General features: G+C 68.7%; 56 protein-coding genes and 1 other RNA gene (2 of these 57 cut by a window edge). 36 read left to right on the top strand and 21 right to left on the bottom strand.

Going from position 1 to position 53,781, the window contains the following annotated elements:
• Window positions 1-268 carry the 5' portion of an SRPBCC family protein gene (locus AC3A6B_RS14620; protein WP_487837411.1) on the bottom strand. Its footprint begins 197 nt before the window's first position, so 268 of the gene's 465 nt are visible here — the first part of the coding sequence; the start codon lies at window positions 266-268; its stop codon lies beyond the left edge, outside the window.
• 274 nt (window positions 269-542) lie between these two features.
• Between AC3A6B_RS14620 and AC3A6B_RS14615 the strand changes: the two genes are divergently transcribed.
• Window positions 543-1,370: an isocitrate lyase/PEP mutase family protein gene (locus tag AC3A6B_RS14615; protein WP_487837410.1), complete on the top strand. Its 828-nt coding sequence runs from the start codon at window positions 543-545 to the stop codon at window positions 1,368-1,370.
• Here the strand turns inward: AC3A6B_RS14615 and AC3A6B_RS14610 are convergent.
• The 9 genes from AC3A6B_RS14610 to AC3A6B_RS14570 all read right to left on the bottom strand — a co-directional run bounded on the left by AC3A6B_RS14610 (window position 1,367) and on the right by AC3A6B_RS14570 (window position 10,498).
• Window positions 1,367-1,576, bottom strand: a complete 210-nt coding sequence (locus tag AC3A6B_RS14610) for a hypothetical protein (protein WP_487837409.1) — start codon at window positions 1,574-1,576, stop codon at window positions 1,367-1,369. The genes AC3A6B_RS14615 and AC3A6B_RS14610 overlap by 4 nt on opposite strands.
• Window positions 1,577-1,682: 106 nt before the next feature.
• Window positions 1,683-2,879, bottom strand: a complete 1,197-nt coding sequence (locus tag AC3A6B_RS14605; protein ID WP_487837408.1) for an amidase — start codon at window positions 2,877-2,879, stop codon at window positions 1,683-1,685.
• Window positions 2,880-2,899: 20 nt separating this feature from the next.
• Window positions 2,900-3,889 (bottom strand): ABC transporter ATP-binding protein, encoded by a 990-nt coding sequence (locus tag AC3A6B_RS14600; protein WP_487837517.1) that lies wholly within the window; start codon window positions 3,887-3,889, stop codon window positions 2,900-2,902.
• A 47-nt stretch (window positions 3,890-3,936) separates the two neighbouring features.
• Window positions 3,937-4,974: an ABC transporter ATP-binding protein gene (locus AC3A6B_RS14595; RefSeq protein ID WP_487837407.1), complete on the bottom strand. Its 1,038-nt coding sequence runs from the start codon at window positions 4,972-4,974 to the stop codon at window positions 3,937-3,939.
• 5 nt (window positions 4,975-4,979) lie between these two features.
• Window positions 4,980-5,879, bottom strand: coding sequence for an ABC transporter permease (locus tag AC3A6B_RS14590; protein ID WP_487837406.1), 900 nt, complete (start codon window positions 5,877-5,879; stop codon window positions 4,980-4,982).
• 143 nt (window positions 5,880-6,022) lie between these two features.
• Window positions 6,023-6,976, bottom strand: a complete 954-nt coding sequence (locus AC3A6B_RS14585) for an ABC transporter permease (RefSeq protein ID WP_487837405.1) — start codon at window positions 6,974-6,976, stop codon at window positions 6,023-6,025.
• A gap of 13 nt (window positions 6,977-6,989) precedes the next feature.
• Complete coding sequence (locus AC3A6B_RS14580) at window positions 6,990-8,657, bottom strand: ABC transporter substrate-binding protein (RefSeq protein ID WP_487837404.1); 1,668 nt, start codon at window positions 8,655-8,657, stop codon at window positions 6,990-6,992.
• Between the two features lie 70 nt (window positions 8,658-8,727).
• Window positions 8,728-9,498, bottom strand: coding sequence for a 2-amino-5-chloromuconate deaminase CnbZ (cnbZ, locus tag AC3A6B_RS14575; protein ID WP_487837403.1), 771 nt, complete (start codon window positions 9,496-9,498; stop codon window positions 8,728-8,730).
• Entirely contained in the window at window positions 9,485-10,498 is a 1,014-nt protein-coding gene (locus tag AC3A6B_RS14570) for a LysR family transcriptional regulator (protein WP_487837402.1), read from the bottom strand. Before AC3A6B_RS14570 ends, cnbZ begins: the two co-directional genes overlap by 14 nt.
• Window positions 10,499-10,578: 80 nt before the next feature.
• Between AC3A6B_RS14570 and pyrC the strand changes: the two genes are divergently transcribed.
• The 4 genes from pyrC to htpX all read left to right on the top strand — a co-directional run bounded on the left by pyrC (window position 10,579) and on the right by htpX (window position 14,188).
• Window positions 10,579-11,619 carry a dihydroorotase gene (gene pyrC / locus AC3A6B_RS14565; RefSeq protein WP_487837401.1) on the top strand — a complete coding sequence of 347 codons (1,041 nt, stop codon included), beginning with the start codon at window positions 10,579-10,581 and terminating at the stop codon, window positions 11,617-11,619.
• Window positions 11,616-12,359 carry an NYN domain-containing protein gene (locus AC3A6B_RS14560; protein WP_487837400.1) on the top strand — a complete coding sequence of 248 codons (744 nt, stop codon included), beginning with the start codon at window positions 11,616-11,618 and terminating at the stop codon, window positions 12,357-12,359. The genes pyrC and AC3A6B_RS14560 overlap by 4 nt, the downstream gene beginning before the upstream one ends.
• 77 nt (window positions 12,360-12,436) lie before the next feature.
• On the top strand, window positions 12,437-13,132 hold the full coding sequence (locus AC3A6B_RS14555) for a DUF3025 domain-containing protein (RefSeq protein WP_487837516.1): 696 nt from the start codon (window positions 12,437-12,439) through the stop codon (window positions 13,130-13,132).
• Window positions 13,133-13,315: 183 nt separating this feature from the next.
• Complete coding sequence (htpX, locus tag AC3A6B_RS14550; protein WP_487837399.1) at window positions 13,316-14,188, top strand: protease HtpX; 873 nt, start codon at window positions 13,316-13,318, stop codon at window positions 14,186-14,188.
• 61 nt (window positions 14,189-14,249) lie between these two features.
• Here the strand turns inward: htpX and AC3A6B_RS14545 are convergent, their stop codons facing one another.
• The 3 genes from AC3A6B_RS14545 to AC3A6B_RS14535 all read right to left on the bottom strand — a co-directional run bounded on the left by AC3A6B_RS14545 (window position 14,250) and on the right by AC3A6B_RS14535 (window position 16,960).
• Window positions 14,250-14,792 carry a hypothetical protein gene (locus AC3A6B_RS14545; protein ID WP_487837398.1) on the bottom strand — a complete coding sequence of 181 codons (543 nt, stop codon included), beginning with the start codon at window positions 14,790-14,792 and terminating at the stop codon, window positions 14,250-14,252.
• Window positions 14,789-15,232 (bottom strand): hypothetical protein, encoded by a 444-nt coding sequence (locus AC3A6B_RS14540; RefSeq protein WP_487837397.1) that lies wholly within the window; start codon window positions 15,230-15,232, stop codon window positions 14,789-14,791. The genes AC3A6B_RS14545 and AC3A6B_RS14540 overlap by 4 nt, the downstream gene beginning before the upstream one ends.
• A gap of 96 nt (window positions 15,233-15,328) precedes the next feature.
• Window positions 15,329-16,960, bottom strand: a complete 1,632-nt coding sequence (locus tag AC3A6B_RS14535; RefSeq protein WP_487837396.1) for an NAD(P)/FAD-dependent oxidoreductase — start codon at window positions 16,958-16,960, stop codon at window positions 15,329-15,331.
• A gap of 79 nt (window positions 16,961-17,039) precedes the next feature.
• Here AC3A6B_RS14535 and AC3A6B_RS14530 point away from each other — a divergent pair, with 79 nt between their 5' ends.
• Window positions 17,040-17,303, top strand: coding sequence for a ribbon-helix-helix protein, CopG family (locus AC3A6B_RS14530; RefSeq protein WP_487837395.1), 264 nt, complete (start codon window positions 17,040-17,042; stop codon window positions 17,301-17,303).
• A 47-nt stretch (window positions 17,304-17,350) separates the two neighbouring features.
• On the opposite strand, the gene cysK is transcribed toward AC3A6B_RS14530, so the two are convergent.
• Window positions 17,351-18,271: a cysteine synthase A gene (gene cysK / locus AC3A6B_RS14525; protein ID WP_487837394.1), complete on the bottom strand. Its 921-nt coding sequence runs from the start codon at window positions 18,269-18,271 to the stop codon at window positions 17,351-17,353.
• 57 nt (window positions 18,272-18,328) lie between these two features.
• Between cysK and rnpB the strand changes: the two genes are divergently transcribed.
• An RNA gene (gene rnpB / locus AC3A6B_RS14520) (RNase P RNA component class A) lies at window positions 18,329-18,657 on the top strand.
• A gap of 10 nt (window positions 18,658-18,667) precedes the next feature.
• On the opposite strand, the gene AC3A6B_RS14515 is transcribed toward rnpB, so the two are convergent.
• On the bottom strand, window positions 18,668-19,378 hold the full coding sequence (locus tag AC3A6B_RS14515; protein WP_487837393.1) for an RNA pseudouridine synthase: 711 nt from the start codon (window positions 19,376-19,378) through the stop codon (window positions 18,668-18,670).
• Window positions 19,375-21,036 (bottom strand): MBL fold metallo-hydrolase, encoded by a 1,662-nt coding sequence (locus AC3A6B_RS14510; RefSeq protein ID WP_487837392.1) that lies wholly within the window; start codon window positions 21,034-21,036, stop codon window positions 19,375-19,377. The genes AC3A6B_RS14515 and AC3A6B_RS14510 overlap by 4 nt, the downstream gene beginning before the upstream one ends.
• Before the next feature lie 115 nt (window positions 21,037-21,151).
• Between AC3A6B_RS14510 and AC3A6B_RS14505 the strand changes: the two genes are divergently transcribed.
• On the top strand, window positions 21,152-22,156 hold the full coding sequence (locus tag AC3A6B_RS14505) for a Bug family tripartite tricarboxylate transporter substrate binding protein (RefSeq protein WP_487837391.1): 1,005 nt from the start codon (window positions 21,152-21,154) through the stop codon (window positions 22,154-22,156).
• Between the two features lie 40 nt (window positions 22,157-22,196).
• Here the strand turns inward: AC3A6B_RS14505 and AC3A6B_RS14500 are convergent, their stop codons facing one another.
• Window positions 22,197-22,682, bottom strand: a complete 486-nt coding sequence (locus AC3A6B_RS14500; RefSeq protein ID WP_487837390.1) for a tetratricopeptide repeat protein — start codon at window positions 22,680-22,682, stop codon at window positions 22,197-22,199.
• Between the two features lie 162 nt (window positions 22,683-22,844).
• Between AC3A6B_RS14500 and AC3A6B_RS14495 the strand changes: the two genes are divergently transcribed.
• From AC3A6B_RS14495 to AC3A6B_RS14465, 7 genes are all read left to right on the top strand, one after another.
• Complete coding sequence (locus AC3A6B_RS14495) at window positions 22,845-24,092, top strand: thiamine pyrophosphate-dependent enzyme (protein ID WP_487837389.1); 1,248 nt, start codon at window positions 22,845-22,847, stop codon at window positions 24,090-24,092.
• On the top strand, window positions 24,089-25,102 hold the full coding sequence (locus tag AC3A6B_RS14490) for an alpha-ketoacid dehydrogenase subunit beta (RefSeq protein WP_487837388.1): 1,014 nt from the start codon (window positions 24,089-24,091) through the stop codon (window positions 25,100-25,102). The genes AC3A6B_RS14495 and AC3A6B_RS14490 overlap by 4 nt, the downstream gene beginning before the upstream one ends.
• On the top strand, window positions 25,103-26,335 hold the full coding sequence (locus AC3A6B_RS14485) for a dihydrolipoamide acetyltransferase family protein (protein ID WP_487837387.1): 1,233 nt from the start codon (window positions 25,103-25,105) through the stop codon (window positions 26,333-26,335).
• A gap of 70 nt (window positions 26,336-26,405) precedes the next feature.
• Window positions 26,406-27,773 carry an NfeD family protein gene (locus AC3A6B_RS14480; protein ID WP_487837386.1) on the top strand — a complete coding sequence of 456 codons (1,368 nt, stop codon included), beginning with the start codon at window positions 26,406-26,408 and terminating at the stop codon, window positions 27,771-27,773.
• A gap of 2 nt (window positions 27,774-27,775) precedes the next feature.
• On the top strand, window positions 27,776-28,546 hold the full coding sequence (locus AC3A6B_RS14475; protein ID WP_487837385.1) for a slipin family protein: 771 nt from the start codon (window positions 27,776-27,778) through the stop codon (window positions 28,544-28,546).
• Between the two features lie 109 nt (window positions 28,547-28,655).
• Window positions 28,656-29,630, top strand: a complete 975-nt coding sequence (gene corA / locus AC3A6B_RS14470; protein WP_487837384.1) for a magnesium/cobalt transporter CorA — start codon at window positions 28,656-28,658, stop codon at window positions 29,628-29,630.
• 102 nt (window positions 29,631-29,732) lie between these two features.
• Window positions 29,733-30,761 carry a Bug family tripartite tricarboxylate transporter substrate binding protein gene (locus AC3A6B_RS14465; protein ID WP_487837383.1) on the top strand — a complete coding sequence of 343 codons (1,029 nt, stop codon included), beginning with the start codon at window positions 29,733-29,735 and terminating at the stop codon, window positions 30,759-30,761.
• Here AC3A6B_RS14465 and AC3A6B_RS14460 read toward each other — a convergent pair.
• On the bottom strand, window positions 30,758-31,735 hold the full coding sequence (locus tag AC3A6B_RS14460) for a class I SAM-dependent methyltransferase (RefSeq protein ID WP_487837382.1): 978 nt from the start codon (window positions 31,733-31,735) through the stop codon (window positions 30,758-30,760). The two genes, AC3A6B_RS14465 and AC3A6B_RS14460, sit on opposite strands and share 4 nt — an antisense overlap.
• Before the next feature lie 70 nt (window positions 31,736-31,805).
• Here AC3A6B_RS14460 and AC3A6B_RS14455 point away from each other — a divergent pair, with 70 nt between their 5' ends.
• Window positions 31,806-32,246 carry a helix-turn-helix domain-containing protein gene (locus AC3A6B_RS14455; RefSeq protein ID WP_487837381.1) on the top strand — a complete coding sequence of 147 codons (441 nt, stop codon included), beginning with the start codon at window positions 31,806-31,808 and terminating at the stop codon, window positions 32,244-32,246.
• A gap of 42 nt (window positions 32,247-32,288) precedes the next feature.
• On the opposite strand, the gene AC3A6B_RS14450 is transcribed toward AC3A6B_RS14455, so the two are convergent.
• Window positions 32,289-33,179, bottom strand: a complete 891-nt coding sequence (locus AC3A6B_RS14450; protein WP_487837380.1) for a LysR substrate-binding domain-containing protein — start codon at window positions 33,177-33,179, stop codon at window positions 32,289-32,291.
• 96 nt (window positions 33,180-33,275) lie between these two features.
• Here AC3A6B_RS14450 and AC3A6B_RS14445 point away from each other — a divergent pair, with 96 nt between their 5' ends.
• The 5 genes from AC3A6B_RS14445 to AC3A6B_RS14425 all read left to right on the top strand — a co-directional run bounded on the left by AC3A6B_RS14445 (window position 33,276) and on the right by AC3A6B_RS14425 (window position 37,773).
• Window positions 33,276-33,977: a glutathione S-transferase family protein gene (locus AC3A6B_RS14445; RefSeq protein ID WP_487837379.1), complete on the top strand. Its 702-nt coding sequence runs from the start codon at window positions 33,276-33,278 to the stop codon at window positions 33,975-33,977.
• 114 nt (window positions 33,978-34,091) lie between these two features.
• Entirely contained in the window at window positions 34,092-35,057 is a 966-nt protein-coding gene (locus AC3A6B_RS14440) for a tripartite tricarboxylate transporter substrate binding protein (RefSeq protein WP_487837378.1), read from the top strand.
• A 2-nt stretch (window positions 35,058-35,059) separates the two neighbouring features.
• Window positions 35,060-35,932: an isocitrate lyase/PEP mutase family protein gene (locus AC3A6B_RS14435; protein ID WP_487837377.1), complete on the top strand. Its 873-nt coding sequence runs from the start codon at window positions 35,060-35,062 to the stop codon at window positions 35,930-35,932.
• Complete coding sequence (locus AC3A6B_RS14430; protein WP_487837376.1) at window positions 35,907-36,737, top strand: amidohydrolase family protein; 831 nt, start codon at window positions 35,907-35,909, stop codon at window positions 36,735-36,737. The genes AC3A6B_RS14435 and AC3A6B_RS14430 overlap by 26 nt, the downstream gene beginning before the upstream one ends.
• Before the next feature lie 49 nt (window positions 36,738-36,786).
• Window positions 36,787-37,773, top strand: coding sequence for a tripartite tricarboxylate transporter substrate binding protein (locus AC3A6B_RS14425; protein WP_487837375.1), 987 nt, complete (start codon window positions 36,787-36,789; stop codon window positions 37,771-37,773).
• Here AC3A6B_RS14425 and AC3A6B_RS14420 read toward each other — a convergent pair.
• On the bottom strand, window positions 37,761-38,645 hold the full coding sequence (locus tag AC3A6B_RS14420) for a LysR family transcriptional regulator (RefSeq protein WP_487837374.1): 885 nt from the start codon (window positions 38,643-38,645) through the stop codon (window positions 37,761-37,763). The two genes, AC3A6B_RS14425 and AC3A6B_RS14420, sit on opposite strands and share 13 nt — an antisense overlap.
• The gene (locus AC3A6B_RS14415; RefSeq protein WP_487837373.1) at window positions 38,645-40,180 is read right to left on the bottom strand and encodes a SidA/IucD/PvdA family monooxygenase; all 1,536 of its coding nucleotides are present in this window, start codon (window positions 40,178-40,180) and stop codon (window positions 38,645-38,647) included. The genes AC3A6B_RS14420 and AC3A6B_RS14415 overlap by 1 nt, the downstream gene beginning before the upstream one ends.
• 21 nt (window positions 40,181-40,201) lie before the next feature.
• On the opposite strand from AC3A6B_RS14415, the gene AC3A6B_RS14410 reads away from it, so the two are divergent.
• The 15 genes from AC3A6B_RS14410 to AC3A6B_RS14340 all read left to right on the top strand — a co-directional run.
• Window positions 40,202-40,837 carry a DsbA family protein gene (locus AC3A6B_RS14410; RefSeq protein ID WP_487837372.1) on the top strand — a complete coding sequence of 212 codons (636 nt, stop codon included), beginning with the start codon at window positions 40,202-40,204 and terminating at the stop codon, window positions 40,835-40,837.
• An 8-nt stretch (window positions 40,838-40,845) separates the two neighbouring features.
• Window positions 40,846-41,712: a diaminopimelate epimerase gene (gene dapF, locus AC3A6B_RS14405; RefSeq protein WP_487837371.1), complete on the top strand. Its 867-nt coding sequence runs from the start codon at window positions 40,846-40,848 to the stop codon at window positions 41,710-41,712.
• Window positions 41,709-42,404 (top strand): DUF484 family protein, encoded by a 696-nt coding sequence (locus tag AC3A6B_RS14400; RefSeq protein ID WP_487837370.1) that lies wholly within the window; start codon window positions 41,709-41,711, stop codon window positions 42,402-42,404. Before dapF ends, AC3A6B_RS14400 begins: the two co-directional genes overlap by 4 nt.
• Complete coding sequence (locus tag AC3A6B_RS14395) at window positions 42,404-43,018, top strand: YdcF family protein (RefSeq protein WP_487837369.1); 615 nt, start codon at window positions 42,404-42,406, stop codon at window positions 43,016-43,018. The genes AC3A6B_RS14400 and AC3A6B_RS14395 overlap by 1 nt, the downstream gene beginning before the upstream one ends.
• Window positions 43,002-44,012 (top strand): tyrosine recombinase XerC, encoded by a 1,011-nt coding sequence (locus tag AC3A6B_RS14390; RefSeq protein ID WP_487837368.1) that lies wholly within the window; start codon window positions 43,002-43,004, stop codon window positions 44,010-44,012. The genes AC3A6B_RS14395 and AC3A6B_RS14390 overlap by 17 nt, the downstream gene beginning before the upstream one ends.
• A complete protein-coding gene (locus AC3A6B_RS14385; protein ID WP_487837367.1) occupies window positions 44,009-45,211 on the top strand; it encodes a class I SAM-dependent rRNA methyltransferase in 1,203 nt (400 codons plus the stop codon). The genes AC3A6B_RS14390 and AC3A6B_RS14385 overlap by 4 nt, the downstream gene beginning before the upstream one ends.
• A 79-nt stretch (window positions 45,212-45,290) precedes the next feature.
• The gene (locus AC3A6B_RS14380; protein WP_487837366.1) at window positions 45,291-46,337 is read left to right on the top strand and encodes a CobW family GTP-binding protein; all 1,047 of its coding nucleotides are present in this window, start codon (window positions 45,291-45,293) and stop codon (window positions 46,335-46,337) included.
• Between the two features lie 185 nt (window positions 46,338-46,522).
• Window positions 46,523-47,449: an RNA polymerase-binding protein DksA gene (gene dksA / locus AC3A6B_RS14375; protein ID WP_487837365.1), complete on the top strand. Its 927-nt coding sequence runs from the start codon at window positions 46,523-46,525 to the stop codon at window positions 47,447-47,449.
• A gap of 153 nt (window positions 47,450-47,602) precedes the next feature.
• Window positions 47,603-49,156, top strand: coding sequence for an STAS domain-containing protein (locus AC3A6B_RS14370; protein WP_487837364.1), 1,554 nt, complete (start codon window positions 47,603-47,605; stop codon window positions 49,154-49,156).
• 167 nt (window positions 49,157-49,323) lie between these two features.
• Window positions 49,324-49,869: an ATP-dependent protease subunit HslV gene (gene hslV, locus AC3A6B_RS14365; RefSeq protein WP_214697758.1), complete on the top strand. Its 546-nt coding sequence runs from the start codon at window positions 49,324-49,326 to the stop codon at window positions 49,867-49,869.
• Between the two features lie 19 nt (window positions 49,870-49,888).
• Window positions 49,889-51,214: an ATP-dependent protease ATPase subunit HslU gene (hslU, locus tag AC3A6B_RS14360; RefSeq protein ID WP_487837363.1), complete on the top strand. Its 1,326-nt coding sequence runs from the start codon at window positions 49,889-49,891 to the stop codon at window positions 51,212-51,214.
• Between the two features lie 259 nt (window positions 51,215-51,473).
• Window positions 51,474-51,902 carry a division/cell wall cluster transcriptional repressor MraZ gene (mraZ, locus tag AC3A6B_RS14355; protein WP_093104177.1) on the top strand — a complete coding sequence of 143 codons (429 nt, stop codon included), beginning with the start codon at window positions 51,474-51,476 and terminating at the stop codon, window positions 51,900-51,902.
• Window positions 51,903-51,910: 8 nt separating this feature from the next.
• Entirely contained in the window at window positions 51,911-52,831 is a 921-nt protein-coding gene (gene rsmH, locus AC3A6B_RS14350) for a 16S rRNA (cytosine(1402)-N(4))-methyltransferase RsmH (protein ID WP_487837362.1), read from the top strand.
• Window positions 52,832-52,833: 2 nt separating this feature from the next.
• Window positions 52,834-53,181: a cell division protein FtsL gene (gene ftsL / locus AC3A6B_RS14345; RefSeq protein ID WP_487837361.1), complete on the top strand. Its 348-nt coding sequence runs from the start codon at window positions 52,834-52,836 to the stop codon at window positions 53,179-53,181.
• A protein-coding gene (locus tag AC3A6B_RS14340) for a peptidoglycan D,D-transpeptidase FtsI family protein (RefSeq protein ID WP_487837360.1) crosses the window boundary here: on the top strand, window positions 53,178-53,781 show its beginning. Its footprint extends 1,145 nt past the window's final position; the window shows 604 of its 1,749 coding nt (coding positions 1-604); the start codon lies at window positions 53,178-53,180; its stop codon lies beyond the right edge, outside the window. Before ftsL ends, AC3A6B_RS14340 begins: the two co-directional genes overlap by 4 nt.

Genomic DNA, 53,781 nt, shown 5'->3' with positions numbered 1-53,781 from the left:
GCTCCGGCTCGACGACTTCGACGAAGACGCTTTCGTTGGGGTAGTTCGCCCCGTCAGGCCCGTGCATGACGAAGCGCCAAGCGCCGCCTGGACGCAGGTCGAACTCGTGAAATGTGCTGGTGAATCCGTTCGGACCCCACCAGCGCGCCAGGTGGGCGGGATCGCTGAAGGCCTTGAAGACGCGCTCGCGCGGCGCGTCGATCCAGCGGGCGTGGGCGAACGCTCGGTCCGCGGTGGCTTCTTCTTCGGCAGTGGGCTTCTCGTTCATGTGCAAATCCTCGATTGGAGCCGTCTGCCTTGGTGGGCAATGCTACTACTGCTCATGAAAAAACGCGGCAACGCGTCGTCGATGCGAAACCACGGGACCTGTTGCTGCGTCCATACATGATCGTCGATGCGCACGCGCTGCGGTTCGTCCAGTCTGCCGACGGCGATCGACGCCGCAGAGGCAGCCGCCTTGGAAGATCGTTGCGTCGCTCCTGCTTGTCCCCCGTACGCCATTGCGTTCAGAATCCAGGGCCATTCCCCAAGCCGAGGTTCCCATGACCCGCACTGTCGCCGAAAAACGCGCCATTTTTCACGCCCTCCACGCCGAGGGCTGCTTCGTGCTGCCGAATCCCTGGGATGTGGGCAGCGCCCGCTTCCTGCAAGGCCTGGGCTTCAAGGCGCTGGCCACGACGAGCTCGGGCTTCGCCTGGTCGCGGGGCCAGGCCGATGGCGCCCTCTCGCGGGACACCATCCTCGCCCATCTGCGCGAGATCGTCGCGGCAACCGATCTGCCGGTGAACGCGGACTTCGAGAGCGGCTTCGCCCCCGATCCGCAAGGCGTTGCGGAAAGCGTGCGGATGGCCGTCGAGACCGGGGTGGCCGGGCTGTCGATCGAGGATTCGACCGGCGATCCGGCGAATCCGCTTCATGCCATCGACGTCGCGGTCGCGCGGCTTCGCGCTGCACGCCGGGCGATCGACGAGGCCGGCGGAGACACCCTGCTGGTGGGACGCGCGGAGAACTTCTTTCAAGGCCGGCCGGATATCGACGACACGATCGCCAGGCTCAGGGCCTACGCACAGGCCGGCGCCGACTGCCTCTACGCGCCGGGTATCCGCACGCGCGAGCAGATCGCGGCCGTGGTGGCTGCCGTCGCGCCGAAGCCGGTCAACCTGCTCGTCGGATCGACCAGCGAGCTCACGCTGCAGGACATCGCCGAACTCGGCGTGCGTCGCGTCAGCGTCGGCGGTGCGCTGGCGCGCGCGGCATGGGGCGGGTTCATGCGTGCGGCCCGCACGCTGTCGGAACAGGGTCGTTTCGACGGCTTCGCGGACGCCGCCTCGGGCGTGGAACTCAACGCCTTTTTCGAAAAGTCGTCCTAGCCCGCTTGCTGCGCCCGTGTCAGGACTGTTCGCACGGCGTAGCCGTCGCGGTACACGCCCTCGATCGTTCCCATGACGGGGTCGTTCGGGGCCGCCGTCACGAACTTCTCGTCGTCGGTCCTGTAGACGACGATGGTGCGCGCCGAACGCGCACTCAGTGTGCGGGCGACGCCGGTGGCTTGAATCAACGTGCGATAAGTATTCATGCAAGTCCCCTTTGGCGCGCGAATGCTAACGCGAAGGTACTCAATGCAGGGCGGTGACGAAGATCGGACTTGGTCCCAATACGGCAAAAGGCCACGCTTTTCGCGGCTAAGTGAGGCGGGCGCCATCCCGCCCCATGCGCTCCGCCAGCGCGATCAAGGACCGATCCGTCCCCGCCGGCCCCAGCAGCGAAATGCCCAGCGGCGCGCCCTCGCGTTGCGCCAGCGGCATCGAGAGTTGCGGAAATCCGCTGAGTCCCGCTACGCACAGCATGCGGATCGCGCGGTTGCGGTAGTCCTCGAGGCTGCCGTCAGCGGCGTCGCGCCGCGGCGCGATGTCGGGCATGGTGGGCATCAGCAGGACGCCGTCGGCGCCGAGCAGTTCCGCGAGCCGCGATCGGAAGGCGATGCGGAAGGCGCGCGCGGCGTTGACCTGATCGTCCGTCACGTCGCGCGACCAGGCGAAGCGCTCGGCGACGCCGGGGCCGAGCGGCGGCGCGTAGCGTTCGATCAGCGGGCCGTCGGTGAGCCAGGACTCGCGCCCCTGCACGTAGCGGAAGTTCCAGTACATCGCGTCCCAGGATTCGAGCGCGACCTCGACCGGCGAGGCCTTGCCGAGCAGTGACTGCACGCGCTCGGCCACGCCGTCGAGCGCGTCCTTGACCGGCGCCTCCAGCATTGCCCACAGGTCCGTCGGCCACAGCAGCCGAAGCTTGGCCGGCAGCGGGTTGGCGTCGGCTCCGAGCAGCACGTCGGCCACGCGCGCGAAGGTGCCGATGTCGCGTGCGAACCAGCCGCAGGTGTCGAGGCTGGGGGAGAGGTCGAGTGCGCCTTCGAGGCTGACGCGGCCATGCGTCGGGCGCAGGCCGTACAGGCCGCAGTGGTTGGCCGGCGCGCGCACCGAGCCGCCGGTGTCGGTGCCGAGTGCGAAGTCGCACAGGCCCGAGGACACGGCCGAGGCCGAGCCCGAGGACGATCCGCCCGTGATCCGGTCCCTGGCGGCACCGTTGATCGGCGCGCCGAAATGCGCGTTGTTGCCGTTCATCGAGAACGCGAGCTCGTCGGTCACGGTCTTGCCGGCGAAGCGGGCGCCGGCGTCGAGCAGCTTCTGCACGGTCGGCGCGGTGCGCGTCTTGATGCCCGACATCGCGAGCACGATGGGGCTGCCGCCCCCGGTCGGGTAGCCAGCCACGTCGAACAGGTCCTTGACGCCGAAGCGCAGGTCGGCCAACGGCCCGGTCGGCGCGCTGCGGACGGGCACGTCGGGGTAGGGGACGAAGGCGTGGGCAGGGTCGTGCAATGGCATGGTGAAGTGTCGAGTGGGGGTCAGGCGATGACCACCGGCGCGATGGCCGCGGCGGCGCCGGTATGGATGCAGCGCGCGCGATGGCCCGGTGCGAGCTCGACCACCGGCGGCTGCGCCGTGCGGCAGGCCTCGCTCGCGAGCGCGCAGCGTTCGGCAAAGGCGCAGCCCGGCGGCAGCGCCGACAGGTCGGGCGGCGCGCCGCCGATGGTTTCGAGGCGGCTGCCACGCGCCAGCGCGCCGTGGGCCCGGCTCTTCAAGAGCGCGATCGTGTACGGATGGCGCGGCGCGCGCATCAGCTCGCGCGCGGTGCCTTCCTCGACGATGCGCCCGGCATACATCACGGCGATGCGGTCGGCCACCTCGACGGCGGCGCCGATGTCGTGCGTGACGAACACCACCGACAGGCCCAGGTCGCGCTGCAGCTCGCGCAGCAACAGCAGGATCTGGATCTGCACCGTGGCGTCGAGCGCGGTAGTGGGCTCGTCGGCCAGGAGCAGCTGCGGCCGGCAGGCCAGGGCCAGCGCGATCATCGCGCGCTGCCGCATGCCGCCCGACATCTCGTGCGGATAGGCCGCAAGCCGCCGCTCGGGGCTCGGGATGCGCACGCGCTCGAACAGTTCCAGCGCGCGCCGGCGCGCCTCGGCGGCGGACACGGGTTCGTGCCGGCGTATCGCTTCGACGATCTGCGCGCCGACCGAATAGACCGGGTCCAGCGCCAGCAGCGGCTCCTGGAAGATCATCGACGCCACTTTGCCGCGGAAATCCATGAGCTCGGCCTGCGTCATCGTCAGCACGTCGCGGCCGGCCACTCGGACCTGGCCGCCCATGCGCGTGCGGCGCTCGGGATGCAGGCGCAGCAGGGTGCGCATGGTCACGCTCTTGCCCGAGCCCGATTCGCCGATCAACGCGACCACCTCGCCGCGCTGCACGTCGAGGTTCACGCCGGTCACGGCATGCACGGGCTTGCGGCCGCCTGTGAAGCTGACGCTGAGCTCGCGCATGCTCACCATGGGTTCGGGCGCGCAGGAGGGTGCTGATGAGGTGTCGGACATGGGAGTCATGCGGCCTGCGCCAGCGCTTGCGCCATCGGATGCCCGCTGCCCGGCTCGTGGATCAGGCAGCTCACGGCCTGCTGCGCGCCGGCGACCACGCGCGCCGGCATGCGCTGGCTGCACACCGGCGCCGCCAGCGCGCAGCGCGGATGGAAGCGGCAGCCCGAGGGCGGGTTGATCGGATTCGGCGGGTCGCCGGCCAGCGCCGCCTCCTCGGTGCGGTGGTCGGGGTCCATCGAGGGCATCGACGACAGCAGGGCGCGCGTGTAGGGATGCGCCGGCGCTTCGTAGAGCGCGTGCGAGGGGCCGATCTCGGCGACCTGGCCCAGGTACATCACCATCACGCGGTCGCTCATGTAGCGCACCACGTTCAGGTCGTGGCTGATGAAGAGGTAGGTGAGGCCGAACTCGGCCTTCAGGTCCAGCAGCAGGTTGATGACCTGCGCCTCGACCGACTTGTCGAGCGCCGACACGGCCTCGTCGAGGATCACCATGCGCGGCTGCAAGGCCAGCGCGCGCGCGATGTTCACGCGCTGGCGCTGCCCGCCGGAGAGCTCGTGCGGGTAGCGCTCGGCGAAGCGCTGCGGCTCCAGGCCCACGCGCGCGAGCAGGTCGCGCGCACGGTGCACCGCCTCGTTGTGCGCCACACCGTGCACCTGCGGCCCGAAGGCGACCGAGTCCTCGATCGTGAGGCGCGGGTTCAGCGAGGCATAGCTGTCCTGGAACACCATCTGCACCTGGCGGCGGAAATCCTTCAGCGGCAGGTCGCGGCTGCCCACGGCGCGGCCGTCGAAGACCACCTCGCCGGCGGTCGGCGCGATGAGCTGCATCAGGAGCCGCGCGGTGGTCGACTTGCCGCAGCCCGATTCGCCGACCACGCCGAGGGTCTCGCCTTTCAGCACCTCGAAGTCCACGCCGTCGACCGCGCGCACCACGCCGCCGCCGCGGCCCAGCGGGTCCTTCTTGAGCGGGAAGTGCTTCTGCAGCCCGCGGATCGTGATCAGGGGCTGCGCGGGGCCGCCCATGTCGCTGATTGCTTCCATCGCGTTCATCCTTTGTTGTCCATTGCCGAACGCAAGCCGTCGGAAAGCAGGTTGAACGAGATCGAGGTGATGAAGATCATCACGCCCGGCAGGGCAGCCACCCAGGGCTGCACGTAGATCGCGGTGCGCAGGGTGTTGAGCATCAGGCCCCACTCGGGTTCCGGCGGCTTCACGCCCAGGCCGAGGAAGGACAGGCCCGAGGCCAGGATCATCGAGACCGCGATCAGGCTGGTCGCGTAGACGAAGATCGGCCCCAGCACATTGCCCAGCACGTGCACGCGCACGATGGTGAAGGCGTCGGCGCCCGAGGCGCGCGCGGCCTCCACGTAGTCGCGGCCGCGCACCTGCGTGGTCACGCTCTCGGCCACGCGCGCGATCTGCGGGATGAACACGATGGTCAGCGAGATCAGCGAATTGACCACGCCCGCGCCCAGCACGCCCGACAGCGCGATCGCCAGCAGCACCGAGGGAAAGGCATAGAACACGTCGATGGTGCGCATGATCGCGGTGTTGACGATGCCGCCCGCATAGCCCGCGAGAATGCCGATCGCCGCGCCGAGAATGAAGGCGCAGATCACCGGCGTGATGCCGATGAAGAGCGACAGGCGCGCGCCGACGATCAGGCGCGACAGCATGTCGCGCCCCAGCTCGTCGCTGCCCAGCGGCAGGCCCTCGGTGCCGATCGGCTTGAGCCGCTTGAGCATCGACGACTGGTACGGATCGGCCGGCGCCAGCCACGGGCCGAAGACGGCCAGCGCGATCAAGAGCAGCACGACCAGCGCCGCGCCCATCGCGACCGGGTCGCGCGTGAAGCGCAGCAGGGCGGAGGTCCAGTAGCCGCGCGAGCGTTGCATGGGCAGCGCTTGCGCCGCGCCGGAGGGAATGGCGGGAATGATGGCGGACATCGGTTCAATCGGCTGGGGCGCGGCGAGCGAAGCAAAGCCCGTTCGGGGAACACCGCGGAACTGGCTTTGCTGGGCCGCCGGTGTTGCCCCCTTGAGGGGGGATTCGGCTACACGAAGTGAGCAAGAAACGGGGGTGGGTCATTTCAGCTGCGAGCTATACGGGGGTCGAGCAGCGTCTGCAGCACGTCGACCACCAGGTTCAGCAATACGAAGAACAGCGCCAGCACGAGGATCGTGCCCTGCAAGAGCGGCAGGTCGCGCTGGAAGATCGCGGAGTTCAAAAGGAATCCGGTGCCGGGCCAGGAGAACACGGTCTCGATCAGGATCGATCCGCCCAGCAGGTAGCCCAGCTGCAGGCCCATCACGGCCAGCGCGGTAGGTGCCGCGTTCTTCACCATGTGGCGGAACACGCCGAAGTGCGTCAAGCCCTTGGCGCGCAGGCCGACGATGAACTCCTGCTCGAGGATCTCGGCCACCAGCGCGCGCACCGTGCGCGCGATGATGCCCATCGGGATCACCGACATCGTGAGCGCGGGCAGCACGAGGAACTGCAGATGCTCCCAGTCCCAGGCCCAGTCGTTCGAGCCGCCCGGGCCGGCGCCGGTGGCGGGCAGCCACATGAGCTGCGAGGAGAAGACGATCACCATCACCATGCCCAGCCAGTAGTGCGGCACGCTCACGCCCAGCACCGACAGCATGGAGGCCGCGCGGTCGAGCCAGGAGTTGCGGAAGTAGCCAGCGACGAAGCCGAACAGGCAGCCGAGCACGAAGCCGATCGCGGTCGCGACCACTGCCAGGCGCAGCGTGTTGCCGACCGCGGTCAGCACCTCGCCCGCCACCGCACGGTTGCTCGCGATCGAGACGCCCAGGTCGCCGTGCATCGCGCGCCACACCCACAGCACGAACTGCTCGGGCAGCGAGCGGTTGAAGCCGTAGAGCTCGCGCAACTGCGCCTGCAGGTCGGCCGAGGCATCGGGCGGCAAGATCGACACCAGCGGATCGCCCGGCGCCAGGTGCACGAGCGCGAAGCACACGAAGGCCACGCCGATCATGATCGGGATGGCGTAGAAGACGCGGCGCAGCAGGTAGGCGAACATGCGGCTGGGGGCCTCAATCCATCGTCATCGTCGCAATGTCGATGAACCAGCTCTTGGGCTGCACCACGTTCTTGACCTTGGCCGACAGCGCGCGCGGGCCGACGTCATGCGCGATCCAGACGAAGGGCGCGTCGTCCACGATGTACGCATGCAGCTTGGCCAACGCGGCGTCGCGCGCCTTGTCGTCGAAGCTGGTGCGGGCATCGGCCACCAGCTTGTCGACCTCCGGGCTGCCGTAGTAGCCCCAGTTGTTCGACACCGGCGGGAAGGCCTTGGTGCTCACGAAGCGCACCATCGCGAAGAATGGGTCCATCGCCGCGAAGCTCACGTTGGTGGCATTGGCGCCGTTGGCCGATGCGTCCTTGGCGCCCTTGCGCCAGTTGGTGAACAGCGTGTTCCATTCGATCACATCGAACTGCACGTCGAAGAAGCATTGCTTGAGCGACTGCTGCACGAACTCGTTCATCGGCAGCGGCTGCATCTGGCCCGAGCCCGAGGCCGAGATCTGCACCTTGACCTTCACCGGCTTGGCGGCCGAGAAGCCGGCCTGCGTCATGAGCGCCTGCGCGGCCTTCACGTCGTACTTCATGTCGAACTTGGGGTTGCCCCACCACGGATGGCCCGGCGCCACCGTGCCCTTGGGCTCGGCCATCATGCCGCCCAGCAGCTGTTTCAGGCCGCCGCGGTCGACGCAGAGATTGGCCGCCTGGCGCACGCGCTTGTCGAGCCAGGGCGAGCCCTCGACGAAGGAGAGCTGCCAGGGCCACACGTGCGGCTGCGCGTTCGAGTAGATCTTGAAGCCGCGCTGCGTGATCTGCGGCATCGCGTCGGGCGCGGGCGCCTCGATCCAGTCGACCTGGCCGCCCAGCAGCGCGGCCGTGCGCGCATTGGCCTCGGGCATCGGCAGCATCACGACCTTGTCGATCTTCGGCACGCGCTTGGCATCCCAGTAACTCTTGTTGGAGGCCAGCTCCAGGCGCTCGCGCGCGACGAAGCGCGTGACCTTGAAGGGGCCGGAGCCCGCCGGGTCGGCCGCGAAGGCGGTCCATGCAGCCTTCGAGCGCTCGGCCGGCGCCGTCACGCTGGCCGGCACGGCCTTGAGCTTGGCGTCCCACTGGGCCGGCGAGGCCATGAACAGGTTGGTGAGGTTGATCGGCAGGAAGGCGTCGGGCTCGCTGGTGGTGAGCTCGATCGTCAGGTCGTCGATCTTGCGGGCGCTCTTGAGCGTGGGCATGCGCGAGGCCGTCACGCCGACCTGGCTGGGGTCGAACTGCGGCGCTTCCTTGTCGAGCACCTTGGCCACGTTCCAGACCACCGCGTCGGCATTGAAGGCCGAGCCGTCATGGAACTTGACGCCGGGGCGCAGCTTGAAGACCCACTTGGTCTTGTCCTTCGCGTCCACCGCCCAGGACGTCGCGAGCGCGGGAATCACCACGCTGGGCGCATCCGCCTTCGAGAGGTCCCACTGCGTGAGCGAGTCGTAGATCGGGATGCCGGTGAAACGGTTGCCCTCGAAGCCCTGGTCGGGCTGGCCCAGCGTGCGCGGAATGTCGGCGGCGGTCATTGCGATGCGCAGCGTTTTTTCCTGGGCGAAGGCGGCGGGGTGCGCCAGCGCCAGCGCCAGCAGGGCGGCGCAGGCGGCCAGGGGTTTCAGGGGCAGGGACGGAACGACACGCTTCACGGAGAACTCCTGTTCAGGACAACAAAATGATTCGATGAGAAGTCATGCACGAGCCGTGCCAGTGCGGGTTTCACGGGCGCGACCACAGCCGTTCGCAGCGCACGCGGCGCAGGTCCATCTCGACTTCCATGTCGACGATCGGCGGGCGCGTGAGATGCCAGGTCAGCCCGCAGCCCAGCTCGCCGCGCCGGACGATCTCGTCGAACACCAGCGCGCCGATGTCGTGCACGGTGTAAGCCTGCACGGCGCCGGCGTCAACCCAACCGAAGCCGAGCGCTGCGCTGCGCCGTTCCATTTCACCCATCACGTAGCGCAGCTTCTCGCGCAGGCCCTCGCGGCTGGTGTCGCCGAGCCGCACCATGCCCTCGCGGTAGCTGCCCCGGCCGTCGCGCGCCTCGCCGCCGCCCGAAATCACGAAGCTGGCCGGGCCGGGACCGTCGCCGATTGCGACGGTGTAGGAGAAGGCATGGAAGGCCGGCGCGGCGGGCACCCTCACGAGCGGGCAGACGTTGGTGCGCGCCACCGGATTGCGCTCCCCGCGCGCCAGCCCCCAGCCTTCGAGCGTGCCCGCGTAGTGGCGGTTGAAAGCCTCGAAGCCCGCTTCGGAGAACGGCGCGGGCGAACGCAGCTCGCAGGCACACAGCGCCGCGAGCGGGCGCCCCAGCGCGGCCAGGTGGGCCGCGACCGCCTCAAAGCCCTCGGCCAGCGGCAGCGTCTCGGGAAACACCATGCGCTCGATCGCGAAGCCCGGAAGCGCGGCCACGCCGCCCGAGTACTGGAACACGCCCTTCAGATAGCGATAGCCCCCATCGGGGAAGTCCACCAGCTCAGCTGCTGCCATTCGATTCCTCCTGATCAGCAACCACTCTAGGGACGGGATGCGCTGGAGAGAAGGCCGATCCGGGCATGCGCATGTTGCCGAAATCAGAACGCCCGCCGGCCTTGCCGCCGTAGCGGCCCATGGCCGCGGCGAGCAGTTCCAGCAGCGAGCGCGCGGCCGGCGAGAGGCGCTGCGTCGGCAGGGTGACGAGGCTGGTCGCGGTCTGTGCGAAGTCGCGCTCCTTGAGCGGCACCGCGCAGAGGTCGCCGTTCGCCACCTCGTGCAGCGCGGCATAGCGCGGCATCAGCGTGACCAGCGCGCCATTGCGCACCACGCCGCGCGCCATCTCGAGCGTGTTGGTCTCGATCGCGAGTTCGAGTTCCACGCCCAGCTTGGCCGCGATGCGGTCGACCAGGTGGCGGATCTGGAAGCTGCGGTCGGGCAGGGCCACGCGCTGCCCTGCGAGCTCGAGAAAGGACACCGAGCGCCGCTGCGCCAGCGGGTGCGCAGGCGCGACCAACGCGCAGAGCGGTTGTTCCAGCCGCGCATGCTCGCGGAACGGATGTCGCTCGGCCAGGTTGAAGGCCAGCGCCATGTCGATGCGGCATTCCTGCAGCGCTTCGAGCACCGCGCGTGAGCCCACCACCGAGACCTGCACCTTCACGTCCGGATGGTGCTTCTGGTAGCGCGCGAGATTGCAAGCGAGGAAGTGCCCGACCATGCCCTCGATACTGCCGATGCGCACCGTGCCCGAGGGCTTGCCGACCAGTTCCTGCAAGGCGGCGCGCAGGGCCGTGCTTTCCTGCAGGGCCGATTCGGCGTGCGCGAGCACCAGTTCGCCGGCCGGCGTCAGGGTCGTGCGGTTGGCGCGCCGGTCGAGCAGCAGGATCTTGAGCTCGGTCTCGAGGTTGGCGATCTGCCGGCTGACCGCGCTGGGCGCGATGCCGAGGATCTCGGCCGCGCGGCGCAGCGATCCGGCGCGCGCCGTCTCGCGAAAGTAGAGCATGGCAGTGGACAGCATCGTGGGGGTCTTCCTGTGGGGCATCGCGGGCAAGCAATTGGCATGCCCTCGGGCCTGCGGCGCAATGGGACAATCCCGCCATGACCAGCTCCACCGATACCCTCACCTTCACCCGCCCCGACGACTGGCACCTGCATGTGCGCGACGGCGCCGCGCTCGAGGCCGTGGTGCCGCATTCGGCGCGCCAGTTCGGGCGCGCGCTGATCATGCCCAACCTGCGTCCGCCGGTGACGAGCACCGAGCAGGCCATTGCCTACCGCGACCGCATCCGCGCTGCCGTGCCCGAGGGCCTGAGCTTCGAGCCGGTCATGTCGCTGTACCTGACCGACAAGCTGCCGCCCGAGGAAGTCGCGCGCGCTGCCGCGGCCGGCGTGTGCGCCCTCAAGCTCTACCCGGCCGGCGCTACCACCAACAGCGATGCCGGCGTGACCGACATCCGCAACACCTACAAGACGCTCGAAGCGATGCAGAAGCACGGCCTGCTGCTGCTGGTGCACGGCGAGGTGACCGACCCCGCGGTCGACCTCTTCGACCGCGAGGCCGTGTTCATCGATCGCGTGATGATTCCGCTGCGCCGCGATTTCCCCGAGCTCAAGGTGGTGTTCGAGCACCTGACCACGAAGGAGGGCGCCCACTACGTGCGCGATGCCGGCCGCCACACGGCCGCCACCATCACCGCCCACCATCTGCTCTACAACCGCAACGCCATTTTCACCGGCGGCATCCGGCCGCACTACTACTGCCTGCCGGTGCTCAAGCGCGAGACGCATCGCGTAGCGCTGGTCGAGGCCGCCACCAGCGGCAGCGACCGCTTCTTCCTCGGCACCGACAGCGCGCCGCATCCGGCGCACCTCAAGGAGCATGCGCTGGGCTGCGCCGGCTGCTACACGGCGCTGACCGCGCTCGAGCTCTATGCCGAAGCCTTCGACCATGCCGAGGCGCTCGACAAGCTGGAAGGCTTCGCGAGCTTCCACGGCGCCGACTTCTACGGCCTGCCGCGCAACAGCGACACCGTGACCCTGAAGCGCGAAAGCTGGACCGTGCCGGAAACGGTGCCGTACGGCGACGCGACCCTCAAACCCTTGCGCGGCGGCGAAACCGTGGCGTGGAGACTCGCATGACCCCCACCCCGTGCGTGATGCTGCTGATCGACGCCGACAACGTCTCGTCCGACGTGGTCGAGCAGGCCGTGCAGCGCACGATGGCCGAGCACGGCGCGATCCACGTGCGGCGCGCGTACTGCAATGCCGAGACCGCGCTCAAGCAGCAGGCCCTCTTCAAGCGGCTTTCGGTGCGGCCGATGGTCAACCTGTCGGCCGGCAAGAACAGCACCGACATCGCGCTCGCGGTCGATGCCATGGATCTGGCTGTGGCCGAGCGCCCCGACATCGTGGTGCTGGTGTCCTCCGATTCCGATTTCGCGCCGCTGGTGATCCGGCTGCGCGAAAAAGGCTGCCGCGTCTGCGGCATCGGCCAGCAGGGCAAGACCGGCGACGAGACCGTCGCGGTCTACGACAGTTTCATCGACCTCCAGCACCATCAGTCCGACAGGCCGGCCCCCGCCAAGCCGGCGGCCAAGCGGGCGGCCCGCGCACCGCGCCGCGCCAAGGCCCCGGCACCGCCCGTGGCGCGCATGCCCGTGCTGCCGGAGGACGTGCTGCGCATCCTCGACGCCGTGCCCGAGCTAGGCGCGGGCGGCAAGATCGAGCTCAACCACGCGGCAGAGCGGCTGCGCGGCGCCAAGCTGCTGGGCAAGAGCGCGAGCTCGCCCAAGCTGTTCAAGAAATACCCCGAGCTGTTCGCGCTGACGCCGGAGAAGACGCCCAACAAGGTGCAGTACGTCGGTCCGCTGCCGTCGTGAAGCCTGCCTGGCCGTTCGATACGGCGCGGCCCTGGCTCGCGCCCTATGCGCGGCGCGCGGCCGTTGCCGGCGCGGCGATGGCCCAAGGCCTCGGCGTGGCAGAGGCGCTGTCGAACGAGCCCGTGCCCATCGAGCTGCCGGCCGGCCCCCTGCGCTTCGTGCCCGCGCACTGCACGCCCCCCCACGAAGCCTACGAAGCCTTCATCTTCCGCACCGCGCAGGTGCCCACGCGCGAGGACCTGCACGACTTCTTCAACGGCCTCGTGTGGCTGCATTTCCCTCTGGCCAAGCGGTGCCTCAACGCGCTGCAGGCGACCGAGATCGCGCGTGCCGGCGTCGGCGCCGTGCGCGGGCCGCTGCGCGATGCGCTCACGCTCTTCGACGAGAACGGCGCCGTGCTGGATGCGCCCGCTGCGTTGTGGGAGGCGCTGCTCGCGCGCGACTGGCAACGGCTCTTCGTGGCCGAGCGGGCCTTGTGGCGCGAGGCGCGCTTGCTGGTCTTCGGCCATGCGCTGCTCGAAAAGCTGAGCTCGCCGCGCAAGCCGATGACGGCGCATGTGCTGCGCGCGCCCGGCGCCAGCCCTTCGATCGCGATCGACGACGCGCGGATCGCGCACGCGCTGGACCCCACGCATCTTGTGAGCAAGCCCTTCGCTCCGCTGCCCGTGCTCGGCGTGCCCGGCTGGTGGGCGCCGAACGAGGCCCCCGCTTTCTATGACGATACCGATGTCTTCAGGCCGCCGCGGCCGGCGGGCCGGCTTTACCCGGAGTGAGCGTGGTGGCGTGCACTTGACGCCGAACTTTTGCTCCTATCATCACTCTGTACGCCTGAGTCGCACGGGGCTCCACAACCAAGAACAACTGCCTGCCCCGACCGTCCACCGCTTGAAACCCGGGTGGCGGCCCTCATTTGCTCGCCACGGCGAGCCATCGCCTGTACCCACGGAGAAATCAACTTGAAACGCATCCTTCTGTTCGTCCTGACCAACGTCCTGGTGGTCGCGGTGCTCGGCGTCGTCGCCAGCCTGCTCGGCGTCAACCGCTACCTCACGGCCAACGGTCTGAACCTCACCGCCCTGCTGGGCTTTGCACTGGTCATGGGCTTCGGCGGCGCGATCATCTCGCTCTTGATCAGCAAGCCGATGGCCAAGTGGAGCGCCGGCGTGCGCATCATCAACGAGCCGCAGTCGCCCGACGAGGCCTGGATCGTGCAGACCGTGCGCAAGTTCGCCGACAAGGCCGGCATCGGCATGCCCGAGGTCGGCATCTTCGAGGGCGACCCCAATGCCTTCGCCACCGGCGCGTTCAAGAACTCCTCGCTGGTCGCGGTGTCGACGGGCCTCCTGGCCAACATGACGCGCGAAGAAGTCGAGGCCGTGATCGGCCACGAAGTGGCGCACGTGGCCAACGGCGACATGGTCACCATGACGCTGATCCAGGGCGTGATGAACACCTTCGTCGTGTTCCTCTCGCGCGTGATCGGCTATGTGGTCGACGGCTTCCTGCGCCGCGGCAGCGACAGCACCGGCCCGGGCATCGGCTACATGATCACCACGCTGGTGCTCGACATCGTGCTCGGTTTCGCCGCCGCGATCGTGGTGGCCTGGTTCTCGCGCCAGCGCGAGTTCCGCGCCGATGCCGGCGCGGCCCAGTTGATGGGCCGCAAGCAGCCGATGATGAACGCGCTCGCGCGCCTTGGCGGCCTGCCGCCCGGCGAGTTGCCGAAGGCAGTCGAGGCCATGGGCATCACGGGCAGCATCGGCAAGCTCTTTGCGACGCACCCGCCGATCGAAGAGCGCATCGCGGCGCTGCAGAACGCGCAGGGCTGAGTTTTCCGCAGCATGTAAAAAGGGGCCGACCGGCCCCTTTTTCGTTGGGTTGGAGCCCTGCTCAGAGATTCATGGCGGCGATCGCCTCCAGGCCCTGCTTGATGTTGTTGCGCGCCGCGCCTTCGACGGCGAGGCGCAGGCGGGTGACGCCCACCAGCGAATCACCCATCGACGCCGTGTAGCTCGAAGTGATGGACTTGCGCATCACGACCGACTTGTCGGAAGCCTTGACGAGCGACCAGCCGGCCTCCATATCGACGGTGAAGGAGGCGCCGAACGTCGGCTTGCTGAGCCGCGCCACCGTGACCGACAGCTCGTAGTCGCCGTTCTTGCCCTGCACCACTTCCTTGAACAGGGCCGATTGCGTCACCGATTTCTCGATGGCCGCGCGCAGATCGTCGTTGGAGATTTCCGAGCTGCCCATGGCGCTCGTCTCGTTGCCGCCGCCCGTCTTGACCGAGAGCGAATAAGGGTTCTTCTTCGCCGACGAGATGCTGCCGGCGGTCATTGCGTCGCGGTTCGCGGAAGTGGCACAGCCGGCGAGAAGCACGATGCCGGCGAGGGCGGCCAGCGCGCCGGCGCGGCGCAGGGTGTTCTTGATCATTGTTTCTTTCCTGATTCTTTGAAGATGTTGCCGAGCACTTCGTCCACCATCTCGGGCGGCGATTTGCGTGTCAGCGAGGTGTGGTACGAGTTGCCGTTGGCGAGCGGATAGTCCGTCTGCGGGTCGCGGATCGTGATCGTCAGTTCAAGCAAGTACATGGTGATGTCCCACATCCACTTGTCGACATAGGTCACGACCGCATCGACCTTCTCCTGCGCCTGGCCGTCCGTCGCCACCGCATAGCCGCGCGCCCGGAGGTTGTCGGCGATGAGTTTGCGGACGCTGCCATCCTCCCCTTCGAGCTTCTTCACCTGCACCGTGCGCAGCTTGTCGAGCTGTGCCGAGGGATCGACCGTTGCCGTGGCCCGGTTGACCGCGCAGCCGGTCATGAAGACCGACGCGATCACGACCACGGACAGCAGTCCGATGATTCTTTTCAATTGAGTCCTCCTCGCCCGGAATTGGGCCCGCGCAATGTAGCTTCGGCGCGGGCTGGCCCGGCATCGGCGCGGAGGCTCGAAGGTCGCGCCGGGCGCTTATTCGGCGCAGGTGTGAACTAGTTCACGCGCGACCGCTTCTGCCACCCTGATGCCGTCGACACCGGCCGAGAGGATGCCGCCCGCATAGCTCGCGCCTTCCCCGGCCGGATAGAGGCCACGCACGTTGAGGCTTTGGAGATCGTCGCCGCGCGTGATCCTGATCGGCGAGGAGGTGCGCGTCTCGACGCCGGTCAGCACCGCGTCGTGCAGGTCGAAGCCCTTGATCTTCCGGCCGAAAGCCGGGAAGGCCTCGCGTATCGCCTCGATCGCATAGCCGGGCAGTGCGGCATGCAGGTCGCCCGGCGTCACGCCCGGCTTGTAGGAGGGCTCGACGCTGCCGAGCGCGGCCGATGGCTTGCCGGCGACGAAATCGCCGACGAGCTGGCCCGGCGCGCGGTAGTCGCCGCCGCCGAGCACGAAGGCATTGGATTCGAGTTCGCGCTGCAGCGTGATGCCGGCGAGCGCGTCCCCGGGGAAGTCGCGCGGATCGATGCCCACCACGATGCCCGCGTTCGCGTTGCGCTCGTTGCGCGAGTACTGGCTCATGCCGTTGGTCACCACGCGGCCCGGCTCGCTGGTGGCGGCCACCACCGTGCCGCCCGGGCACATGCAGAAGCTGTACACCGAGCGGCCGTTGCTCGCATGGTGCACCAGCTTGTAGTCGGCCGCGCCCAGCAGCGGATGGCCGGCATGCCGGCCCCAGCGCGCGCGGTCGATCAGGCCCTGCGGATGCTCGACGCGAAAGCCGATCGAGAAGGGCTTGGCCTCGATGTGCACGCCGCGCGCATGCAGCATCTCGAAGGTGTCGCGCGAGCTGTGGCCGAGCGCCATCACCACGTGGTCGGCACGCAGCTCGCTGCTTTCGCCGGTGCGCTGGTCGAGCACGGTCAGGCCGCGCAGGTGCCCGTCCTCGATCAGCACATCGGTCACGCGCTGCTCGAAGCGGATCTCGCCGCCCAGCGCGGTGATCTGCTCGCGCATGTTCTCCACCACCTTCACCAGCTTGAAGGTGCCGATGTGCGGATGCGCGACGTAGAGGATCTCGGGCGGCGCGCCGGCCTTGACGAACTCCTCCATCACCTTGCGGCCGAGGAAGCGCGGGTCCTTGATCTGGCTGTAGAGCTTGCCGTCCGAGAAGGTGCCGGCGCCGCCCTCGCCGAACTGCACGTTCGACTCGGGATTCAGCACGCTCTTGCGCCACAGGCCCCAGGTGTCCTTAGTGCGTTGGCGCACGGTCTTGCCGCGCTCCAGCACGATGGGGTTGAAGCCCATCTGCGCCAACATCAGCGCGCAGAAGATGCCGCAGGGGCCGAAACCGACCACCACGGGACGCAGCGGCAATCCGGCAGGGGCCTGGACCGGCGCGCGCCACACCATGTCGGGCGCGGGCTGTACGTGCGGCCGGCCGGTATGTCGCGCCAGTATCGTGGTTTCCTGATTCGCATCGACCAGCGCCACGTCGACGATGTAGACCGTGAGCAGTTCGGCCTTGCGCGCATCGAAGCTGCGCTTGTAGACGGTGTGCGACGCAATGTCGCCGGGCGCAATGCCCAGCGTGGCGGCGATCAGCGCGGGTAACGCGTTGTCGGCGTGGTCAAGAGGGAGTTTGAGTTCGGAGACGCGGATCATGGCTGTTGGCCCGTGGTTATCGGGCAGCTGGCGCTGGTCGGGGTGGTGATTGTAAATTCCGCGGTACGGGAGCGAACCCATGACCTTGTCCATCCGACTGCCTGCCGAAGACGAAATCTTGCTGGAACGCGCAGCCGCGGCGCTGCACGTCAGCAAGTCGGAGTTCATCCGGCGCAGCATCGCGGCCTATGCCAGCGGAGTGCTGACTGAGAAATCAGCGGCCGAGATCGACGCGCTCTACATAGGCAAGGGCGGCGGCCTCCGCGAGCCGGACGCTAGGGCCGATTCCGGCAAGCGTGCGATCCTCGAGCGGCTACGCGCAAAGCGCAGGCACGCTCGCTGACGCGGCGCTCGCAATCGCCTCAGGTGCCTCTGGCCCGGGACGGAAGCTCAAACCGGCAGGAAGCCGTCGACCGACAGATAGCGCTCGCCGGTGTCGTAGTTGAAGCCCAGCACCACCGCGTCCGGCGCCAGCTCGGGCAGCTTTTGCGCAATCGCGGTGAGCGTGGCGCCCGAGGAGATGCCGACCAGCATGCCCTCTTCCGCGGCGCAGCGGCGCGCCATCTCGCGCGCCGGTTCGGCGTCGACCTGGATCACGCCGTCGAGCAGTTCGGTGTCGAGGTTCTTCGGAATGAAGCCGGCGCCGATGCCCTGGATCGGGTGCGGCGAAGGCGCGCCGCCCGAGATCACGGGCGAGGCCACGGGCTCGACGGCAAACACCTTGAGCTTGGGCCACTTCTTCTTGAGCACCCGCGCGCAGCCCGTGATGTGGCCGCCGGTACCCACGCCGGTGATGAGCACGTCCAGCCCATCGGGAAAGTCGGCCGCGATCTCCTCGGCTGTGGTGCGCGCGTGCACCTCGACGTTGGCCGGGTTGTTGAACTGCTGCGGCATCCAGGCGCCGGGCGTGCCGGCGACGATTTCCTCGGCGCGCGCGATCGATCCCTTCATGCCCTTCTCGCGCGGCGTGAGGTCGAAGGTCGCGCCGTAGGCCAGCATGAGGCGCCGGCGCTCGAGCGACATGCTGTCGGGCATCACGAGAACGAGCTTGTAGCCCTTGACGGCCGCGACCATCGCGAGCCCGATGCCGGTGTTTCCCGAGGTCGGCTCGACGATGGTGCCGCCGGGCTTGAGCGCGCCGGACTTCTCGGCATCCTCGACCATCGCGAGCGAGATGCGGTCCTTGATCGAGCCGCCGGGATTGGCCCGCTCGGACTTGATCCACACCTGCTGCGTCGCTCGGCCGAACAGGCGCTGGATGCGGATGTGCGGCGTGTTGCCGATGGTCTGCAGGATGTTCTGGGCTTTCATGCGGGATTCCTTCGTGTGGCGCCAAGGGGGCCGCCATTGTCGCGATAATCGCCGTGTGAAGCACGCCAGACCGCCGCTGGTGCAAGTCTCGAAAGAGCGCACTGGAGGAAGGTCCGGACTGCACAGGACAGCGCAGGAGCTAACGGCTCTCCACCGCGAGGTGAGGATCAGAGCAACAGAGACGAGTCGGCCGCGGGCAACCCCGGCCGGGTGAAACGGGCAATCTCTGCGCGCAGCAACACCAAGTAGGCCAGCGTCGATGTGGTTCCGCAGAGTTGGCGGGTAGGTGGCACCGAGCCGTTTGGCGACAAACGGCCCAGAGTAATGGCGGTCACGTTGGGGGCAACCTCAATGCACAGAATCCGGCCTATCGGCGGGCTTCACACTTTTTTCAGCTCAGAACCTTTCGCTGGGCAGCAGGTAGCGCCACTGGCCGGGCAGCAGGCCCGCGAGGGGCACGCGGCCGATGCGGATGCGCTTCATCGCGAGGATGCGCAGGCCCGCCTCGTCGCACAGGTGCGCGATCTGCCCCGGCCGCGGACCTTTGATCGCAAAGCGCAGGCCGGTGTGGCCCTCGGCCTGCTGGCCGATGCTGACGCGTGCCGCGGAGGCGCGTTCGAGGCGCGCGAGCACGTCGGGCCCGACCGGCCCGGCCACGTCGACCATCACCTCGTTCTCGAGGATGCCCGCGTCTTCCTGCAGCTTGCGCTCGACGCGCCACTCCTGCGTGAAGACCACCAGCCCGCTGGCGCCGGTTTCGAGCGGCGTCATGCAGCGCTGCGCCGCCACGTGGCGCGGCAGGAAGCGCAGGCCCGCACGCTCGGGCTCGTGGTGGTTGGCGGGCGCCAGCAGGCGGTGCGCGTTGTCGGTCGGCATGCCGGCCGGCTTGTGCAGCAGCAGCGTGACCGGCACCACCGGCTCGGGCCGCGCGCCGGCTTCGATCTCGACCTGCTGGTGCGCCTGCACGCGCGTCTGCGGCAGCAGCGCCGGTTCGCCGTCGATGCGAACCGCGCCGTTCTCGATCAGCAGCTCGGCCTCGCGCCGCGAGCAGCCGGCCATCGCGGCCACGCGCTTGGCCAGGCGGATGCCTTCTTCGGTGTCGGTCATGGCGCCGCCATTTGCCGGATGCGCTCCACATGCGCGGCCAGCGATCGTGCGGCCACCGGCCACATGCGTTCGGGCACGTCGTCGTAGGCGAGCGGCAGCCAATCCTCGGGAGTGCCCTGCGGCAGGCGCTGCATCGCGGCGGCGATCTTGGCTTCGCGCTTCAGGCGGTGCGCCTTCAGGTAGGCGATGGCGGCGCGCGCCTTGCCGAGCACGTAGCCGTGCGCCGGCAGGATGAAGCGGATGTCGCCTTCGGCGCAGAGCGCGTCGAGCCGGTCGAGCGAGTCGAGGTAGGCGTTCATGTTGCCGTCCGGCGGATCGACCACCGTGGTGCTGCCGTTGAGCACGTGGTCGCCGGAAAACAGGAGACCGTCTTCCTCCAGCACCAGGCAGAGGTGGTTGGCCGCGTGGCCGGGGGTGTGGACGGCGCGCAGCGTGTGCGTGCTGCCGTCCGGGCGTGCCAGCACGAGGCGCTCCTGGTCCTGCAGCGCGCGGTCGGGCGAAAAGCGCGCCGAGGCGCGGGCGCTCGGCGCCGAGGCCAGGCCGAGGATCGGCGGCTTCGATGCACTGAGCGCCTGCAGCGGCGCGGCGCCCGGCGAATGGTCGGCATGCGAATGGGTGCACACGATCATGCGGATGTCGCCGCCGGTGGCGCGGTGCAGGCGCTCGATGTGGCCCGCGTCGTTCGGCCCCGGGTCGATCACGACGTAGCCGCTGGCTGCATCGCCGACGATGTAGCTGTTGGTGCCCGGTCCGGTCATCGCGCCGGGGTTCGGCGCGGTCAGGCGCCGCACGTTCTTCAGGAGCGGCACCGGCGAATCGCTCTGCCAGTCGAGCGCATGCACGATCTGGCCGTCGGGGCAGACCAGCGCCAGCTCGCCGTAGGGCGATTCGTGCTCCATGTAGCGCGCCTCCTGGCCGCGCAGCAGGCCGGCGCGCGGACAGCTGGTGAACAGCGGGCCTTCGCCGCCCGCGCGGTTCGCGCAGGCGTCGATCAGGGCATCGACCGAGTCGTAGGCGGCCATGCGCTCCAGCGTGCGCACGGTCGGGAAGATCATGAGGAAGCTGCCGGCCTTGTGGCGCGCCAGCGCATCGGCCGGCCGCACCCAGCAGGGCTCGAACTGCTCGGTCTCGTCGGCGGTCGGCATCTGGGCCTCGGGCATGCGCGCCACTAGGAAGGGCACGTCGAAGCGCCTGGGCAGGTCGCGGTCGGTGATCCAGTGCGCGAAGGTGAAGACTTCGTCGGTCGCAAGCCGCAGTCCGCGCGCCGCGCACTGGTCGGCCAGGGCGACGGCGCTCGCGGCCGTGCTGCGGTCCATGGCGGCCACGTCTTCGGCACTGACGGGGCGCCCGTCCTCGTGGCGCGCGAGCAGGACGCCCAGTTCCTCGAAGCTTTCACGCACCGCTGCCACGGCCTGCGTGAGTTGCACCTCGCTTTGGGTGGCCCGGCGCGCAGCGATGCGGTGCGCGGCGCGGTCGCCTTCGTCGATGCGGCCGCCGGGGAACACGTAGGCGCCGGGCGCGAAGCTCGCGCCTGGGGAGCGGCGCGTCATCAGGACCTCGATGCCTTCGGGCGTGTCGCGCAACAGAAGCACGGTGGCGGCGGCGAGCGGCGGCGCCGGTTCGCGCGGGGGATGGAGTTGTTGGGTGGGGCGGACCATGGGGCGCAATGTTTCGGAGTCGGTTCAGCCGGCCGTCGGGCATAAGCTTCGATGCGGTTTCGCATGAGCCTCGCGCCACAATCGGCGCTTGCTCCATCCGCTTCGAAGGACAGTCATGCCCGATTCTCTCTCCAGCCGCTCGCGCCGTCTCCTTGCCGCCGGTCTCGCCCTTTCTGCCTTTGCCGCACCCGTCGCCTTCGCGCAGGCCGAGTGGCCGCAGCAACCCGTCACCCTGATCATGGGCTTCCCGGCCGGCTCGGGCGTCGACGTGGTGGCGCGCACGATCCAGGAACCCTTGCAGCAGAAGCTCGGCCAGCCAGTGGTGATCGACTACAAGTCCGGCGCCGCCGGCAACATCGCGAGCGAGTACGTGGCACGCGCCAAGCCCGATGGCTACACGCTCGCCTTCGGCACCGCGGCCACGCACGGCAGCAATGCGGCGCTCTACAAGAAGCTGCCCTTCGACGTCGAGGCCGACTTCGTGCCCGTCGCGCCGGTGCTCGACGTCTCGAACGTGCTCACCATCAATCCCGAGGTGATTAACGTTAAGACGCTCAAGGAGTTCGTCGAGCTGGTGAAGGCCAACCCCGGCAAGTACAACTACGCCTCCACCGGCAACGGCGCCGGCACCCACATGGCTTTCGCCGAGTTGAACTCGCGCCTCGGCCTGCAGATGGTGCACGTGCCCTACAAGGGCGGGCCGGAGGCCATCGCCTCGGTGGTGCGCGGCGAGACCTGCTGCATCATGAACCAGGTGCAGACCGTGCTGCCGCAGTACAAGGCCGGCAAGGTGCGGCTCCTGGGCGTCACCACCGCCAAGCCGGTGGCGGCGGTGAAGGAGGTGCCGACCATCGCGTCCAGCGGCATCCCGGGCACGCAGGGCTTCGACAGCTCGATCTGGTTCGGCGTCTTCGCGCCCAAGGGCACGGACGCGCGCATCGTCGACAAGCTCAATGCCGCGATCAGGTCCGTGCTTGAACAGCCCGAGATCCGCGAGAAGTTCGAGGGGCAGGGCAACACGGTGCGCATCGAGACGCCCGCGCAGTTCAAGGCGACCGTTCACGCCAACCGCGTGAAGTGGGCCGAGGTGGCAAAGGCGGCGAATATCAGTATCGACTGAGGAGGCACTCGCCTGCGCGATCCCACATCGTCAACAGAAGCTACTCCCCGGCGCGCGAACGCTTGAACTTCGCGATCTTCTCCTTCAGCTCGGTGTACTGCTCGCAGGGGAACCAGCAGAGCCTGTCGAGCGCCTTCAGGTGCCTCTCCGCGCCTTCGAGCTGCCCGACCTGCAGATAGGCCTCGCCCACGTACTCGTGCGCGTCGCGGTGGCCGGGGTTGAGCTGCAGGGCGCGCTCGTAGTGCTTGAAGGAGTTGTCCATGTCGCCCAGGTGCCGATAGGCGAAACCCAGCAGGTTCCAGGCATCGGCATTTCCGGGATCGGTCCGGATCGCCGTGTTCAGCCGGGGCAGGGCTTCGGCCCATTGCTCGGCCTTGATGTGAGCCTGGCCGGCGCGGTAGTCGGGGTCCAACTCCTGCTGCGACGGGCCGCCGCCGCCGCCGCCACCACCGCCGCCGCCCGCGGGCCATGCGGGCAGGCTAAGACCCACAAGACAAGCCACCATCGCCAGAATCTTCTTGCGCATGAGGTGCTCCTGATCAGGGCTCCGCCGCTCTCTCCCAATCGGATTCGAGTCCTGCCGGCCTTGCGTGTCAAGAGAGATACGCGCGATTGACCGGCTGCGCCGGAGCCTGAAATTCGCTAGGCTTTGCTGGCGAGCGATCCCATCGAGCGCGGAGACAACGCGATGAGCCAGGGCGCACCTCTTCGTCTGCATGTGCCGGAGCCCACCGGGCGGCCGGGCCGTGAGACCGACTTTTCCTACCTGCACATTTCGCGCGCCGGCGACGTGCGGCGTCCCCCGCTCGAAGCCTCGCCGGCCGACACCGCCGATCTTGCCTACACGCTGGTGCGCGTGCTCGACGACGAGGGCCGCGCTGTCGGCCCGTGGGCGCCCGAGGCCGACGCTGCGCTGCTGCGCCGCGGCCTCGTCGCGATGATGAAGACGCGCGCCTTCGACGCCCGCATGCTGATCGCGCAGCGCCAGAAGAAGATCTCCTTCTACATGCAGTGCCTCGGCGAGGAAGCGATCGCGACCGGCCATGCGCTGGCGCTGCAGCAGGGTGACATGTGCTTTCCCACCTATAGACAGCAGGGCCTGCTGCTGGCGCGCGACGATGTGTCGATGGTGGACATGATCTGCGAACTGATGTCCAACGAGCGCGACCCGCTCAAAGGGCGGCAGTTGCCGGTGTGCTATTCGATGAAGCGCGCCGGCTTCTTCTCGATCTCGGGCAACCTGGCCACGCAGTTCATCCAGGCCGTGGGCTGGGGCATGGCCTCGGCGATCAAGGGCGACACGCGCATCGCTTCGGGATGGATCGGCGACGGCGCCACCGCCGAGTCCGACTTCCACACGGCGCTGACCTTCGCCCACGTGTACCGCGCGCCGGTGATCCTCAACGTGGTCAACAACCAGTGGGCGATCTCGACCTTCCAGGCCATCGCCGGCGGCGAGGCCACCACCTTCGCGGCGCGCGGCGTCGGTTGCGGCATCGCCTCGCTGCGCGTCGACGGCAACGACTTCCTCGCCGTGCTGGCCGCCTCGCGCTGGGCTGCTGCGCGCGCTCGCGGCAACCTCGGGCCGACGCTGATCGAATGGGTCACCTACCGCGCTGGCGCGCATTCGACCTCGGACGATCCCTCGCGCTACCGGCCGGCCGACGACTGGGCGCACTTTCCGCTCGGCGATCCGATCCCGCGGCTGGCGCAGCATCTCATCGGCATCGGCGCCTGGTCGCAGCAGGAGCACGAAGAGACGCAGGCGAAACTGGAGGCCGAGGTCAATGCCGCGCTGAAGGAGGCCGAGCGCTACGGCTCGCTGGCCGACGGGCATCTCGCGGGCGCGGCGACGATGTTCGAGGATGTCTACAAGGACATGCCGGCGCATTTGAAGCGGCAGCGTGAACAGATGCAGTCCGGAGCGGCGTCATGACCGCCATGACCATGATCCAGGCTTTGCGTTCGGCGATGGACGTGATGCTCGAGCGCGACGACAACGTCGTCATCTACGGCCAGGACGTCGGCTACTTCGGCGGCGTGTTCCGCGTCACCGAGGGCCTGCAGGCCAAGTACGGCCGCTCGCGCGTGTTCGATGCGCCGATCTCCGAAGGCGGCATCGTCGGCTCGGCCATCGGCATGGGCGCCTACGGCCTGCGCCCGGTGGTCGAAGTGCAGTTCGCCGACTACTTCTATCCGGCCTACGACCAGATCGTTTCCGAAGCGGCGCGGCTGCGCTTTCGCTCGGCCGGCGACTTCACCGCGCCGATCACCATCCGCATGCCCTGCGGCGGCGGCATCTACGGCGGCCAGACGCACAGCCAGAGCCCGGAGGTGCTGTTCACGCACGTCTGCGGCGTGCGCACGGTGATGCCCTCCAATCCGCGCGATGCCAAGGGCCTCCTGATCGCCTCGATCGAGAACGACGACCCGGTGATCTTCCTGGAGCCCAAGCGCCTCTACAACGGACCCTTCGACGGCCACCACGACCGGCCGCTGGTGTCCTGGTCGGCCCATCCGCTGGGCGAGGTGCCCGAGGGCTACTACACGGTTCCGCTGGAGTCGGCCACCGTGTTCCGCCCCGGCGCCGACCTGACGGTGATCAGCTACGGCACCATGGTCTTCGTCTCGGAAGCGGCCGCGCAGGAGACCGGTATCGATGCCGAAATCATCGACCTGCGCAGCCTGTGGCCGCTGGACCTGGAGACCCTCGTCGCCTCGGTCAGGAAGACCGGCCGCTGCGTGATCGTGCACGAGGCCACGCGCACCAGCGGCTTCGGCGCCGAGCTGACGGCGCTGGTGCAGGAGCACTGCTTCCATCACCTCGAGGCGCCCATCGAGCGCGTGACCGGTTGGGACACGCCCTATCCGCATGCGCAGGAGTGGGCCTACTTCCCGGGCCCGGCGCGCGTGGGCGCGGCCTTCCGGCGCGTCATGGAGAACTGAATGGGCACGCATGCGATCAAGGTGCCGGACATCGGCGAAGGCATCGCCGAGGTGGAGCTGGTGGCATGGCGCGTGCAGCCTGGCGACACGGTGGCCGAAGACCAGGTGCTGGCCGACGTGATGACCGACAAGGCGACCGTCGAGATCCCGTCGCCGGTCGCGGGCAAGGTGCTCGCGCTCGGCGGCGAAGTGGGGCAGCAGATTGCGGTGGGCGCGGAGTTGATCCGCATCGATGTGGGGGACGGCGGCGAGGCGCAGGCCGTGTCGGCCGCGCCCGCCCGCACGCAGGCGCAGGTCCTGGCGCCGGCACCGGCGCCGGCACCGGCACCGGCACCGGCCGAGCGCGCGCGCCCATCGGTCGGCAAGGCGCTCGCCGCGCCCGCGGTGCGCCATCGGGCCGCGGCCCTCGGCATCGATCTGAAGCAGGTGCCGGGCAGCGGCGCGGACGGCCGCATCCTGCACGAGGACCTCGACGCCTGGCTGTTGCGGCGGCCCGCTCCGCAGGCGCCGAGTGCGGCGCGCTACGTAGAGCGCAACGACGAGGAGGCCGTGCCCGTGACCGGCGTGCGCCGCCGCATCGCGCAGCGCATGCAGGATGCGATGCGCCGCATCCCGCACTTCACCTACGTCGAGGAGATCGACGTGACCGAGCTGGAGCTGTTGCGTGCGCGGCTCAACGAAGGCTCGGGCAGCGAGCGGGTGCATCTCACGCTGCTGCCGCTGCTGGTGCGTGCCGTCGTGCTGGCGGTGGCGCGCTTTCCGCAGATCAATGCCCGTTTCGACGACGAGGCGGGCGTCCTCACGCGCCACGGCGCGGTGCATGTCGGCATCGCGACCCAGACCGCGGCCGGCCTCATGGTGCCGGTGCTGCGCCACGCGGAAGCGCGCGACCTCTGGTCGAGCGCGACCGAGATCGCGCGCCTGGCCGATGCCGCGCGCGCGGGCCGGGCCACGCGCGACGAACTGAGCGGCTCGACCCTCACCGTCACCAGCCTCGGCGCGCTGGGCGGCATTGCCTCCACGCCGATCATCAACGCGCCCGAGGTGGCGATCGTCGGCGTCAACCGCATCGTGCAGCGCCCGGTGATGCAGGGCGGCGCGGTGGTCGCGCGCCGCATGATGAACCTGTCCTCCTCCTTCGACCATCGCGTGGTCGACGGCCAGCTGGCGGCCGAGTTCGTGCAGGCCGTGCGGGCTTCGCTCGAATGCCCGGCGCTGCTTTTCGTCGAGTAGCCCCTGTGTGACACGGACGCCCGCGACTCCTAGAATCATCCGCATCATGAGGTCCGCCGGAACATGGTTGATGGGACTGGTCCTCCTGGCTCATGCGGCAGCGGCGGCCAGCGCCGAAGCCGTGCCTGCCGCGTCACCTGCACCTCCCGAGGCGCCCCGCATCGTGGTCCTCATGCAGATCGACGGCGCCATCGGGCCCGCTTCCGCAGACTATGTGCGCCGCGGCCTCGCGCTGGCTGCCAAGAAGGAAGCGCGGCTCGCCGTGCTGCAGCTCGACACGCCCGGCGGGCTCGACGCCTCGATGCGCAACATCATCAAGGACATCCTCGCTTCGCCCGTGCCGGTGGCGACCTTCGTGGCGCCCAGCGGCGCGCGCGCCGCGAGTGCCGGCACCTACATCCTCTACGCGAGCCACATCGCCGCCATGGCGCCGGCCTCCAATCTCGGCGCGGCGACGCCGGTGGCCATCGGCATGCCGACGCCCGGCCGGCCGGAGCCGAAGCCGCCGTCTTCTTCCGACAAGTCCTCCGAGAAGGGTGCCGAGCCGGCGCCCGATGCGATGAACGCCAAGCGGCTGGCCGATGCATCGGCCTACATCCGCAGCCTGGCCCAGCTGCGCGGGCGCAATGCCGACTGGGCCGAGCAGGCGGTGCGCGAATCCGTGAGCCTGTCGGCGCAGGAGGCGCTGCAGAAGAAGGTCATCAACCTGGTGGCGCGCGACGTGGCCGACCTGCTGATGCAGGTGAACGGACGCGAGGTGGCCATGGAAGGCGGCAACGTTCGGCTCGCCACCCAGCGCGCGCAGTTGCTCGCCTTCGAGGCCGATTGGCGCAGCCGGCTGCTGTCGGTGATCACCGAGCCCAGCCTGGCGCTGATCCTGCTGATGGTCGGCATCTATGGCCTGCTGTTCGAGTTCTCCAACCCCGGCTTCGTGCTGCCCGGCGTGGTGGGGGCCATCTGCCTGACGCTGGCGATGTTCGGCCTGCAGATGCTGCCGGTCAACTACGCGGGGCTGGCGCTGATCCTGCTGGGCGTGGCCTTCCTCATCGCTGAGGCCTTTCTGCCGAGCTTCGGCGTGCTCGGGCTGGGCGGCATCGCGGCCTTCGCGATCGGCGCGGTGCTCCTGATCGACAACGACGCGCCGGGTTTCGGCGTGCCGCTGTGGGTGATCGCGGCCACGAGCGCCGCCTCGGCCCTGTTCATCCTCGTGGTGGCCGGCATGGCCGCGAAGGCGCGCCGGCGGCCGGTGACCACCGGCATTTCGACCCTCGTGGGCACCACCGGCGAGCTGGTCGAGTTCGCAGACGGCGAGGGCTGGGCGCAGATCCAGGGCGACTACTGGCGCGTGACTGGCGCCGGCGACCTGCATGCGGGCCGCAAGGTCCGGGTAAGCGGCGTGCAAGGCGTCGTGCTGCAGGTGGCGCCGGACGGCCAGTGACCATGTTCTTCAATTTCAGCGTCGCGCTCATGGGCCTCCTGGTCGTGCTGGCGGTCATGCTCGCCGCGGCATCGCTGCGCATCCTGCGCGAGTACGAGCGCGGGGTGGTGTTCCAGCTCGGACGCTTCTGGAGGGTCAAGGGGCCGGGGCTGGTGATCCTGATCCCCGGCATCCAGCAGATGGTGCGCGTGGGGTTGCGCGTGATGGTGCTCGACATTCCGAGCCAGGACGTGATCACGCGCGACAACGTGTCGGTCAAGGTGAACGCGGTGCTCTACTTCCGCGTGATCGATGCGGAGAAGGCGATCATCCAGGTCGAGAAGTACCTCGAGGCCACCAGCCAGCTCGCCCAGACCACGCTGCGCGCCGTGCTCGGCAAGCACGAGCTCGACGACCTCCTGGCCGAGCGCGAGCGCCTCAACCTCGACATCCAGAAGACGCTGGAAGCGCAGACCGACACCTGGGGCATCAAGGTCACCAACGTCGAGATCAAGCACGTGGACCTCAACGACAACATGGTGCGCGCCATCGCACGCCAGGCGGAGGCAGAGCGCGAGCGGCGCGCCAAGGTGATCCATGCCGAAGGCGAGCTGCAGGCCTCGGTCAAGCTGGCCGAGGCGGCCGAGATCCTCGGGAAGCAGCCGCAGGCATTGCAACTGCGCTACCTGGAGACGCTGACCGTGATCGCGGCCGACAAGAACTCGACCATCGTGTTCCCGCTGCCGCTGGACATCGTCGGGCCGTTGCTGCAGGCGCTGGGCAAGAAGCCCTGAGTGTTCCCGTTGGAGACTTCACGCGCTTGCGACGCCGCCCTTCACGCGCTTGCGACGCCGCCCGCGCGTGGCAAGATGCCCCGTCTTCTTCACTGCCCCGGCGCCCCGCATGCTCATCAACTGCGTTGTCTACGAAGACGGCACCAAGCTGGCCGACATTCCCGTTTCCGAGATCAGCGAGTACGCGTCGCAGCCGCGCTGCTTCGTCTGGGTGGCGCTGCACGACGCTACGCCCGAAGAGCTGGCCGAAGTGCAGGCCGAGTTCGGCCTCCATCCGCTGGCGGTGGAAGATGCCCACAACGGCCACCAGCGGCCGAAGGTGGAGGAGTACGCCGATTCGCTTTTCGTCGTCATGCACCTGCTCGAAGCGGGCGCGGCCGGGCCCACCACGCTCGAGGTCGGCGAGCTCGATGTCTTTGTCGGGCGCAACTACGTGGTGTCGGTGCGCAACCGCAGCGAGCACGGCTTCACCGAAGTGCGCGAGCGCTGCGAGCGCGAGCCCGAGCTGCTCAGGAACGGCCCGGGCTTCGTGCTCTACGCGCTGATGGATGCCGTGGTGGATCGCTACTTCCCCGTCATCGATGCCTTCGAGGACGAACTCGACACCATCGAGCAGCGCATCTTCACCAAGGGCGCGGCGCGCGAGAGCATCAAGCGCCTCTACGAGCTGAAACAGCGCCTGACGCTGCTCAAGCATGCCGTTGCCCCCCTGCTCGAAGGTACCAGCAAGCTGCACGGCGGCCGCGTGCCGCAGATCTGCGCCAGCACGCAGGAGTACTTCCGCGATGTCGTCGACCACCTGAGCCGCATCAACAACACCATCGACTCGATCCGCGACACCATCGGCACCGCGATCCACGTCAACCTCTCGATGGTCACCATCGAGGACGGCGAGGTGACCAAGCGTCTCGCGGCCTGGGCCGCCATCTTCGCCGTGTGCACCGCCTTCGCCGGCATCTGGGGCATGAACTTCGAGCACATGCCCGAGCTGAAATGGCGCTACGGCTATGCGGCCGCGCTGGCGCTGATCGCGAGCCTTTGCGCCTACGTGTACTACCGCTTCCGGCGCGCGGGCTGGGTGTGAGTGGAGAGGGCGCGCTGCGCTGACGAAGCATTTGGTTGTCTTGCGCCGGCGGATGTCGTCGCGTAACGTTGTGTTACCTCTTTAAACAACGAACAGCGCTTCATGATCTCCAAACGCCGCTTGCTCCAAAGCCTCGCTGCCTCAGCCTGTGCCCCGGCCGCGTGGGCCCAACAGGCAACGTCCTCCGCCGCACCGCGCGCCGCGCGCCCCGCCGGTGTTGCTGTCCCCGGCGCCTGGCCGACCCAGCCCGTGCGCCTGCTGGTCGGCTTTCCGGCCGGTGCGTCGCCCGACCTCGCGGCGCGCGCCATCGCCGAGCCGCTCTCGAAGCTGCTGGGCCAGCCGGTGACGGTGGAAAACAAGCCCGGCGCCAGCGGCAACCTCGCGGCCGACCTGGTGGCCAAGGCGCAGGACGACCACACCATCGGCGCGCTGATCAACGGCAACCTCACGATCGCCAAGCTGCTCAATCCGGCCACGCCCTTCGACCCCGAGAAGGACTTCGCGCCCGTGGGGCTGATCGGCACCGCGCCGCTGGTGCTGGCGGTCTCGGGCGATGCCGCGGGCAAGAACGCCACCGAACTGCTGCTGTGGGCGCGCAACCTCGGCGACAAGGGCAAGTACGGCACGCCCGGCGTCGGCACCGTGGGCCACCTCGGCATGGAACTGCTGAAGACCCGCACCAGCATCTCGCCGCAGCACGTGCCCTTCAACGGCAACCCGCAGGTCATCGCCGCCATGCTCGCGGGACAGATCCAGATGGCGCTGCTGCCACCCGGCCTCGCGAAACCTCATGTGGCCTCGGGCAAGTTCAAGGCCCTCGGCGTCACCTCGCCCTTGCGCAGCCCGCTGTTCAGCGAGCTGCCCACGCTGCGCGAAGCCGACGTGCGCGGCGCCGACCTCGAGATCTGGACCGCGCTCGCGGCCCCGGCCGACCTGCCCAAGCCGGCAGTGGCCAGGCTCAATGCGGCCCTGGGCGAAGTGCTTCGCTCCGCCGAGGTGCAGCAGCAGCTACTGAAGGCGGGCTGGCAGGCGCAGGCCGGCACGCCGCAGGCACTGGCCTACCGGATGCGCTCGGACACCTCGCAGCTGGGCGGCGTGATCCTGATGCGAGGGATCCGTTCGGAGACTTAGGCTCTCCCCCGGGCTTGCCCACTTCGTGTGGCCGCCAGCCCCCTCACCGGGGGCAACACCGACGGCCCGGCAAAGCCGGTTCCGTGGTGATCCTGGAAGGGGTCTCGAGGACGGGCCCGGTCGAGAGCAGACGCTCGGGCGCTGACCATCCAGCAGGCGGCGGCGAAGCGGACTTCGGCTCCGTGCACATAGGGGTCGAAGGCGGTACGGACGGTGTCGATGACTTGCGCGCGCGTGCGCACGTCCACCTCCTGGAGGACCAGGCCGACGGGACCGAGCCGGGTGAAGTAGCCGACCAGCTCCTTCTCGGGCAGGGTGCATTCGACATCGATCGGCCGGATGTCGATCCCGGCCCAGCCGCTCTCTTCCAGGATGGAGGAGACCCGATGCCCGTCTGCGAACGAGAACTGTCCGGGCGCGCCCGGCTGGCGGGCGGGCAGGTTCGGCAGCAGCGGCGCCGCGGCGCGCTCGGCCGTCGTCATGAACGGGTTTTCCGCGGCACTGCGCCAGACGATGGCGCGCAGCGCGGCACCGTCCCTTGCGGCGCGCCGCAGGTTCGCGAAGGCGAGGACCGGGTGGTCGAAGAACATGACGCCGAAGCGCGACATGATCACGTCGAAGCTGGCGGGCTCGAAGGCGTGCGTCTGCGCGTCGGCACGGATGAAGCTGGCCGGCGTGTCTTCCTGTTCGGCGCGTGCCCGGGCGGCGGCGATCAGCGGATCCGAAATGTCGACGCCGATGCAGCGGCCCGCCGAGCCGAGCAGCCGCGCAACGGCGAGCGTCGTGCTGCCGGTACCGCAGCCGACGTCGAGCACCCGCTGTCCGGGTCCGGCGCCGACCGCTTCGACGAGCAGGTCTTCGAAGGGCTCGAGCACCTGGTCGATCACCTCCTGTGCCTCGACCCAGGCGCGGCCGGCGCGGCCGTTCCAGAGCGCCGTCTGCTCGTTGTTGTCGGTCTGTTGCGTGACATCCATGGTCGTTTTCCTTTGCTTGCGTGAACAGGGCCTAGACTGTGCAACTTCAAGTCGACTTGAGGTCAAGAGAATGATGCACCTGGACATCGCCGAGGTGGCGCAGCGATCCGGCGTTCCTGCGTCGACGCTGCGCTTCTATGACGAAAAGGGGCTGATCGCCTCCACCGGCAGGCGCGGCCTGCGCCGCCTGTTCGATCCCGGTGTGCTGGAACGCCTGGCGCTGATCTCGCTGGGGCGCGCGGCCGGCTTCTCGCTCGACGAGATCGCGCTCCTGTTCACGCGCGAGGCGCAGCCGCGCATCGACCGCCAGATGCTCGCGGCCAAGGCGCAGGAGCTGGACAGGACGATCCGCAAACTGAGCGCGATGCGCGACGGCCTGCTGCACGCCGCTGCCTGCCCTGCACCGAGCCACATGGAATGCCCCACCTTCCGCCGCATCCTGCAGGCCGCCGCGACCGGCGCTGTCGGAGCGCGAAAGAAGTGGAGGGCTCCGCAGCCACCAGGGAGCTAGTTCCAGGTGGCATCAATTGCCTTCGGGCGCGGCGCTGCACCCTTACCCGTCATTCAGGCAATGCGCCAGGAATTCCACCGCCGCGCGCACCCCCGGGAGCTGGCCGCGACGGTGCGGCATCAGGATCGTGGTGGTGACGCTGCCGGCATGCCAATCCGGCAGCACCTGCGTCAACTGCTGCGCCTTCAGCGCGGCCCGGCAGAAGCGCTCGGGCAGGCAGGTGATGCCGAGGCCGGCGATCGCCGCGTTCAGCAGCACCATCGATTCGTTGGCCGTGAGCCGCGCAACGGGCGCGATCTCGACCTTCTCGCCGCTCCTGCCGGTGAGCAGCCATCTTCTCGCCGTCGTGCCGGTCAAGAGGCCGTCGTGGCCCTCCAGGGCCTCAGGCGACTCCACCGGAGCGCGAGCCTTCAGATAGTCGGGTGCGGCCACCAGGATGATCTGTTCGACCATGAGCTGCCGCTGCAGCAGCCCTGAGTCGGGCAGCGCAGCGAAGTGGCTGCGCACGGCGATGTCGTAGCCCTCCTGCACCACGTCCACGAACCGATCGGACACATCGAGTTGGACGTGCAGCCTCGGATAGGTGCGCGCGAGTTCCGGCAGATGCGCGGACAGATACAGCTGGGCGGTTGGAACGGAAGCCGTCATCCGGACCGTGCCGCTGGGCTCGGCGACGCGCCTGCGCACCACCTGCTCGGCGGATTCGGCTTCGATCAGCGCGGCATGGGCGTGCTCATAGAAGTCGCGCCCGAGCTCGGTGAGCGCAAAGCTGCGCGAAGTGCGCTGGATGAGTCGCACGCCGAGGCGGTTCTCGAGTTCGGCGACGCGCTTGCTGATCGTCGACTTGGGCACGCCGAGTTGGCGCGAGGCGGCCGAGAAGCCGCCGTGATCCACCGCCGCGGCGAAGAAATGAAGGTCGTTGAGATTGAGCATGAGGCTCCGGCGTGCACAAGCGTGGACGATAAGTCCTGATTTTGCAGGCTACTCACCCAAAGTCCACACCGCTACATTGATCGCATGGACAAACACATGAACCCCCTCCCCATCCTTTTTTACGGCGTGCCCTCCGGTTGCTCCTTCGGCTCCATCGTTGCGCTCGAATGGCTCGCCAGGCCCTACCAGCTCTGCCGCATCGAAATGCCCGCGGTCGTTTCGAGCGACACCTACAAGCGCGTCAATCCTGTCGGCGAGACGCCGTCGCTGTTGACTGCGAAGGGCGAACTGCTCAGCGAGAGCATGGCCATCCTCAACCACCTCGGTGCATTGGGCATCGACAGGAAGCTCGGCCATCCCCAGGGCAGCCGCGGCTTCGACCGTCTGAACCAGATGCTGGGCTTCCTCAACACCACCTTCTTCGGCGCCTTCAGCCCGCTGTGGCACGCGCTGGAGCATGGCAGCGAGGGCGAGGAAAAAAAGGCACTGACAGCCTTCGGCCGCGCCAAGGTCGAGAAGGCGCATGCGCAACTCGAGGCGCTGCTCGGCGACCAGCCCTGGCTGCTGGGCCAGGAGCGCAGCCTTGCGGATGCGTACTTCATCGGCATCGCGCGCTGGACGAAGTACCACGAGGTCGTCGATCGGCGCGACTATCCCGCGTTGCAGCGACTCTTCGACAAGCTGGAGGCCGAGCCGGCGGTGAAGTTCGCGCATGCGATCGAGGCGCAGCAGACAGCTGTGAGTGCCGGCGGTTTCGTCGGTCATATCGGCCTGGAAGAGGCGCTGGCACGCCCATAAGTCGCGCTTATGTAAAAGCAACGCAAAACGGCGTTCCATTGGGGACGGTGCGTGTCGATACTTGCCGCCAGCACGCTGCGGCATCCCTCACTACACCTACCCGGAGACAACGCCATGCATCCTTCCTCCCGCCTCGTCCTGCTCGCCGGCCTGGCAGCCGTGCTGGCCTGCACGACCGCTTCCGCGCAGACCTGGCCCGCCAAGCCGATCCGCCTGGTCGTGCCCTTTGCGGCCGGCGGCGCCAACGACCTGATGGCGCGCGCCGCGGCCGAAGGCGCCTCCAAGGCGCTGGGGCAGCCCATCGTGGTCGACAACAAGCCCGGCGCCGGCGCTACGCTGGGCGCGGACATCGTCGCCAAGAGCGCGCCCGACGGCTACACCTTCCTGGTGAGCGCGGCCGGCGTGATCTCCAACGGCATGATCAAAAAGCACCTGCCCTACAAGGACAGCGACCTGGTCCCGGTCGGCATGATCGGCCTCGCGCCCTCGGTGATCCTGGTGCCGGCCGATGCGCCCTACAAGGACCTGAAGGAATTCGTCGCGGCTTCCAAGACCGGCGCCGGCTTCCACTGGGCGACCGCCGGCACCGGCAGCACGCCGCACTTCGTCGAGGGGATGCTCGAAACCAAGTACGGCGCCAAGCTCGATGTGGTGCCCTACAAGAGCGGCTCGGAGTCGATCACCGCCGTGCTCGGCAAGCAGGTCGAAGCGACGTCGGAGGCAAGCATCGTCGCGCTGCCCTATCTCAAGAGCGGCAAGCTGAAGGCACTGGCCAATACCTGGACCACGCGCATCTCGGCCTATCCGGAGCTCTCCACGGCCTCGGAGCAGGGCTTTCCCGATGTGCGTATCGCCCACTGGGCCGGCGTGCACGCGCCGCACGGCACACCCGAGGCGGTACTCGAAAAGATGAGCGCCGCCATCGACGCGGCCATGAAGACGCCGGCCATCGCCGACAAGCTCAAGGGCTTGGGCATCGAGCCGATCGGCGGCACGCGCGCTTCCTTCGTGCAGTTCGTCGATGCCGAGCGCGCGCGCCTGGGCGCGGTGGTCAAGGCCACGGGCATGAGGGACGAATGACGATGACGAAGGCTATCCATCCCGGTACGCTGCTGCGGCAGAAGGTCGAAGCCAGGCGCGGCCTGCTGGTGCCGGGCGCAGCCAACGCGCTGGCCGCCCGCGTGATCGAGGAGCTGGGCTTCGAGGCCGTGTACCTGAGCGGCGCCGGCCTCACCAACACCTTCTACGGCATCCCCGATCTCGGCTTCGTCCATCTCGGCGACCTGGCGCAGCACACGGCCGCGCTGCGCGACGCGGTTGCGCTGCCCCTCATCGTCGACGTCGACACCGGCTTCGGCAACGCGCTCAACGTGCAGCACACGGTGCGCACGCTGGAGCGCGCCGGCGCCAATGCGATCCAGCTGGAAGACCAGGTGAGCCCCAAGAAATGTGGTCATTTCGAGGGCAAGGGCGTGATCCCGCAGAACGAGATGCTGGGCAAGGTGAAGGCGGCGGTCGATGCCCGGGTGCATGCCGACTTCCTGGTGATCGCGCGCACCGACGCCGCGGCCGTCGAAGGCATCGATGCCGCGATCGCGCGCGCCGCCGCCTACGCCGAGGCCGGCGCCGACATCACCTTCGTCGAGGCGCCCGAGTCGCTGGAAGCGCTGCGCCGCATTCCGCGCGAGCTAGCCTGCCCGCAGGTGGTCAACGTGGTGATCGGCGGCAAGACGCCGACGCTGGACGCGGCCGAGTTCGGCGCCATGGGTTTCGGCCTGGTGCTGTACGCCAACGCCGCGCTGCAGGGCGCGGTGCGCGGCATGACGCTGGCGCTGCAAGGCCTGCGCGAGCGCGGCCGGCTCGATGAAGCGAGCGGCCTGGTCGCGACTTTCGCCGAGCGCCAGGCGCTGGTGCGCAAAAAGGAATTCGATGAGCTCGAACAGCGCTACGCCTGAGCCGGTCGCCGCGATCGACAGCCACGCCCACGTGTTCCGGCGCGGTCTGCCGCTGGCGCCGGTGCATCGCCATGCGCCCGACTACGACGCACTCTTGCCCGACTACCTCGCGCTGCTGGACGCGCATGCGGTGTCGCATGCGGTGCTGGTGCAGCCGAGCTTCCTGGGCACCGACAACCGCTTCCTGCTCGATGCGCTGCGCGCCTGTCCGCAGCGGCTGCGCGGCGTCGTGATCGTCGAGCCGAGGATCGGCGAGGACGACTTGGCGGCGCTGGACCGGCAGGGCGTCTGCGGCATCCGGCTCAACCTCGTCGGGCTGCCCATTCCCGACCTCGCACATGCCGAGTGGCAAGGCCTCTTCGCTCGCGTCCGTGCGCTCGACTGGCATGTGGAGCTGCATCGCGAATCGTGCGATCTGCCGCTGGCCGGGCGGGCCATCCTCGATGCCGGCTGCAAGCTGGTGGTGGACCACTTCGGCCGCCCCGGCCCGGCGCCCGGCGACGACGAAGGCTTCGGATGGCTGCTGCAGAGCGCTTCGAGCGGGCGCGTGTGGGTCAAGCTCTCCGCCGCCTACCGCAACTGGGCCGACCAGCGTAGCGACGCGGCCCGTGCCGCTGCACAGGCCCTGCTGCAGGCGCTGGGTGCCGGCCGCCTGCTGTGGGGTAGCGACTGGCCGCACACGCAGCATCAGCATCTGGCCGACTACGGATCCACCCAGGCAGCGCTGGCCGACTGGGTGCCGGATGTCGAGACGCGCCGGCGCATCCTGGCCGACACGCCCGCGGCGCTGTTCCGCTTCGCCTGATTCACCCACCGAAAAGAGGCGCCGGCATGGGCGTCCGAAGGAGACAAAAATGTTCAATCCCCCGCGCCTCGTGCGCGCCTTCATCCGCGCCGCCGGCGGCACGGCGCTGCTGTTCGCCGCCCTCGGCGCCCAGGCGCAAGGCTGGCCGGCCAAGCCGGTGCGCCTGGTCGTGACCTATCCGCCGGGCGGCACGGTCGATGCGGTGGCGCGCATCATCGGCCCCAAGCTCTCGGCCCGGCTCGGCCAGCCGGTGGTGATCGACAACCGCGGCGGCGCCGGCGGCGCGATCGGCGGCGAACTGGTCGCCAAGAGCCCGGCCGACGGCTACACCGTGATGCTCGATGCCTCCAACCACGCGCAGAACCCGGCCTTGCGCAGCAAGATGCCCTTCGACACGCTGCGCGACTTCGCGCCGGTCTCGCTCTTGGTCAAGGTGCCCAACATCCTCGTCGTGCACCCGGGCGCGCCGATCGCGAGCGTCAAGGACCTGATCGCCCAGGCCAAGGCGCGGCCGGGGGAGATCAACTATGCCTCCTCGGGCAACGGCTCCTCGCCGCACCTGGCGGCCGAGCTCTTCGATTCGATGGCCAAGACCCGCATGACGCACGTGGCCTACAAGGGCGGCGGCCCGGCGCTCACCGACGTCATGGCGGGCCAGGTGCCGGTGTTCTTCGCCAGCCTGGGCTCGGGCATGCCCTACATCCAGGGCGGCAAGCTGCGGCCGCTCGCGATCGGCGGCAAGGCGCGCTCGCCGATGCTGCCCGAGGTGCCGACCCTCGCGGAGTCGGGCCTGCCGGGCTACGAGATGTACGAGTGGAACGCGGTCTTCGTGCCGGCCGGCACGCCGGCTGCGGTGATCGCGCGGCTCTCGAAGGAGATCGCCGCCACCGTCAAGGACCCGGAAGTGCGCCAGCGGCTGGAGGCCATGGGTGCCGAGGTGATCGGCTCCGATCCCGCCGAACTCGATGCGTTCCGCCGCGCCGAGCTCGCGAAGTGGAGCCGGCTCGCGAAGGAGAACAAGCTTCAGCTCGATTGAAGCAACTGGGAGAACGCATCGGCGAAGGTGGGCCGCGAGCGCGCCAGCCACATCGCCGACAGTTCGAAGGCGGGCAGGTCCGCGCCGTCGCGCACCTCGGCATAGCGCACACCTTCGTGGCGCAGTGCATGCACTGAGCGCGGCAGCAGCGACCACCCGAGGCCGGCGGCCACGCAGGCCAGCACGGTCAGTGTGCGGTTGGCGTCCTGCACCACCTGCACGGAGTGGCCGGCGCGGCGGATCGCGCCCAGCAGCTGGCTGCGCAGGGCCGGAATCTGCTGCTCGGGAAACCAGACCAGCCCATGCTGCGCGATCTCGGCCAGGGAGACGCAGCCGTCCTGCGCCACCTCGTAGCCGGCCGGCAGCGCGGCCACCATCGGCTCCTCGCCCAGGCGCAGCTCGTTCACCTTGGCGTTGAAGGAAACGGGCGGATGCAGCAGCGCGATGTCGATGCGGCCGCCGGCCAGCGCATCGACCTGCTCGGCATTGCTCATCTCGCGCAGCACCACGTCCAGCTGCGGATGCGCGGCGCGCAGCAGGCGCAGCGCGCGCGGCAGCACCTCGTAGATGGCATGGGTTACGAAGCCGATGGTGAGCCGGCCCGCGCGGCCCGCGGCCATGGCCCCAGCGCGCTCGGCCGCCGCGTCGGCGTGGGCCAGGCTGGCGCGCACGTCCTCCACGATGGCGAGCCCGGCCTCGGTCAGCGTCGCGCCGCGCCGCGTGCGCGTGAAGAGCGGCGTGCCGATCTCGCGCTCGAGCCGGTTCAAGGTTTGCGTGAGCGCCGGCTGCGCGAGGCCCAGTTGCTCGGCCGCGCGCGTGAGGCTGCCGGCCTCGCTGATCGCGAGGATGCAGCGCATCTGGCGCGTGTCCATCAGCTTCGCCTGTCCGGCGCGTACCAGCGGGTCGCGATCAGCTCCGGCTCCTCGTGCGCCAGCAGCCGCGCCCAGTGGCGGTCGGCGTCCTCGACGAACAGGTCGCGCGCGATCGCGTGGGCCAGGCGCGTTGCGCCGATCGCGAGGCCGGGGATGTCGCCGGCCAGCGCGCCGTGGCTCATGGTGGCGCCCCAGTTGAAGAGGCGCATGCGCGACAGCGCCTCGGCCTCCGTGCTGCCCGCGACGCCCGTGCGGCCGCGCAGCTCGAAGCCCGCGCCCAGGTAAGGAAAGCGCGCCGGCTCGGGGTAGCGCTGCGCCTCCTCGGGCATCACGTGCTGGGCCCAGGTGTCCACGAGCGGCGTGTAGCGCGCGATCTCGGGCCGGTCGAGCAGGTCGACGTCGAAGCCGGTGCCGAAGATGACGGCGTCGAAGCGCTCGCTGCCGCCGTTCGGCGTGCTGACCTTCACGCCTTCCGCGTCGGGCGCCACGTCCAGCCAGGGCGTGCCGAGCAGCAGCGTGAAGGCCGCATGCGCATCGCAGCGGCGCACGCTTTCCCAGGGCGGCGGCACCTGCTCGTCGAAGATGTAGGTGTAGACGCGCCACTTGCGCGCATCGTCGAGGCCCTCGAAGCCGCGCAGGAAGCCGTGGCTCGATGCGGCCTTGCTCTTGTTGACCTGGGGCAGCTGCGGCCGGCGCGCGAACAGCACGACCTCCGCGGCGCCGGCCTCCAGTGCGCAGGCCGCGTTGTCGAAGGCCGAAGCGCCGGCGCCCAGCACGCCGATGCGCTTGCCCGCCAGCGCGGCGAAGTCGATCGCGTCGGCCGAATGGAACACCCGGCCGGCCGCGTGCGGGTCGTCGCGCCGCAAGGATGGAAAAGACGGCCAGCGCGGCGCGCCGCTGCCGTCGCGGCCCAGCGCCAGCACGAGTTGGCGCGTGCGCACGGTCTCGCGCCGGCCCTGCGGGTCCGTGAGTTCGACCACCAGCAGGCGTCCGTCGTCGCTGTGCGACACGGAGCGCAGCGCGATGCCGTTGTTCACCGGCAGGCCGACGGTGTCGCGCACCCACAGCAGGTAGTCGCGCCAGTCGATGCGGCCGATCTTGTGCAGCGCCTCCCAGCCGGCGCTGCCGTGCTGCGCCTCGTACCAGGCGCGGAAGGAGAGCGAGGGCACGCCGAGCTCCGGCCCGCCGACCTGCTTGGGGCTGCGCAGCGTCAGCATGCGCGCGTAGGTGCCCCACGGGCCTTCGTCGCCGCGCGCGGCGCGGTCGATCACGCGGATGTTGGTGATGCCCTCGCGGTGCAGGGCGAAGGCGGCGGTCTGGCCGCACATGCCGGCGCCGGCCACCAGCACGTCGAGCACCGTGTCGGCGTCGGCCGATTCGGCCGGCAGCACCCAGGCCGGCGGCGGCAGGTTGATGCGTTCGAGATCGGCGCGCGCTTGTGCGGCCAGCTTTTCGAGCGCCGCCGCGTCGCGCGCGCTCGCGGCGAATTGATGCGGCACCGGCGGTAGGGTGTCGGAAGAGAAGTCGTCAGGCATCGCCTGAAGATAATCCAGAACATGATCGAACTCGACTGCTACTACAGCCTCTCTTCGCCCTGGGCGTATCTCGGCGGTCCGCAACTGCAGGACATCGTGCGCCGCCACCACGTGCGGCTGGTGCTCAAGCCCTACGATTTCCAGGCCGTGGTGCCGCAGACCGGCGGCATTCCGCTCAAGACGCGGCCCGAGCCGCGCCGCAGCTATCACGCGCTCGAACTGGCGCGTTGGCGTGACTATTTGGGCATGCCGCTCAACCTGGAGCCGAAGCACTATCCCAAGGGTCCGCCGGGCGATCCGAACTGGAACAAGTACCCGGGCTGGATGGTGATCGGCGCCCAGTTGCAGGGGCTCGATGCGCAGCCGCTCTCGCATGCGCTCTTGCGCGCGCTGTGGGCGGAGGAGCGCGACACCTCGGATGCCGCGGTGCGCATCGCGGTCGCCGACGAGAACGGCTACGACGGCGCCGCGCTGCAGGCGCTGGAGGAGGCGCCCGAAACCCTGGCGACCTACCGCGCCAACAGCGCCGAGGCGGTGGAGAAGGGCGTGTTCGGCGCGCCGACCTTCATTCTCGAGGGCGAGCGCTTCTGGGGGCAGGACCGGTTGGGCTTCCTCGACCGGACACTCGACCGGATGCGAGCCGGCCGCGGCGGATAATCCCCCGGATGCGAATCCGCTTCACCAAGATGCAGGGGGCCGGCAACGACTTCGTCGTGCTGGACGAAACCCGCGGCGCGCTGGGCCTGAGTGCGGCGCAGTACCGCTTCCTGGCCGACCGCCACTTCGGCGTCGGCGCCGACCAGATCCTCACCGTGCGGCCCTCGCCGGCGGCGGGCATCGATTTCCAATACGTGATCCACAACGCCGACGGCGGCGAGGTCGAGCAGTGCGGCAACGGCGCGCGCTGCTTCATGCGCTTCGTCCACGAGCACGGCCTGACCGCGAAAGACAGCGTGCGCGTGGAAACGCTCTCGGGCGTGATCGAGCCGCGCATGGGCGCCGACGGCCGCGTGACGGTCGACATGGGCGCGCCGATCTTCGAGCCGCAGCGCGTGCCCTTCGACACCGCCGGCCTCGATCCGCAGCACGACAACGGCTGGCACACCTGGCATCTCACCCTGGGCACGCATGCCGACAGCGCGAAGGTGTCGCTGGCCGTGCTGTCGATGGGCAACCCGCACGCGGTGCAGATCGTGCCCGACGTCGACACCGCGCCGGTGGCCACTCAGGGCCCGGCGATCGAGCACCATCCGCGCTTTCCGCAGCGCGTGAACGCCGGCTTCATGCAGGTCGTCGACCGCACGCAGGTGCGCCTGCGCGTGTTCGAGCGCGGCGCCGGCGAAACGCTGGCCTGCGGCACCGGCGCCTGCGCCGCGGTGGTCGCGGGCATCCGGCTGGGCCGGCTCGACGCGCGGGTCGACGTGCAGACCCGCGGCGGGCTGCTCACCATCGAATGGGCCGGCGACGGCGCGCCGGTGCTGATGACCGGGCCCGCCGTCACCGTCTTCGAAGGCGAAATCGAAGTGCCATGAACAAATTCAACTCCAACGCCATGAACCCGATCACCGAAGACGACATCGCCAACTACCTCTCGAACACGCCGGACTTCTTCGAACGCCACGCGCAGCTGCTGGGCCAGGTGCAGCTCACCAGCCCGCACGGCAACCGCGCCGTGAGCCTGCAGGAGCGCCAGGCCGAGATGCTGCGCGAGAAGATCAAGGCGCTGGAGCACCGCGTGATGGACATGGTGCGCCACGGCACCGAGAACGTGGTCACGGCCGACCGGCTGCAGCGCTGGACGCGCGGCCTGCTGACCACGCGCGACCCGCGCGGGTTGCCCACGCAGATCGCCGAGCAGCTGCAGGCGCTGTTTCTGGTGCCGCAGACCGCGATCAAGGTCTGGGACTGCGACAGCGACTACCTCAACGAGCCGTACGCGCAGTGGGTCAGCGACGACGTGAAGGCCCTGGCCACCTCGCTGACGGCGCCCTACTGCGGCCTCAACGCCGGCTTCGAGGCCGCCAACTGGCTGGCCGAGCCGCGCGCCGCGGTGTCGATCGCGCTGATTCCGCTCAGGCCCGACGCCGAGTCGCCGGCCTTCGGCCTGCTGGTGCTGGCATCGCCCGACGCGCAGCGCTTCAACGCCGAGATGGGCACCGACTTCCTGGAGCGCATCGCCGAGCTGGCCTCGGGCGCGCTGTCGCGATTGAGGCCTTCGCCCTGATGCGCAAGCTCTGGCGCGTGGCGTTCGGCGCGCTGGGGGTCCTGCTGCTGGGCTACGCGGCCATCGCGATCACGATCTGGCTGCATGCGCTCGAGCTGCTGGGCCATCCGCCGCAGCGCGCGGCCGATGCAGCGCTGATTCTCGGCAACCGCGCCTACCGCGACGGCAAGCCCAATCCCTGCCTCACCGGCCGTGTCGATACCGGCATCTCGCTGGCGAAGGAGGGGCGCGTGAATCAGCTCGTGCTGTCCGGCGGCATCGACAAGGAAGACGGGCGCATCGAGGCCGAGGTGATGCAGCAACACGCGCGCGACGCCGGCTACACGGGCACACTGCTGCTGGAGCCCGTGTCGTCGACGACGCGCGAGAACCTCTCGATGTCGCGCGCCGTGCTGCAGGCAGCGGGCGTGAAGAGCGTGATCATCGTGTCCGAGCCCTATCACCTGTGGCGCGTCGAGCGCCTGGCGCGCGCCGCCGGCTTCGACCGGCTGTTCGACGTGCAGTACGCCGCGGCGCCGACCTCCTGCTGGCGCCGCTGGGGCATGCTCTTCAAGGGCGCGCTGCGCGAGCCCCTGGCCATCGTGAACAATACCGCCAATGGATACCTCCACTGAGGCGCAGGCCGCGACGCCGGCACTGGTCGAGAAATACCTCGAGCACGTGCGCGTGGAACGCCGGCTCGCCGCGCGCACCGTCGAGCTCTACGCCATCCATCTGAAGACCCTGGCCGAGAAGGCCCAGGCGGCCGGTCTCGCGCTCGACAAGGTCCAGACCGGCCACGTGCGGCGCTGGATGGCCCAGCTGCACGGCGCCGGCCGCGAATCGCGCGGCATCGCGCTGGTGCTCTCGTGCTGGCGCAGCTTCTACCGCTGGCTCGGCAACGAGGGGCTGGTGGGCTCGAATCCGGTGCAGGACGTTCATGCGCCCAAGGCGGCCCGGCCCCTGCCGAAGGCGCTCGCGGTCGATGAAGCCGTGCAGCTCGCCGACCTGCACGATGCCGATGCCGACCCCTGGGCCGAGGCGCGCGATCGGGCGATCGTCGAACTGCTCTACGGCTGCGGCCTGCGCGTCGCCGAGCTGACCGGCCTGGACGTGCGCGCCAGCAACACGGCGCGCGGCTGGGTCGACTTCGAGGCGCAGGAAGCCAGCGTGCTCGGCAAGGGCAGCAAGCGCCGCATCGTGCCGGTGGGCGCCAAGGCGGCCGAGGCACTCGCGGTCTGGCTCGCGGTGCGCGGCGAATGCAGCGCGCTCGAGGCCGCGCTCCTGCGCGATCCGGCAAGCGCCGCGGCGCTCTTCATCGGCCGCAACGGCCTGCGCTTCTCTTCACAGTCGGTTTGGAAGCAGCTGCGGGCCCGAAGCCTCAAGGCCGGCCTGGCCGCTCCAGTGCATCCGCACATGCTGCGCCATTCCTTCGCCAGCCACGTTCTGCAGTCCAGCAGCGACCTGCGCGCGGTGCAGGAACTGCTGGGCCATGCCAACATCACGACCACGCAGATCTACACGCGGCTGGATTTCCAGCACCTGGCCAAGGCCTACGACGCGGCGCATCCGCGCGCCAAGGCGCGCGAAGAAGAGCCCGCAACCAAGATCACCAAGAACCACAAATGAAAGTCCTGCGTCTGCGGCCCGGCAAGGAGCGCTCGCTGCAGCGCCGCCATCCATGGGTCTTCGAATCGGCGATCGCCAAGGGCGGCGGCGATGCGGGCGAGACGGTGCGCATCGAATCGGACGAGGGCAGGTTCCTCGCCTGGGCCGCATTCAGCCCGCATTCGAAGATCCGCGCCCGCGCCTGGAGCTTCGACGAGAAGCAGCGCATCGACGCGGCCTTCTTCGCGGCGCGGGTCGCGAGCGCGGTGGCGGCGCGGCAGCTCTTCGATTTGCAGAGCGACGGCGTGCGGCTGGTCCACGGCGAGGCCGACGGCCTGCCGGGCCTGATCGTCGACCGCTATGGCGACACGCTGGTGGCGCAGTTCCTGTCGGCCGGCGTCGAGCGCTGGAAAGAGGTGCTGGCCGATGCCTTGCTGGCTGCCACCGGTCTTGCAAAACTTTACGAACGCTCTGACGCGAGCGGCCGCGAGCGCGAGGGCCTCGCGCCCCAGACCGGCTGGCTGCGCGGCAGCGGCCCCACGGAGCTCACGATCCGCGAGCACGACTGGCAGCTCACGCTCGACATCGCGACCGGCCACAAGACCGGCTTCTACCTGGACCAGCGCGATAGCCGCCGGCGCTTTGCCGAACTGGCCCGGCACCGCCGGTTTCGCCGTGTGCTCAACTGCTTCTGCTACACCGGCGGCTTCACGGTCGCCGCGCTCGCGGGCCTCGCGGCGGCGGATGCGGTCGAGGGCGCCGAGCTGGTGTCCATCGATTCCTCGCTGCCGGCGCTGGAGCGCGCGCGTGCGCATGTCGCCTTGAACGGTTTCGAAGGCGCGCGCACCGAGTTCCTCGATGCCGACGTCAATGCCGCGCTGCGCCGCTTCATCGAGGAGGGCCGGGTGTTCGACGCCATCGTGCTAGATCCCCCCAAGTTCGCGCCCACCGTCGCCCACGCCGAGCGCGCCGCGCGGGCCTACAAGGACATCAACCGGCTGGCGCTCAAGCTGCTCGCGCCGGGCGGCGTGCTCTTGACTTTTTCCTGTTCGGGCGGCATCGGCGCCGACCTGTTCCACAAGATCGTGGCCGGTGCCGGCATCGATGCCGGCGTCGACGGCTACATCAGCGAGCGCCTGGGCGCCGCGCCGGACCACCCGATGACCATCGAGTTCCCCGAAGGCGAGTACCTCAAGGGCCTGGTGGTGGTGCGCAAGTAGCTTTTGCCCTTGCCGGAGCGCGGCCCGGAAGGCGTCGCTAAACTTTCCGCCTTTCCCCGATTCCACCCCGGAGCACTTCATGGCCCTCATTCCCGCCACCATCCTGACCGGCTTCCTCGGCTCGGGCAAGACGACCCTGCTCAAGCGCATCCTGAACGAGGCGCACGGGCAGAAGATCGCGGTGATCGAGAACGAGTTCGGCGAGGAGAACATCGACACCGATATCCTGGTCACCGAGTCGAAGGAGCAGATCGTGCAGATGAGCAACGGCTGCATCTGCTGCACCATCCGCGAGGACCTGCGCGAGGCGCTGCAGCTGCTGGCGGCCAAGAAGCGCAAGGGGCTGCTCGATTTCGACCGCGTGGTGATCGAGACCACCGGCCTGGCCGACCCTGGCCCGGTTGCCCAGACTTTCTTCATGGACGACGAGATCGCCGAGAGCTATTTGCTCGACTCGATCCTCACCTTGGTGGACGCCAAGCACGCGCCGCAGCAGCTCAACGACCGCCAGGAGGCGCGCCGCCAGGTCGGTTTTGCCGACCAGATCTTCATCAGCAAGAGCGACCTGGTCGCCGCCGATGAGACCGAGGCGCTGATCCACCGGCTGAAGCACATGAACCCGCGCGCCCCTCAGCAGAAGGTGCATTTCGGCGAGGTGCCGCTGAAAGACGTGTTCGACCTGCGCGGCTTCAACCTCAACGCCAAGCTGGACATCGACCCGGACTTCCTCAAGGAAGACGAGCACGAGCACCACGACCACGAACACGGCGAGGATTGCGACCATCCCTCGCACGCGCACGACGGCCACGGCCACCACCATCACCATGACGACGACGTGAAAAGCTTCGTCTACCGCGCCGACCGGCCCTTCGACCCGGCGCGGCTGGAGGACTTCCTGGGCGCCATCGTCAACATCTACGGCCCGCGCATGCTGCGCTACAAGGGCGTGCTCCACATGCAGGGCACCGAGCGCAAGGTGATCTTCCAGGGCGTGCACCAGCTGATGGGCAGCGACCTCGGTCCCGCCTGGGGCGCGGACGAAAAACGTATCAGTCGGATGGTGTTCATCGGCATCGATCTGCCGCGCGAAATCCTGGAGCAGGGCCTGGAGCAGTGCCTGGTTTGACCCGAGGGTCCGATCTCTCTATACAATCGCGCGCCTGTTCCGGGGGGCGCACTTGTCTTTTCTTGTAGGTATGTGTGACTTTCGGCATAGGACTGCGCACGTTTCTGGCCTGCTTTCGGGGGTATAACCCCGGGGTTCGCCACCGGCGAGCACCCTGACAACGTTCGTCGAAGGAGCCAGTCACCGTGAAGAAACCTGTCGCCAAAGCCAAGCCCGTGACCAAGCCGGCGGTCAAGAAGACACCGGCTGCCAAGAAGGCTGTGCCCGCGGCGAAGAAGGTTTCTCCGGTCAAGCCAGTCAAGTCTGCCGCGCCGTCGAAGGCCCCTGCCAAGAGCAAGACCACGACGGCAAGCGCAGGCGCTTCGTCAACCAAGGCGGCCGGCCCTCGTGCCGCCGCACATGCAGCATCACCGTCCTCCATGAAAAAAGCGGCTGCCGCCTCCACCCCCGCCACGGCGACACCTTCCATGACCACTCCGACCACCCCCACCAACACCCCTGCCGGCACGCCTGCCCCCGCACGCGGCGGACGCGTTTCGCGGCTGTCGCAGCTGACCGTGCCCTCCATGCCCCAGTCGGTGGCTTCCACCGCGGCCAAATCGAGCTTCGTCCAGATCACGACGAACCCGCTGGTGCCGCCGCCGCCCATCGCCGTCAAGAAGGATCCGAAGCTGGCCAACAACTGGAAGAGCAAGCCGGCCCACGAACTCACCGATGCCGAGGTGATCGCGATGCCGGATTCGGAGTACATGAACGAGAAGCAGATGGCGTTCTTCCGTCTCAAGCTGCAGGAGCTCAAGCGCGGCATTCTCGAGAATGCCGGCGAGACGACCGAGCATCTGCGCGAGGACACGGTGGTCGTGCCCGACCCGGCCGACCGCGCCACCATCGAGGAAGAGCACGCGCTCGAGCTGCGCACCCGCGACCGCGAGCGCAAGCTGCTCAAGAAGATCGAGCAGTCGATCCAGCGCATCGACGCGGGCGACTACGGCTATTGCGACGAGACCGGCGAGCCGATCGGCGTCGGCCGCCTGCTGGCCCGGCCGACCGCCACGCTGTCGCTCGAGGCGCAGCAACGCCGCGAGCTGAAGCAGAAGATGTTCGGCGATTGACATGGCCCCCTGGCTTGCCACTTCGTGTGCTTCGCCACCCCCCGAGCGGGAGGCGCGGCCCGCCTTGGGGCGGCCCGGCGGCGGCCGCATGCCCTTGGTGAGTTGATTTTGCTGTTGTGATCTAGAGATATGGCCAAGGAAGATTCCGGTCGCTTGCTGTCGAAGGTCGCGAAGTTCGTTCGCAATCCGCTCAAGGATTGGTCCGAGCTTGATGCCGAGGAGTCGTCGCAGCTCGAGAACGGCTACAGCCGCGAGATGCTCAAGGAAATGATCGAGCGGCGCCAGCGCAACGACTTCGTGCGCCGCCGCGAGTTCGACATGCTGCGCAAGTTGCGCCAGCGCGAGGCGGCCGGCGGCCGGGATGCGGCGGCCACGCCGTCCTCCTTCAATATCAGCAGCACCTCGGGCAAGACCGAAGGCCGGGCGCTCACGCTCAAGAAGATCGACGAGATCGAAGAGCAGATGTCGCAGCAATGGTGGAAGAACCGCGGGCCCGGCTCTGCAGCCGGCGCCGACGGCGCGGCTTCCCCCGATATGGCCGCCCAGCATGCGCGCGCCTATGCCGACACTGTGCCCGGCGTGCCGCCGCCCCCCGGGGCGGCAGGGCAGCAGGGCGCACGTTCCGTCTACGACGGCAGCATCGAGGAAGCCGCCATCCGCTTTGCCCACGGCGATGATGCCGGTGCCGAAGCCATCCTGCTGCAGACGCTCGCGCCGGACAGCCCGAGCGTCGAGCACGACGACACGTGGCTCGCCTTGCTCGACCTCTATCGAGCCACCGGCGATGCCGACAAGTTCGAGGCCGCCGGCATTCGCTTTGCGCAGCACATGAAGCGCCCTGCGCCCGAATGGATTTCGCTGCGGGCACTGGCGCGCAATGCCCAGGTCTCGGCGGCCGCCGAAATCGAATCGGCGCCGAGGGCGGCACCGGTCGGCGGCGCCGACTGGGCGAGCCCCGCCAAACTGACGCGCGAAAGCCTGCTCGGCCTCACCCGCGCGCTGGCCGCGGCCGGTGCGTCGTGGAAGCTCGACTGGAATGCGCTCGACGCCATCGAAGCCGATGCGGCCGGACCGCTGCGCGCCTTGTTCAACCACTGGGCGGATTCGGCGGTGCAACTGCGCTTTGCCGGCAGTGATCGCCTGCTGATCGTGCTCACCGAGGCCACGCCCGTCAACGACCGCCAGGTCGATGCGGTCTGGTGGCAGCTGCACATGGCCGCATTGCGCGTCATGCACCGGGCCGACGAATTCGAACTGCTGGCGCTGAACTATTGCATCACCTACGAGGTGTCGCCGCCGCCCTGGGAAGACCCGAAGGGCGATTTCGGCGAGCTCGAGGCCCAGCCGCTAGGGCCAAGCCCAGAGGCCTCCGGATTCGCGATCTCGGCCATCGACGACGAGCCCGGCGACGACCTGGCCCCGGGCCCCGTCGGCCACACCGCGCTGGCAGGGGAACTGGTGGGCGAGTCGCTCTCGACCTGGGAGCGCCTCGATGCGGAGCTGGTCGGCGCACCGAACTTGTCGGTGTCCTGCGCGGCGCTGGTGCGCATCGATTTCGTGGCGGCCGGCACGCTCCTGAACTGGGTCACCGCCCGCGATGCGCGCGAACAGCGCGTAAGCTTCGTGGATGCGCATCGCCTGATCGCGGCCTTCTTCGGCGTGATCGGCATCGCCGACCACGCCGAAGTCGCAGTCAGAACGAACTAGGCCCCCGGCTTTTCACTTCGCTTCGCTGCGTGTAATTCTCCACCCCCCGAGGGGGCGGCTCGGCGGCCTTGGAGCGGCCCGGCGGCGGCCGATATAGTCTCTCAAGCTCACGAGGGCACTACGCTTATTCGGCTTGCATTCGCGCCAGCCATCGCCATATTGCTTCGATGGAACAATTTCACGGAACCACGATCATCAGCGTGCGCCGCAAGACCCCGAACGGCGACCAGGTCGCGATCGGCGGCGACGGCCAGGTCACCCTCGGCAACATCGTCATCAAGGGCAGTGCGCGCAAGGTGCGCCGGCTCTATCACGGCAAGGTGCTCGCCGGCTTCGCCGGCGCGACCGCCGATGCCTTCACCCTCTTCGAGCGCTTCGAGGCCAAGCTCGAGAAGCATCAGGGTCACCTGGCGCGCGCCGCCATCGAGCTCACCAAGGACTGGCGAACCGACCGCGTGCTGCGCCGTCTCGAGGCGATGCTCGCGGTCGCCGACGCCACCACTTCGCTGATCATCACCGGCAACGGCGACGTGCTCGAGCCCGAGAACGGCATCATCGCGATCGGTTCCGGCGGCGCCTATGCGCAGGCTGCTGCCAAGGCGCTGGTCGACCACACCGAGATGAGCGCCGCCGACATCGTCAAGAAATCGCTCGAAATCGCGGGCGAACTCTGCATCTACACCAACATGCATCACACGGTTGAATCCCTGTGAGGCCGGATCGAGCGAATCAATGTCCATGACCCCCCAGGAAATCGTTTCCGAACTCGACCACCACATCGTCGGCCAGCCCGACGCCAAGCGCGCGGTGGCGATCGCGCTGCGCAACCGCTGGCGCCGCCAGCAGGTCGAGGAAAAGCTGCGCGCCGAGATCACGCCCAAGAACATCCTCATGATCGGCCCCACGGGCGTGGGCAAGACCGAGATCGCGCGCCGGCTTGCGCGCCTGGCCGATGCGCCCTTCATCAAGGTCGAGGCGACCAAGTTCACCGAGGTCGGCTACGTCGGCAAGGACGTCGATTCGATCATTCGCGACCTGGCCGAAATCGCCGTCAAGCAGACGCGCGAGAGCGAGAGCGCCAAGGTGCGCATGCGCGCCGAGGACGGCGCGGAAGAGCGCATCCTCGACGTGCTGCTGCCGCCGGCGCGCACGCCCGAAGGCGCCGCCCCAGACAACAGCGGCAACGCCACGCGGCAAGCCTTCCGCAAGAAGCTGCGCGAGCACCAACTCGACGACAAGGAGATCGAGATCGACTTGGCCGAGCAGCGCGCGCCGCTCGAGATCATGGGCCCTGCCGGCATGGAGGACATGACCGAGCAGCTGCGCGGCATGTTCGGCCAGCTGAGCCAGGGCAAGCGCAAGACGCGCAAGCTCAAGGTCGGCGAGGCGATGCGCTTGCTGATCGACGAGGAGGCGGCCAAGCTGGTCAATGAGGACGAGATCCGCACGCAGGCGATCCACAACGCCGAGCAGAATGGCATCGTCTTCATCGACGAGATCGACAAGGTCGCCACGCGCACCGATGCGCAGGGCGCCGACGTCTCGCGCCAGGGCGTGCAGCGCGACCTGCTGCCTCTGGTCGAAGGCACGGCGGTGAGCACCAAGTACGGCGTGGTGCGCACCGACCACATCCTTTTCATCGCGAGCGGCGCCTTCCACCTGAGCAAGCCCAGCGACCTGATCCCTGAGCTGCAGGGCCGCTTCCCGATCCGCGTCGAGCTGCAGTCGCTGTCGGTGTCGGATTTCGAGAGCATCCTGACCCAGACCCAGGCTTCGCTGGTCAAGCAGTACCAGGCCCTGCTGGCGACCGAGGGCGTGACGCTGGAATTCGCGCCGGACAGCATCACGCGGCTGGCGAGCATCGCCTACGATGTCAACGAGCGCACCGAGAACATCGGCGCGCGGCGACTGTCGACCGTGATGGAGCGGCTGCTCGACGAAGTGAGCTTCGACGCCACCAAGCTCGAAGGCCAGTCGATCTTGATTGACGCCGCCTACGTGGATGCACGCCTCTCGGCACTAAGTCACGACGAAGACCTCTCTCGATTCATCCTCTGATCGGCGTGTTTCACCTGTACGGTTCACGCATCACATTCATTGCGTGAGCTAAGTGCTTCATCTGCAACGAAATTCGGTGTTCCTGCAATTGCAAAAACACCGCTAAGTCGTTGATTCCATTACAAAAAATACCCGCGACGGCCCGTTGCGCGCTAAGCGTTTCCTGCTACAGTGCAAAAAAGTGCAGTTAAGTGGGAAAAAGTGTCGAGCGGTGCCTCTTTTGGGTGCGCGACACCTCCCACCACAGGGGTTTGTGGTCGTGTTTCAAGGCGCTTCATCGCTCAGTCTGGATGCCAAGGGGCGGCTCTCCGTGCCGACCCGGCATCGTGACGTCCTGAGCGCGACCGCGGCCGGCCAGCTCACGATCACCAAGCATCCGCACGGATGCCTGATGCTGTTCCCTCGTCCCGAGTGGGAGAAATTCCGCGAGCGCATCGCTGCGCTCCCGATGTCGGCACAGTGGTGGAAGCGCGTCTTCCTGGGCAATGCAATGGACGTCGAAATGGACGGCACCGGCCGTGTGCTGATCTCGCCCGAGCTGCGCTCGGCGGCGGGCATCACGCGCGACGTCCTGCTGCTCGGGATGGGCAACAACTTCGAGCTCTGGGACAAGGCCACCTACGACGCCAAGGAGGCCGAGGCCACCCAGGGCGAGATGCCCGACGTTTTCCAGGACTTTTCGTTCTGAGGCCGGCCGTGGAACAGGCATGGACCCATACGACCGTGCTGTTGAAGGAAGCGGTGGAAGCCCTCCTTCCCGATGCGTCGCGGGCCTCCGGCACCTACGTGGATGCTACCTTCGGGCGCGGCGGCCATTCGCGCGCCATCCTCGAGAGGCTGGCGCCGGCCGGCCGGCTGATCGCGTACGACAAGGACGCGGAAGCGGTGGCCGAAGCAGCGCGCATCGAGGATGCGCGTTTTTCCATCCGGCACCAGGGTTTCAAGGACGTGGGGGAACTCCCGCCGGCGAGTGTGGCCGGCCTGCTGATGGACCTCGGCATCAGCTCCCCCCAGATCGACAACCCCGCACGGGGTTTTTCTTTTCGTTTCGACGGCCCGCTCGACATGCGCATGGACACCACGCGCGGCGAGAGCGTGGCCGAATGGCTGGCGACGGCCGAACCACAGCAGATGGCGGAGGTGATTCGTGACTATGGCGAGGAACGGTTTGCTGTTCAGATTGCAAAGGCGATTGCAGCTCGCCGACAAGAACGGGGCCCAATTTCAACCACCGCCGAGCTGGCCGAGCTCGTGGCTGGCGCGGTCAAAACCCGCGAGCCGGGCCAGAACCCTGCAACGCGCACATTTCAGGCTCTTCGGATTTTCATCAACGCCGAGCTTGAAGAGCTGCAACAGGCGCTAGAAGCGAGCCTTACCGTGTTGCAACCCCAAGGCCGGCTCGCGGTGATCAGCTTCCACTCGCTGGAAGACCGCATCGTGAAGCAGTTCATCGCCAGGCATTCGCGCGAGGTCTACGACCGCCGCGCGCCCTTTGCTGCACCGAAGGCGATGAAGCTCAAGGCACTGGGACGCGTCAAGCCGTCGAAGGCCGAGGTGGACGGCAACCCGCGCGCGCGCAGCGCGATCCTGCGCGTCGCCGAGCGCACGCAAGTCTGAACATGACGCGCCTCAACCTGCTCCTGCTCATGGCCGTACTGGCCTCGGCGATCTACCTGGTGCACACGCAGTACCTGTCGCGCCAGCTGTTCACCGAGCTGCATCGCACGCAGAGCGAGGCGCGCCGGCTCGAGCTCGAGCACGACCGGCTGCAGGTCGAGAAGCGCGCGCAGGCGACGCCGCTGCGGGTCGAGAAGCTGGCCAAGGAGCAGCTCAGGATGCGCACCACCACGCCGGCCATCACGCAGTACGTGCGGCAGGACGGCACCGTGATCCCGGCGGTCGCTGCACCGGAACCGGCGCCGGCCGCCTCGGCGCCGCGCGCGGCTGCCCGCAGGAGCGCCCCATGAGCCGGCGCAGCGTGCAATACACGACCAGCCCGCTGCTCGCGAGCAAGACTCCGGTCTGGCGCAGCAAGTTCATCGTGGCCGGCATCGCCTTCGGCTTCCTGGTGCTGGCCGGCCGCGCGGCCTACGTGCAGGTGATCGGCAACGACTTCTTCCAGCGCCAGGGCGAGGTGCGCTTCACGCGCACGCTGGAGCTGCCGGCCAACCGCGGCCGCATCCTCGATCGCAACGGGCTGCTGCTCGCCTCCAGCGTGGTGGCGCCCAGCATTTGGGCGATTCCGGAGGACGTCGAGCGCGACGACCCGGAAGTCAAGGCCAAGCTCAGGCAGGTCGCGAAGCTGCTGGAGATGACGCAGAAGGACTTCGACAAGAAGCTGGAGGACGAGGACAAGACCTTCGTCTGGATCAAGCGCCAGGTCGACGAGCCGATTGCCAAGCGCATCGCGGAACTCAACATCAAGGGCATCTACCAGCGCAAGGAATACAAGCGCCAGTACCCCGAGGGCGAAGCCGCCGCGCACGTGGTGGGCTTCACCAATGTCGAGGACAACGGCCAGGAGGGCATCGAGCTCGCGTTCAACAAGGAGCTGGCCGGCAGGGCGG

This window comes from Variovorax sp. Soil_C_33 (genome assembly GCF_057656935.1).
The sequence above is the reverse complement of the archived record's forward strand: the minus strand, read 5'-3'. Positions and strand labels throughout refer to the sequence as shown.

What these genes read in the sequence shown, in the direction of transcription:
- AC3A6B_RS14605 (WP_487837408.1), bottom strand. Translation starts at nt 2,879, where the DNA reads ATGCCATTGCACGACCCTGCCCACGCCTTCGTCCCCTACCCCGACGTG.
- AC3A6B_RS14455 (WP_487837381.1), top strand. Translation starts at nt 31,806, where the DNA reads ATGATGCACCTGGACATCGCCGAGGTGGCGCAGCGATCCGGCGTTCCT.
- AC3A6B_RS14590 (WP_487837406.1), bottom strand. Translation starts at nt 5,879, where the DNA reads ATGTCCGCCATCATTCCCGCCATTCCCTCCGGCGCGGCGCAAGCGCTG.
- AC3A6B_RS14505 (WP_487837391.1), top strand. Translation starts at nt 21,152, where the DNA reads ATGCCCGATTCTCTCTCCAGCCGCTCGCGCCGTCTCCTTGCCGCCGGT.
- AC3A6B_RS14545 (WP_487837398.1), bottom strand. Translation starts at nt 14,792, where the DNA reads ATGATCAAGAACACCCTGCGCCGCGCCGGCGCGCTGGCCGCCCTCGCC.
- AC3A6B_RS14610 (WP_487837409.1), bottom strand. Translation starts at nt 1,576, where the DNA reads ATGAATACTTATCGCACGTTGATTCAAGCCACCGGCGTCGCCCGCACA.
- AC3A6B_RS14490 (WP_487837388.1), top strand. Translation starts at nt 24,089, where the DNA reads ATGACCGCCATGACCATGATCCAGGCTTTGCGTTCGGCGATGGACGTG.
- AC3A6B_RS14425 (WP_487837375.1), top strand. Translation starts at nt 36,787, where the DNA reads ATGTTCAATCCCCCGCGCCTCGTGCGCGCCTTCATCCGCGCCGCCGGC.
- AC3A6B_RS14595 (WP_487837407.1), bottom strand. Translation starts at nt 4,974, where the DNA reads ATGGAAGCAATCAGCGACATGGGCGGCCCCGCGCAGCCCCTGATCACG.
- pyrC (WP_487837401.1), top strand. Translation starts at nt 10,579, where the DNA reads ATGACCAGCTCCACCGATACCCTCACCTTCACCCGCCCCGACGACTGG.
- cysK (WP_487837394.1), bottom strand. Translation starts at nt 18,271, where the DNA reads ATGAAAGCCCAGAACATCCTGCAGACCATCGGCAACACGCCGCACATC.
- AC3A6B_RS14480 (WP_487837386.1), top strand. Translation starts at nt 26,406, where the DNA reads ATGGGACTGGTCCTCCTGGCTCATGCGGCAGCGGCGGCCAGCGCCGAA.
- AC3A6B_RS14485 (WP_487837387.1), top strand. Translation starts at nt 25,103, where the DNA reads ATGGGCACGCATGCGATCAAGGTGCCGGACATCGGCGAAGGCATCGCC.
- AC3A6B_RS14535 (WP_487837396.1), bottom strand. Translation starts at nt 16,960, where the DNA reads ATGATCCGCGTCTCCGAACTCAAACTCCCTCTTGACCACGCCGACAAC.
- AC3A6B_RS14465 (WP_487837383.1), top strand. Translation starts at nt 29,733, where the DNA reads ATGATCTCCAAACGCCGCTTGCTCCAAAGCCTCGCTGCCTCAGCCTGT.
- AC3A6B_RS14530 (WP_487837395.1), top strand. Translation starts at nt 17,040, where the DNA reads ATGACCTTGTCCATCCGACTGCCTGCCGAAGACGAAATCTTGCTGGAA.
- AC3A6B_RS14510 (WP_487837392.1), bottom strand. Translation starts at nt 21,036, where the DNA reads ATGGTCCGCCCCACCCAACAACTCCATCCCCCGCGCGAACCGGCGCCG.
- AC3A6B_RS14500 (WP_487837390.1), bottom strand. Translation starts at nt 22,682, where the DNA reads ATGCGCAAGAAGATTCTGGCGATGGTGGCTTGTCTTGTGGGTCTTAGC.
- cnbZ (WP_487837403.1), bottom strand. Translation starts at nt 9,498, where the DNA reads ATGGCAGCAGCTGAGCTGGTGGACTTCCCCGATGGGGGCTATCGCTAT.
- AC3A6B_RS14440 (WP_487837378.1), top strand. Translation starts at nt 34,092, where the DNA reads ATGCATCCTTCCTCCCGCCTCGTCCTGCTCGCCGGCCTGGCAGCCGTG.
- AC3A6B_RS14475 (WP_487837385.1), top strand. Translation starts at nt 27,776, where the DNA reads ATGTTCTTCAATTTCAGCGTCGCGCTCATGGGCCTCCTGGTCGTGCTG.
- AC3A6B_RS14585 (WP_487837405.1), bottom strand. Translation starts at nt 6,976, where the DNA reads ATGTTCGCCTACCTGCTGCGCCGCGTCTTCTACGCCATCCCGATCATG.
- AC3A6B_RS14420 (WP_487837374.1), bottom strand. Translation starts at nt 38,645, where the DNA reads ATGGACACGCGCCAGATGCGCTGCATCCTCGCGATCAGCGAGGCCGGC.
- AC3A6B_RS14495 (WP_487837389.1), top strand. Translation starts at nt 22,845, where the DNA reads ATGAGCCAGGGCGCACCTCTTCGTCTGCATGTGCCGGAGCCCACCGGG.
- AC3A6B_RS14570 (WP_487837402.1), bottom strand. Translation starts at nt 10,498, where the DNA reads ATGCTGTCCACTGCCATGCTCTACTTTCGCGAGACGGCGCGCGCCGGA.
- AC3A6B_RS14460 (WP_487837382.1), bottom strand. Translation starts at nt 31,735, where the DNA reads ATGGATGTCACGCAACAGACCGACAACAACGAGCAGACGGCGCTCTGG.
- ftsL (WP_487837361.1), top strand. Translation starts at nt 52,834, where the DNA reads ATGACGCGCCTCAACCTGCTCCTGCTCATGGCCGTACTGGCCTCGGCG.
- AC3A6B_RS14385 (WP_487837367.1), top strand. Translation starts at nt 44,009, where the DNA reads ATGAAAGTCCTGCGTCTGCGGCCCGGCAAGGAGCGCTCGCTGCAGCGC.
- AC3A6B_RS14450 (WP_487837380.1), bottom strand. Translation starts at nt 33,179, where the DNA reads ATGCTCAATCTCAACGACCTTCATTTCTTCGCCGCGGCGGTGGATCAC.
- hslU (WP_487837363.1), top strand. Translation starts at nt 49,889, where the DNA reads ATGTCCATGACCCCCCAGGAAATCGTTTCCGAACTCGACCACCACATC.
- AC3A6B_RS14555 (WP_487837516.1), top strand. Translation starts at nt 12,437, where the DNA reads ATGGCCCAAGGCCTCGGCGTGGCAGAGGCGCTGTCGAACGAGCCCGTG.
- AC3A6B_RS14515 (WP_487837393.1), bottom strand. Translation starts at nt 19,378, where the DNA reads ATGACCGACACCGAAGAAGGCATCCGCCTGGCCAAGCGCGTGGCCGCG.
- AC3A6B_RS14615 (WP_487837410.1), top strand. Translation starts at nt 543, where the DNA reads ATGACCCGCACTGTCGCCGAAAAACGCGCCATTTTTCACGCCCTCCAC.
- AC3A6B_RS14400 (WP_487837370.1), top strand. Translation starts at nt 41,709, where the DNA reads ATGAACAAATTCAACTCCAACGCCATGAACCCGATCACCGAAGACGAC.
- AC3A6B_RS14435 (WP_487837377.1), top strand. Translation starts at nt 35,060, where the DNA reads ATGACGAAGGCTATCCATCCCGGTACGCTGCTGCGGCAGAAGGTCGAA.
- AC3A6B_RS14560 (WP_487837400.1), top strand. Translation starts at nt 11,616, where the DNA reads ATGACCCCCACCCCGTGCGTGATGCTGCTGATCGACGCCGACAACGTC.
- corA (WP_487837384.1), top strand. Translation starts at nt 28,656, where the DNA reads ATGCTCATCAACTGCGTTGTCTACGAAGACGGCACCAAGCTGGCCGAC.
- AC3A6B_RS14430 (WP_487837376.1), top strand. Translation starts at nt 35,907, where the DNA reads ATGAGCTCGAACAGCGCTACGCCTGAGCCGGTCGCCGCGATCGACAGC.
- AC3A6B_RS14395 (WP_487837369.1), top strand. Translation starts at nt 42,404, where the DNA reads ATGCGCAAGCTCTGGCGCGTGGCGTTCGGCGCGCTGGGGGTCCTGCTG.
- hslV (WP_214697758.1), top strand. Translation starts at nt 49,324, where the DNA reads ATGGAACAATTTCACGGAACCACGATCATCAGCGTGCGCCGCAAGACC.
- dapF (WP_487837371.1), top strand. Translation starts at nt 40,846, where the DNA reads ATGCGAATCCGCTTCACCAAGATGCAGGGGGCCGGCAACGACTTCGTC.
- AC3A6B_RS14445 (WP_487837379.1), top strand. Translation starts at nt 33,276, where the DNA reads ATGAACCCCCTCCCCATCCTTTTTTACGGCGTGCCCTCCGGTTGCTCC.
- AC3A6B_RS14415 (WP_487837373.1), bottom strand. Translation starts at nt 40,180, where the DNA reads ATGCCTGACGACTTCTCTTCCGACACCCTACCGCCGGTGCCGCATCAA.
- AC3A6B_RS14390 (WP_487837368.1), top strand. Translation starts at nt 43,002, where the DNA reads ATGGATACCTCCACTGAGGCGCAGGCCGCGACGCCGGCACTGGTCGAG.
- AC3A6B_RS14600 (WP_487837517.1), bottom strand. Translation starts at nt 3,889, where the DNA reads ATGGTGAGCATGCGCGAGCTCAGCGTCAGCTTCACAGGCGGCCGCAAG.
- AC3A6B_RS14380 (WP_487837366.1), top strand. Translation starts at nt 45,291, where the DNA reads ATGGCCCTCATTCCCGCCACCATCCTGACCGGCTTCCTCGGCTCGGGC.
- AC3A6B_RS14410 (WP_487837372.1), top strand. Translation starts at nt 40,202, where the DNA reads ATGATCGAACTCGACTGCTACTACAGCCTCTCTTCGCCCTGGGCGTAT.